The sequence below is a fragment of the Vibrio sp. G-C-1 genome (assembly GCF_021728015.1).
Classification (GTDB): Bacteria; Pseudomonadota; Gammaproteobacteria; order Enterobacterales; family Vibrionaceae; genus Vibrio; species Vibrio splendidus.
This window is the reverse complement of the sequence record NZ_JAKKCR010000001.1, coordinates 288,357-346,027: the sequence shown is the minus strand read 5'-3', so window position 1 is coordinate 346,027 and position 57,671 is coordinate 288,357. Positions and strand designations below refer to the sequence as shown.

Sequence of the window (57,671 nt, the reverse complement as noted above, 5' to 3'; positions counted from 1 at the left end):
CCAGCATGCTTCACATGCATATTCGGAGGTTATAGATACTGGAAAAATATAACCATTTTACCTGTAGGTTTATTCGATTGTTTGATCCACTTTATAAAAAGACGACTTTGAACATTCTAAATATGGCTCATCTTAAATTTGAGACGTTCCCCCTTAAGAAGAACGCCTCATGAAGCTAGCACTAGAAATAGTATTCCAACGCCATCTCAACAAAATCATCCTTACGAGCGAAGAACAACAAGTCCTCTGGGGTCTCGTTCTCAAACAACCAAGCGTTTAATCGCCACTTGAGATTGTTGTTGATACGGCTTGAGGCTTCCAGCTTCGCGCTGTAGACATCGCTGCTATCTAAGTCTTGAGTGATGCCTGTAAGCACTTCGGTGCCGTCTTCATCATTCAAGGCGAAGCGAGCCCCGAGGAACACATCGTTTTGACCGATGGTTTGGGCGTTGTTACCTCGGCTGTCATACAAATATTCCGCAATGAAGCCGATGTCCCAATAGGATTCAAGCGCCCCAACCCATGTGTATTCAAAGCCTGTTACCACGCCGGTGTGGTTGTCGTAGCTGTCGCGATAAATGCTTTCAAGCTTCCATAACCAGTCGCCCATAATGCCTTGTACATCGAGTCCGAAATGCTGCATTTGCGCGTAATACGGCTTGAGTTGATTGCCTTCTACACGATAATAAGGGTCGCGATTTGTGCCGCCTAAATAACTTAAACCGACATCCCAATCGCCGTACATTTGGCTATAACGCAATGCCACATCGAGGTTCTTTTCTTCTCTTGAAGATTCGTAAAGCGCATCATCCGATACAGGTACAGTTGGCCTTAGCCGACCGTCTTCCCCAGCGAAGGTACGCTCACGAAAATACGGCAGTAACATGGCATCGATGGTTCCCCAGTCTTTGATTGAGGTGAAGTGCACCATAGGCTGACCTAACTTCGACTCGCCATCGACCGATTCAATCGCATCGGTTTGATTGACCACATCGACCAAATGCGCCGATTCGGTTACCCCCCAAAAAACCTTACCGACACCGGCTCGCAGTTCGTAGTCATCCCAATACGTGAGATACAGAGCTTCGCGAACGTCACCATGAGTTCGCTCATCGTCTTCGCTGTCTAGGCGGTAAAACGGCGTGAAGGTAAAGCTGCCATTGCCCTCTTGTTGTTCCCAATAAAACTCTGGTTGTAACACCAGCGAGCTTTGCCCTTTATCTTGCCCTTGCAAGCCGTCGCTAAAGAACTGCCTGTGTTCAAGGTTAACCTGCCCTGCTAGCTCCGGGGTGACCTGTTCTACGAACTCAGAGCTAAAACCAGCCGCAACACATGGCAACGACACCTGCATAAGCCCAACTGTCGCTGCCAAGGTTAAAGATAACTGCGTTCCTGTTAACACAATCCTTTTCATATTCTTGCCTTACTTTGCACGTTTCAGTGTGTTTTTCTGGAAATCCTTGTCCTTAAGACCTGTCTGAAACGCTAAATCTGTCGTGGTTAGTACCGTGCTCTTGCCTGTTTGGTGGTTTTGCATCGACATAGTGTGCGCGCGCCAGTATTGGTTTAGGTATTGTTTGTAATCTTGGAACGAGAGGGTTTTCAGCAATGCGCCTTTACGGTCGTAAAACTCAACCTGAACGGGGCGGTAATATCGCTGGTCTAGCCATACCTTCTGCATGGTGTAGCCTGAGTTTTTATCGGTCGGAACCTGCTCCAAAACAAAGGTATCGACGCCTTCGATTGTGGCGTCTTCAATGTAGTTAAAGGTGTACTTTCCTAACTCGAACGAGCTCAAGTCTTCGTAAGCAAATTCACTGCCCATAAACGGGCCCGATTTGTTGCGCGAAGAGATGCGTTTTACACGTTTCAACGCAGGCAAGTACAGCCATTGGTCATCCGATTTAGAGATGTGTGAATGGTTCAAGAAAGCCGTGCCTTTTACGTCACGCGGCTCATCAAAAATGGTCAGCCCTTTGTCGCCATCGTCATCCACTTCTAACGACTTCAATCGCATTAGACGCGAGCTACTTTCGCCTTGTTTGTTGCGAAGTAGCATTTCCATGGTCGCAACTGAATCGCCCCACCCCATATCGACGGCTTTGCGTTGCTCGGCAATTTCTAAGCCTTTCGCTGGGTCTGCTAATGCAGGGAAAGCCGCGAATGCGCCTATTGTTAACGTGCCGACGGTTAATGAGCTGACGGAAAGTAATGTGGTAACGAATGTTTGTTTAACGCTTTTCATAAATTTCTCCTTGAGTCAGCCCACCGCAGCAGGCTGACGATTCCTTATTTGGTCGATGTAGTAAGTTCGCCAGTCGAGCTAGGCTGCGATTTGGTATTAGGCGTGTTTGAATAGTGAGTCTGTTTGTCGAAGATCATCAGCAAGCTAGGCAGCAAAATGAAGTCGACCACCAGCGCTATGAAAATCACAATCGCGCTGAGTAAGCCCATGTCGGAATTGAGCCTGAAGCTCGACATCGCCAGCACAGAGAAACCAGCCACAAGCACGACCGTGGTGATCCACAGTGCGCGACCAACGGTGTGGAACGCGTAACGCACCGCTTCTTCTGCTGATTTTCCTTCCATTCTTGCGCGTTGGTATTTACTTAAGAAGTGCACTGCATCATCGACAACGATACCCAGTGTGAGCGTGACCACGACGGATAAACCAAGATTGATTTCACCAGAGATAAGCGCCCATAAACCAAAGCCGATAATCGCTGGGGCAATGTTTGGCACTAGGCTGATTAGACCTAAGCGAACCGAGCGCAATGCAAATATCATCAAGCCAGAGATAAGCACTAAGGTGATAGGCAGAGTTGATAGCATGCTCGCCATGTTGGTTTCGCCTATGTGTGCAAACATCAATGACGGGCTAGATGCGACCACTTCATACTGAGGCGCATTAGCCGCAAACCATGAGTAGATGCGTTCTTCGAGTTCCACCAATTCCACGCTGCCTAGGTTGTCCACCGTGAGTACCATTTTGATCGATGATTTATCGACGTTGATCTGGTTATTCAAGTCCAAGCCGTACGGCAGAGACATCTCGTAAAGCAGTAGGTATTGTGCGGCTAACTCTCGGTTAAGTGGCAGCTGGTAGTAACTGTCGTCATCGCCGTGCATGTTCTTGTTCAAACGCATGTAAACATCGGATAGCGTGGCAACATGGTCGGTTTCAGGTTGAACACGTAGCCAATCGGTAAAGTCACCAATCGCTTGCAAAAACACAGGATCAGCAATCGCTTGAGATTCATTGGTTTTGACTGCGATACTGATGGTCGTCATACCACTTACGGTCTGTTCCATGAAGTCGGCTGCTTGTCTGAATTCGCTTGAGGTATCGAAATACTTCACCGATTCATCATTTACTCTGTTCAATGGAATTAACGCGGCTGCGCCAACAATCACTAAGGTAGAAATCGGCAGCAGTACTTTGCGGTTCGCAACGACAAAGTCACCGAGCTTATCCATAAAGGTTACTTTGCTTTCCGCGGCCCCTTTTCCTTGCGTAGATAAGCTGGCTGGCAGAGTTTTCACTGGCAAGAGTTTTAATAGCGCAGGCAGCATAGTCACAGATAGGAAACACGCGATGATCACGCCCAATGCCGACAAGTTACCGAAGTCTCGCAATACGGGAGAATCCGACATGTTCATCATCAAGAAGCCAATCGCGGTGGTCACTGAGGTGATCAGAATCGGCATAGCATTGAGCTTGATGCTGTATTGAATAGCTTGTGCTTTCGCCATCCCGCGTTGCATCGCTTGTCTCATGGTCACAATCACGTGAACACAATCGGCAACGGCAAGGGTTAACACCAATGTAGGAACGTTGACCGTTGCGGTGCTGAGGAACATCCCTGCCCAGCCAGACAAACCCATGGTCGCGACAATCGAAGAGATAATCACAACTAAGGTAGCCACCACACTAAAGAACGAGCGCAACATAAAGGTCAGGAACACCAATACCACCAACAGCATTAACGGCACCAGTGTTGAGCTGTCTTCTTGAGCCGAAGTCATAAATGCGTTGTTCATGGCAATGATGCCCGCTTTATGGAATTCAACATTGGGATATTGTGCTTCATAGCGGTCAATCATGGCGTTAATAGCCGCAATGACTTCTTGTACTTCCGCCGTTTTGTCCACTTCGGGCAATTGCACCGTCACGTTCACAATGGTCACATCGCCGGAGGCTGACACTAATGCATTCTTAAGCAGTGGTTCGTTGAGGGCGATCTGTTTTACTTTAGCGATCCGCTCTGGCGTGTGCTCGTATTCTTCGTACAGCAAGTCTTCCACTAAGAGGTCATCTTCAACGGCTTCGGTATGCTGATAATTGGCAAGCGAATCGACACGGCTTGAGTACGGGATCTGCCACGCATCGACCGTGAGGTTTTGAATTAAGGTGAGGGTTTCTGGGGTGAAGACATTGCCGCCTTCTGGTGCGACGACAATCGCGAGGTTGTCGGTTTTCGCAAAGGTGGTTTGGATTTCATCGAACGCCATCAACTGTTTGTTGGTGCCTTCGAAGAAGATGTTGTAGTCCCCTCTAAAGTAGAGGTTCTTTGCCCCTAATGCAGAGAGCATGATGATTGAAAAAACCACCAGCAGAACGATAAACGAACGCTTGGTCGGTATTGAGTGCCAACTGTTATTTAGATCCCCGTTTACGCTATCGACATTACGGTTATCTCGATTTTGGTGATCGAAAGCGGGCTTCTGGCTGTCATGTTCCATCACAGTCTCCATTTGTGACGATTCGTCATAGTTGTGTCTTAAAAAGCCAGCCGAAGCTGACAAAAACACAATTCTTAGTCATATACTCAAGAAAACCAAAACCACACTAGGCTAAACTTAAGTTTATGACGAATCGTCACTAATGGTTATTAATAAACCCACATAGGTGGGCTTAGTTGAAGCTTATCGACCTACTGACTCTAAGTAAGCGACTTCTTCACTGAACAGTTCTTGTTCTACACGGCGCCAAGTTTTGCGGTAGTCCCAATCAGTAGAAAGAGGCTGCCAGTTGAGGCCGTCTAAAATCATGTTCGCATTGTGTAATACTGAATACGGGTCTTGTAACCGCTTGATACAATGACTGTTTGAAGCATTCTGAGACAAAGCATTTGAACCAAATGCGATTGACCAGTTGGCGAATACAATGGCATCTGAACCCACGCCAGAAGAGAACTTTAGGTCACCGGCTTCTACTGCTTGATTGACGAGCAGATCCGCTTGTTCGATAACGATCTCTTCTAATTGATTCATCTCGGCCACGCGTGCACTGGAGGCTTTCTCTAGTACCCATGGGCTTTTCGCCATAATCGCGCAAGTTGATAATACTGGCTCCATACGAGCATAAACTCGGTACGCAACGTGCAATGCGACAATCTTTTCGCGAGAGTTGCCTTCAAACTCTCCAGAACGAGCAAACAACAGTGCCTCGGCCTTTAAAGAATGAATACATAACGCTAAAACCACGTCTTCTTTACTGCAAAAGTGATTGTATATCGTACCTTTAGAATAAGAGCTTGCCGCCGTTAGCCTATCCATCGTCAGGTTTCCGAACCCTTGTTCTCGAACCAGATCTTTTGCTAACAACATCAATTCTACTTCTCGGTCTGCGATGGATTGCTGCTTCTTAGACAGCACCGCCTTGCAACCAAAGATACTTTGTTTATCGCCTTTACAACCAAAGCCAAACATAATTTTTCAGTCCGTATTTGAGCTTAGCTATTACCTAAGCTTAATCAGCATTTAAAACGCTCCTGTCCAATATATTAACACGAATAGTAAATTCATGTGGTTAACCATTTTGTGACGCTTCGTCATTTCTGACTTATCGTCATAATAGCGCAAATATTGATCATATCAAGGTGTTTTATAAATTAAATACAACTTATGAATGGATGGATAAATATGTCAATAAGTAGACAAAGAAATCATCAACAGTCACTAGAGAGAGAAGATAGGCGCTTTCATGAAGACAAAACGAAAGATTAGAAGCTCATGCTTAACGTTAATAGACCACGTTATTTTAAGCCTTGGTGCAGAATCGGCCCCGATAAAGACGGCCGTAAACCCCATCTTTAGCCACCTTCTGACCTAGAATGAATGAGTGTAGGCTTACTTTTTGGGGCAGACCTCTCCTTATGGTCAATATTTGGCTTACTAATGTCGTTTTCTGTTAAGTTGCTATAAATTCGGTAAGGGGTGACTTACAATAGTGACAACGACTTACCTTTTTTGAGAACACGATATTGAGCGCCAAATATTCTTATTTAGCTTGGCAAGTGAATACTTCTAGCCCAGCAGAAAAGCTGGTTTTATTGATGCTTGCAGATGGTGCTGATGAATTCGGTTACACCAATGTGTGCCTACAAACGGCAGGTCAGCTTTGTGCTCTCTCTACGTTTGGTTTAGCCGACTGCCTTAAGTGTTTAGTCGACCAAGGTTTCCTCGATAAGGTGAAAGTAGACTATCGAGATAAGAAAGAGATTCACGTTTTCAAAATGCTCATTGAGCAAGAGCAAGCTACGGCGCACGTTGAGGTTCAACCGACCAATAGTATTCCGGTCTACTCTACTGCACCTGCACCTGCACCTGCACCTGCACCTGCACCTGCACCCAAGTTTCAGCCTGCTCCGGCACCAATGCAACACATGCAGCAGGCCCCTCGCCCACAAGGTCGAGGCTCAATGAACAGCAACACCGTCTCTACTCATGATCTCAACGAAGAAGAGATACCATCATGGGCAGAACGTGCGTTTAAATTCTCCGGTTTGACCGGTGACCATAGTTTAGTATGGAAGAAATTTGTCCTCTGGTATAAAGCCAAAGCCAATGAATTAATGCCATTATCTCGGATTGAATCCAAGCTGCAGTACTGGCTAGTTAACGAGAAGCAAAATGAAAGACAACAACAGCAGAAGACCTCTCAATATTCAGGAAATGCAGGACAAGCTCAAGGAAATGGGTATAGACAAAAGCTTAGCCCATCTGAACGCTTCAGGCAGCAGCTCATTCAAAAAGGCAAAAAGCCAACCTTCTGAGCCAGCCCAACCTGTTGTACCTGACGCTACCGTGCAGCCTAACGCACCTGAAGTGATTGAAGCACAAAGTACAGAAGTAAAAGTAGCGACACCAAACGCTGCGGGCTCTGGTGCGTCTCAACAAGTGCCTGTTGTTGATCAAGATCCAGCAGAGCTTGAGCTAACCGATTGGTGTATCCATGTGTTCGGTTCTTTCTTGAGCGTGTACGAAACTCAGTGGGAATACCAATACGGTAGTGAACCGAGCGGTAAGTTTCTTGAGTTCGCCCACTCTGTTGACTCAGACGGCCTTAACCGCGTGCTAATGCACTGTCATGAACGTATTCAACTTGGCAACAGTTGGCCGCCGCAAATGGGTGAGCTTTGGATCCTTAAAGATTCTTTGACTGAAGAAGAGCTGCTTGATAGCCGTATTCGTGTGTTGTCGCGCGCAGCTGTTAACAACATTGAAAAATGGCTAATCCAAAACAAACTGTACGACTTGAAGCGCACGGCTGAAAACAAGCTCGATGGCCTGTTTAAGAAATACTACTTGGAAGCAAAGCGTTTAGATGAGAAAGGCATGCTGGAAACAGAATTGCCGCAGTTCCTTCTTGCCGCTAACTCAGTGAAGAACTTGAACGACTTGAAACGCGAAGAGTATGAAAGCCAACACGGCAAAGCGATTAACCCAAGAATTCAGAAGATTCTAAACAGTAAGAAATAGCGCTGCTCGCTTAACTTATACCGCTTAAGTCAGCGACATTACTATTCTACAGATACAAAAATGCCAGCTATCAAGCTGGCATTTTTTATGAATTCTTACGAACTCTTCAACGAACATCCATCATTAACTGTAAGTAAGTGACTAACTATCAGCTCGCCACTCACTATAAACAATTACAGTAGGTGGATAGTTGCGTTTAGCGTAAATACGCCAGAGTCGTCATCTTTCATTTTGAAGTTTTGGTAGCTAGCGCCTACAGATAGTGGGCCAAAGATGAAGTATTCAGCGCCTACACCGTACATGATATCCTCACCTGATTGCTTGAAGCCGTCAGATTTAAGATCGTAAGAGTGAACACCAGCCTTCGCGTATACGTGAAGAGGACCAAAGTCGATGCTTGGTTTGATCGCTAGGTAAGCAGTGCTTGCATCTAGGTTTGTAAGGTCACGGTTGCCGTACTTAACGCTGTCGAAAGAACCAAGATCCCAGTAACCCGCTTCAATACCGATTAGTGGCAGGATGCCTGTACCCACGTGGATACCCATCGCTGTTTCTTCTTCATTACCTAATGAGTTTTGACCACCCATTACGCCGCCGTACAACCAAGAATCAGCCATTGCTGTTGAAGATGCACCTAGCAGTGCTAGTGCCAATAACGTTTTTTTCATATTCGACCTTTTCGTCCTAGTGGCAGGCCTTGCGTGGTAATAAATTGCCACCAAGTTGCCCTTTTTGTAGTAACTATTTAATTAGTATAGCAATAAGCAAGATTTATACCTAAACCTTGCTATTGCGTCTAGCTTTATTCCTTTAGCAAGCATCAATCGCGTTTTTAACACGCTTATCTGATACTGGGTAAGGCGTTCCGAGCTGCTGTGCGAAGAAGCTTACACGAAGCTCTTCTACCATCCAACGCACCTCTTTTACATTTTCTGGAACCGCGATCCCTTTTGGAATCTTATTCAGAAGTTCTTTGTAATCATTCATTACCGACTCAACTTTGATCATGTGTAGGCGATCTTTGTTAGGGTCAATCGGCAGTTTTTCCATGCGACGCTCAATGGCTCTCATATAGCGTAGAATATCCGGCAGACGTTTCCACCCGCATTCTGTGGCAAACCCCTTAAAAATCAAACCTTCTACCTGAGCTTTTATGTCAGAAAGTGCGAATGCCATTGAAAGATCAACACGTCCTTTCAGCTTCTTACTAATGCTGAATGCCGTCGTTAGGATGGTTTCAACCTGTTGAGCAATCTCAACCACGCTGTCACCCAGTTCTGCACGTACGTGTTCTTTCAGTGCTTCAAACTGCTCTGGCTCCCAAACCAAACCGCCCTTCTCTTCAATCAGCTTATCAATACCACAAGCGATACAGTCATCGATAAGATCGAGCACCTGTCCGTATGGGTTGAAATACAAGCCAAGCTTAGATTTGTTCGGCAAGTTAGAGTGCAGGTATTTGATCGGCGATGGCACGTTCAACAGGATTAAACGACGCTGGCCCGATTTCATTGCCGAGATCTGCTCTTGCTCGGTTTCGAACAGTTTGATCTCTACACTGTCTTTAGAATCCACCAGCGCTGGAAAGGCTTTAACATCGTAGCCGCCACGTTTCTGTTGGTAAACTTTTGGTAGCTCACCAAAGCTCCACGTGTGCAGGTTCTGCTGTTCGATGTCATCGTCTGCCACTTTAGAAAGCGTTTCTTGAACCTTGTCTTTTAGGCTTTCTTTCAACTCATGCAAGTCTTTCTGTTCTTTCAGCTTACGCTTGCGATGATCTACGGCGCGGAATGTTACCTTTAAGTGCTCAGGGATCTGGTCTAACTTCCAGTCATCACGTACCACTTCTACACCCGTCATGCGACGGAGCTCTTTCTCAAGAGAATCCAACAACGGAGCTTCTAACGGTGTAACACGAGCCAAGAACGCATCGGCGTAGTTTGGCGCAGGTACAAAGTTACGGCGTAGCGTTTTTGGTAGCGACTTAATTAAGCTGATCACCAGTTCCTGACGTAGGCCTGGGATCTGCCAATCGAAGCCGTTTTGGTCGATTTGGTTCAAGATAGGCAGCGGGATATGTACCGTTACACCATCGTTGTCATCGCCCGGCTCAAATTGGTAGCTCAACTTCAGTTTGATACCATTTTGGTGCCAGAAATTCGGGTAATCCAAATCAGTAACGTGGCTTGCATCGCCTCGGAACAGCATCGACTTTTCAAAGTTCAGCAACTCAGGTGTTTTTTGGCTGGTTTGCTTCCACCATGAATCAAAGTGACGGCCTGAAACGGCCTCTTCACCAACACGTTGGTCATAGAAATCGAACAGCTCATCATCGTCGATCAAGATGTCACGACGACGTGATTTATGCTCTAACTCTTCTACTTCTTGCAGTAGCTTGCGGTTCTGTTTGAAGAAGGCGTGTTTGGTTTCCCATTCACCTTCTACTAATGCGCTGCGTACAAACAACTCACGGCTGACAGTGGCATCAATCGCTCCGTAGTTCACCAAACGTTTTGGAATGATTGGGATTCCGTAAAGCATCACTTTTTCGTGTGCCATTACTGCCGCTTGTTTCTTAGACCAATGTGGCTCGCTGTAGCTGCGTTTAATCAGGTGTTTCGCTAGTGGTTCAATCCATTCAGGTTGAATCTTGGCGATAACACGACCCCAAAGTTTTGAGGTTTCCACCAGCTCAGCAGACATAATCCACTTAGGCTGTTTCTTAAATAAGCCAGACGCAGGGAAGATATGGAAGCGCGCATTACGAGCACCTTGATATTCATTCTTCTCTTGGTCTTTCATACCGATGTGCGAAAGCAAGCCTGATAGCAGTGACATGTGAATGCCATCGTAGCTGCCCGGCTCTGTGTTCAGCTTAGTATCCAATTCACGCATCGCTTGGTGAATTTGGAAGTACACATCTTGCCATTCACGGATACGTAAATAGTTCAGGTAATCTTGCTTACACTGTTTGCGGAACTGGTTACTCGACAGCTCTTTTTGTTGCTGCTTAACGTAATCCCAAAGGTTCACAAACGTGATGAAATCTGACTCTTTATCAAAGAAGCGTTTGTGCTTATCGTCAGACGATTGTTGTTTGTCTGATGGACGCTCACGCGGATCCTGAATCGACAACGCAGACGCAATAACCATCACTTCGTGCAGACAGCGGTTGCTTGGCGCTTCAATCACCATACGCGCCAAACGTGGATCAATCGGCAGCTTAGCGAGCTTACGACCAATAGCGGTTAGCTTCTTCTTGTCGTCGCCATGATTCTTGTTTTTATTCGCAGACGGTTCGACTGTCGCGATCGCACCCAACTCTTCAAGCAGCCTTACACCATCTTGAATGTTACGTTTATCTGGCGCTTCAACAAATGGGAATGCTTGAATGTCGCCTAAGCCTAGCGCTGTCATCTGAAGGATAACCGATGCTAAGTTAGTACGAAGGATCTCAGGGTCAGTAAACTCTGGGCGTGATTCGAAATCTTCCTCAGAGTACAGACGAATACAGATACCTTCAGCAACACGACCACAACGACCTTTACGTTGGTTCGCACTCGCTTGAGACACTGGCTCGATCGGTAGGCGTTGTACCTTGGTACGATAGCTGTATCGGCTGATACGCGCCGTACCCGGGTCGATGACATACTTGATGCCCGGAACCGTTAACGAGGTTTCAGCCACGTTGGTCGCAAGAACGATGCGTCGACCAGTATGAGACTGGAAAATTCGGTTTTGTTCGCCCGCAGAAAGACGTGCGTAAAGCGGAACAATCTCAGTATCACGCAGGTTACGTTTACTTAAAGAATCGGCAGTGTCACGAATTTCACGTTCACCGTTCATGAAGATCAAGATATCGCCTTGGCCTTCATCACACAGCTCATCAACGGCTTCAAAGATACCTTCGATTTGGTCACGGTCTGAATCACTTTCATCACCACCTAGTGGGCGGTAACGCGTATCAACTGGGTAAGTACGACCTGATACTTCAATAATCGGCGCATTGTTAAAGTGCTTCGAGAAGCGCTCAGGATCGATGGTCGCTGATGTAATGATAACTTTAAGATCAGGACGCTTCGGCAGAAGCTCTCTTAGGTAACCCATGATGAAGTCAATGTTCAGGCTACGTTCATGGGCTTCATCGATAATGATGGTGTCGTATTGGCTTAAGAAACGGTCGTGCTGAATTTCCGCCAGTAAGATACCGTCGGTCATCAATTTAATTTGTGTTTTATCAGATATTTGGTCGTTAAAACGAACCTTATAACCGACAAAATCACCCAGCTGTGTTTCCATCTCTTCCGCAATGCGGTTGGCAACTGAACGTGCTGCAAGACGACGAGGCTGAGTGTGACCAATTAAGCCCATGCGGCCACGGCCAAGCTCTGAACAAATCTTTGGTAACTGAGTGGTTTTACCCGAGCCCGTTTCGCCGGCCACGATAACCACTTGGTTTTCAGCAATGGCTTTCGCAATGTCATCGCGCTTTTGGCTAACTGGGAGAATCTCTGGATATTCGATGGTTGGTTTATGCGAGGCACGCTGATTTGCCGTCATCATAGACTTGGCAATATCTAACGCAATCTCATCGAAGACAACGTTCTTGGATTGTTCGTTTTTAATTCTACTCGCACCAGCAATTCGCTTACTCAAACGAAAGCGATCGCGCATCATACATTCGTTGAGCGCTTTACGAAGAGAAGCTGGGCTATTTTGAGATGCTTTTGTATTGGCTGCTGCTGAATGATCGGCAGGTTTAGCTTTTGGTTGATTAGTTTTTGGTTGTTTAGCTTTTAAATGCTTAGCAGGTCGGTTCGATGCAGGCTTATTCGATTTCGCTTCGTTCTGTGGAGAACTTGGCTGTGCTGCATTCTTGTTGTTGTCTGCTTTTTCCGGAGACGAAGTCAAAGCGTGTCCTATTCTTGTACTTATTAAACTCGCGCGATTATATCACAAGTCTCAAACAAAAAAGCCTGACAGCAAAGGGAAAACCTTTTGCTATCAGGCTGATTAATGACGCTAACACTAGCGAAGGCTATAGAAGCGAGGTCAAATGTAAGTCGTCTGTATAAAAACGGTGATTAGAAATCGTATCTAAAAAAGCCGCTTCTAGAACTCGTACTGGAAGTAAACGGTGTTGTAGTTACTGCCGCCTTTGATTCGTCCGAACTGGGATGCGTTTTCAAAGATCGCAGAACGGTGATGCAATGAGTAGCCGAACCACAAGTTGTTCAAGTCATTCTTACCAATCAAGTCGCCGACGTTCACATCGAATGAGAAGTCTAAGTAGTTCAACAGATGGCTTGCTGTGTAACCTTTGCGGTCCATCTCAGTTCCTTCGATATACGTAATCGAATCGATGTAAGACATACCTTCTGCCACACCTACACGCCACTGAGTTGGCCAATCAAAGGTGTAGTACGCTTTGATTGCGATGATGTATTCAGTGCTGCTTGATTGAACCTCTGAACTCCAGTGGTGTGCGATACCTGGCGTTAGGTAGATATCCAATGGGAAGCCGAAGATCTCATCGGTTAACGGGTGGCCATAGAAGAACGAGGTCAACTGGTTGTTGTATTCGTCTTTCTCCGCGTTGAACTTCATGATGTCGCCAATATTGGATGGCGTTGCCCAGCCGTGGGCGACACGTAAATACGGCGCATTGCTCAACTTAGGCTTCGGTGCTTTCTCTTTGTCGTTAAAGAAACCAAAGCCAAGGTATAACTCACCTTGATAGCGGTCTTCGACTATCGACGAATCGTAGGCGTTGTCGTCTAATCGAGTCACACTGGTTGAACCCAATAAGTACAAGTTTGAAACCACATGGTAACGCGCTTCAACACCGACATTCAGATCTACACCTGCACCAATGGTTTCATTAGACGCTGAGTAATACTCGCTATTGAAGTCAGCACTTTTGTAACGAAGTGTCGCACTTGGGTAAAACTCCCAGTCTCCGGTTTCATACTTGGCTTTAGCACGTAAGTTACCGTGGAGGTTGAATTCACTGTCGCTCATTAATTCCGTCTCGACAGACCAAGGACCATCAAGTTGGTAGGTCAGTTGAGCACCGAAGTCCGCAGTATCGCCTTCAATTGCGTTCTGTTCAGAAGCTGGGATATCAATAAAACGCATGCGAGAGATGGCATTAAAAGACCATTTCTCGTCATCTGTTTGATAGAGGTAAGCCCCCATCTCGGTACCATCAATGAACACATAGTCGTTCTTGAAAAACAGCATCGGCACGAATGAGTTAACCGATTGGTCACCACCAGACGTGTCATAAGGGATGCTCGCAGTACGGAACATTGCAGCGATGCCCCACTCTTGCTCTTCAGCAGCCCACGCATTAGCACTTACGAAAATGCCACTTAGGAAAGCGCTACTTAGTAAAACCACTCCAGTTGAAGTGAGAGTCGGTAAATATTTGAGCTTCATTCTTATGTAATTACTCTTTGTAATAAATAATGTGTTACTGAATAGACATTTATTAACCATGACGGCTAACTATTTTTAGGTTTGATCGGCATTGACCGTTACAATGTAGAATATTCTCGGTTAAATGAAAGTATTGTGAAAGTCTCCGAATTACAAAACATTATAGATCAGTTACCCAAAGATTCCGATCCAGATATTGTTATGGGTGATGCATGGCTGCCCGAGCGTTTGGTAGATACCAACCTAGACGGCGACATGCTATTTCTTGAATTCGATAATGCCCCTGAAGACAATCAAGGGGATGAAGAAGGCCGTGGCTTTGTTGAGCACGAGATTGCTATGATTCGAGAAAAGCTCGAACTGTTGTTAGACGAGCCTTCCGATACCAAGACAAAAGCCGATGCCCTGTTGGCAATATTTCTAATGGGTCATGAACTTTCTAGCTCGGAAGTTATCGAAATTCTTGAATCAACTGAGCTTGAATCAACAGAATCTGAAATGACGGAGCTTGAGGCTACTGAGTCTGAAATGACAGAATTTGAACCGTTCGAGTCTGAGATTGCAGAGCATAAAACAACAGAATCTGACTCAGTAGAACTTGAAGCATCAAAGCTTGAAACCACAAAGCCAGACACGAACAAGCTCGAAGCAAAAGAACTCCACGACGACTAACCACCAATGATTTTAGGTACCGTATTGAAACCCTCTACGACATCATCTCTTCCCCTGTTACTCGCCGGACCCATTTTAAGAAAAACCACCGCGACTGAAGTGGTACTTTGGTTAGCCACCAGCTCGCCCCTTGTTGGCCGGGCTGATCTTTATATTAGTGAAACTGAGCACATTCGTGAAACTGAACATAGTCGAGAAACAGGCTTTTCGAACGAAAAAGAGCATGCTGAACCAAAACAAGACCAACCGTTTTATACCTCATCGCTTGAAGAGCATGATTCGATTCAAATCGGTACACATGCGTGGGTAACGCTAATTCGCTTACAAGGTGAATTCCCGACTAATATGCTTCTTGAATATGACATTCACACAGAGTCAGGTTCACTAAAAGAGCTCGCCCCTCACCTTGTTTACAACGGTAAATCTCGCGTTGAGTTTAAGATATCGACCTCGGCTGATTACATTCTTCATGGCTCTTGCCGTAACCCGCATCATCCAAGCAAAGACAGCTTAGTCGCAGCCGATAACAAGGTAGCCGAGCAAAGCGTCGCTGAAAGACCCGACATGCTGATGATGAGCGGCGATCAGATCTACGCCGACCATGTGGCGGGGCCAACACTTGATGCTATTCAGCAAGTGATTCAACTGCTTGGCCTTGTCGGTGAGAGCTTACCGACCGACTCGCAAATAAAGCAAATCAACACTAGTGACGCGCTGTATAGCAGTGAATATCACTTATATCAGCGTCATCACTATTTGCCGCACCACACCGCTTCAGAATCCATGTTCGATAAGTTCTTCCCGAATCGTGGCGTGCCGATTTTTAGCTCTACCGACTGCGAAAACCACTTGGTCACGCTGTCTGAGTTTATCGCGATGTACTTGTTGGTTTGGTCTCCCACACTGTGGCAATGCATCAATAGAGAACGTTTAATTGAGAATAACTTCACGCAAGGTGGACGCCAATTAACACCGACTGAGCAGCAACAATGGCGTGATGAAAGCGTCATCATGGATGATTTCATTGCTGGCTTACCGCAAGTACAACGTCTGTTCGCGCATATTCCGACTTACATGATCTTCGATGATCACGATGTTACCGATGATTGGAACCTTACCGTGGGTTGGGAGCATGCTGTCGACCAAAACCAGTTCGCCACTCAAGTGATAGGTAACGGCCTTGCGGCTTACTGGATGTGTCAGGGCTGGGGTAACAAGCCGGAGAGCTTCGACGAAGAGTTTATCGAGCAAGCAAAACAGCTTTTTGTCGATCAACCGCGCATTACTAAACAAGCGCATATTGTTGAAAAAAATAAGAATATAGAACAAGCGCATAATGAAGCCGATGATAGCAATACTATTCACTCTGTTAGCAATATCGAGCCAGATAAGCATCAAGCCTTTATTGAGATGCTGAGTCGCTTTGAAGAGTGGCATTACACGATCGATACCTCACCCAAAGTCATTGTGTTGGATACTCGAACGCGTCGTTGGCGTTCAGAGTCACGCATGAATAAGCCTTCAGGTTTGATGGACTGGGAAGCCTTGATTGAGTTTCAACATCAGTTAATGAATCAAGATAAAGTAGTGATCGTTTCTGCTGCACCGATGTTTGGCGTGAAGTTTATTGAAACACTGCAAAAAATGGCGACCACGATCGGCAAGCCATTAGTGATTGACGCTGAAAACTGGATGGCACATCCGGGCAGTGCCAATACGCTGATCAGTATCTTTACCCATACCAAAACACCGACCAATTTCGTGGTGCTTTCTGGTGATGTGCACTACTCCTTTGCTTACGATATCAAGCTTAGGTATCGTCGCAACAGTCCGAACATCTATCAAATTACCTGCAGTGGCATTAAAAATCAGTTCCCTGCTTCGCTGCTTAAATTCTGCGATGTGTGGGACCGCCTGTTATACAGCCCTCGCTCAGTTTTGAACTATTTCACGAAGCGTAAGCGCTTAAAAATCGAGAAGCGAAGCCCTGATAACCAGACCTTCTATCGCCTTTCAAACCGCAGTGCGATTGGGGAGTTGAGGCTAGACACTGATGGGAAACCGCAATCGATCACGACACTCAGTGGCGACGGAAAAATTACACGCTTCCCTGAACCTGACTAAGAAAGTGCGCCTTATCGTTCACCTATCCGTAGTGTCAGTTTTTAGTAAAGACGCTTGCGATCACACTCTGTAGACCCAATAGTTATAGTTATAGTTGATAACTATCAGCGTTACGGAACCCGATACAAATTTTAACTGGAGCTCGTTATGTTCAATTCTCTCACATCAATGTTTAAACAATTGATTGAAGGCCAGGATCTAAGCAAAAACCAAGGCACATCACCTAATGTCGCCATTGCGAGTTTATTGTGTGAAGTCGCGGGAGCCGACCATCAGATCAATGAATCAGAAAGAGTTGCTAAGCTACAGCTTCTGCAACGTTTGCTGGATTTAGATGAAGAGCAAGCAAAGGTGCTGCTAGAGCAAGCAGAACCGAAAGTAGAGCAATCAGTCTCGCTGTATGACTTTACATCGCAACTCAGAGACCTGTCTCAGCCAGTGCGAATCGACTTAATCAAAGCGATGTGGGAAGTGGCGCATGCCGACGGAGAAATTGACCCTATCGAAGATTCTGTGATCCGTAAAACAGCGGAACTGCTCTACGTTGACCACAGTGACTTTATCAAGACTAAGCTGAACGTACTCGGTAAAAGCTAACCAAAGGCTCTCTACTAGCATTAAGCCTCTGTATTAGCGTAAGCGGTCGCCATGCATGATGCCTTTAAGTTCTAATGGCGTGCCCTTCTTAGTGACATAAAGGCCGCGCTGATTCGATACCAACACACTGCGCTTGCCTTGTGTTTGTTGAATGTATAAGTGCTTGATATTGAATGTCTGCTTATCTTGGGCCTGATCCTGGTCCAATTGATAAAGGTAGTAGTGATTCCCCCAGCGCAAGAATACACCAAACATCTGCTTAGTTTGAGCGACATTCCCATCCATGTCATAACCAATGTACTGCATTTTGACTCGACCATTTTCCAATCGGAGCGAGATTCTCTCCCACCCGACCATCGGGTATTCCGCAGAAAATCGATAGGTACTTTTGGTTGCGAGCCCAGAGATTAAGCCTACATTTAGAATCACAAACAGCGTCAATAAGATAGGCATCCAAAACTTACGATTCATACTTATTGCCCTCGCTCATTGTTATTGTCGACTTCGCAAGAGACAGTTTTAAACTGATGGCTTATCTCTTTCCAATGTCCATTTATCAAGGCGACGGCTTGGATATTCTGACACCCAACGCCAATGCGATGCAGATAGAGCGAATCAACACCGAGCTCTGACACGGCATCCAGCTCTTTTATAACGGCTTCATCAAAATTCAAACTGTCGTGATAAACATCCATACCTCGGTAGGCACTCTTATCTATAAAAAAAGCAAACTGATAAAACAGCATGAGAAGAAGCGCGCTGACTACAATTCCGGCAATACGAGATTGATGACGAGCGATAAAGTGCTTCGCCTTGAACTGACGTGATTGTGGATCCTGTTGCTTTGATTGCCCAGCTTGTTGGTTCATGCCTGAAGGCTTGGACGGTGGCGCTGATGTTAACTCATCAACGATGGTGGTTTTCTCTGAAACGATGCCAGCTTTCTCTGAAAACGCAGCTTCAACATGCGCTTCAGCGGTAGGTGTTGGCATCGATAAATAACTACCGACCTGTTTCAAACCATTGAAGCTGTACCCTTCCTTTTGAACCGTTAAGATTTTGCAATCACACTCAAACGAATTTAATGCCGTGCGAATGTTCTTAACCGCGACATTAAGTGAACTGCCCGTCACAACCCTGCCCGGCCAGCAATGCTCAAGTAAAAAGTCTCGACCAACGGCTTTTGGGCTGTTCTTCACTAGATGCTCAAGGATCAGACCTTCTGAGGGGGATAAGGTGACCCGCTTACCAGATTCCGAATCAATGAGTGTGTTATTAATCAATTCGATGCCCGAAGCGTCTAAGGTGATTTTTTCATGGCTATTGGCGTTCATTTCGGCGAGGTGTTCATAAATAAAAAGGTCATCAAAAAAGTGTTTGTTTGGTCGAATTAATAGCAAACCATACATAGAAAAGAGTAGTGATAAGTTTAGCCAATAATTAAGCTAAATATAAGCTCGGCGAGTAACAATATAGGCTCAGTGAGTAACAATATAAAATAACAACAAGGTGAGTCAGTCACGTAAACTCACTCACCTTTGAACATAGCCAAGGTTTAACTCTAAACTGGTCATGGCCCTATATTAAAACCTCGTCGTTACGCAATCTGAAAACGAGGTCACAATTCTGTTCTAGCGAAATTAGAGTTCCAGTTTGAATCCAAGTTCACTGACCATAACTTCAGCGAAGCCTAGCTTTACTGCATTCAACTGATTAGCAACTTCGCGCGCTTGCTCTTCGTTTTTAGCCAATATTGCCATTGAATAGACTGGCCTGATCATCGCTTTTTGGTTTGGCTTCTCTTCTGCTATTTCTTGATGTTTTAAGTAAGCAGACGTAATCACACCTTGAGCACTCCAATCGACAACCATTTGCAAATCTTTGCTAATAACCTCATCGACAATGAATTGATTCTCAGGCTCTTTCCAAGCAAGTTCTACTGCGTAGTTTGTGAAAGCGACGTCCGTGTTTAACCACTTATTACCGATGTCTCTGATTTCAGTCACCTCTACAAGCTCTTTAAATTGGAATGGTAAGTTACCAATCAAGTCTCTAACGTGCTGCTCACTGTCCGCTTCAATCACAAACTTAATCATCGGAAACTTCTTATCCCCAATAAAGCTTTGTGATACGAACATATCGTGTACCAAGCCCGCATCAATCAGGTTGGCAAATGCTTTTTTCTGATGAGGCATTGCTTCAAATACGGCTTGGGCGTCATCGGTTTTCCAAGCCACTGACACGCCGTATGCCGCTGCATGGGCATGGGTTGAAAAAAGAATGGCTGAAAATAGAAAGCTAAAAATAGCTAAAAAGGTTCCTAGAGTTGTTTTCATTGTGGTGGCTTCCTAATTAGTCGCGAATAATTTCATACAAGTTAGGGTCAGCAGAAACCCCTTCAATTTTTAAAGGTGGTAATTCTTTTCTCATCGCCTGTATCGCATCATGGAAATGCTTTTTGCTTTCCCACTCTGCAACATTAATAAAACGGTATGTCGCATCCGAGCTTAACGAGCGGTGCAATTTGGTAGAGATATATCCTGGTTGCTTCACCAATACGTCTCGCGCATCTTCCCAATACGTTAACGTAGCGGCTTCATGGGCTGGCTCGACTGAAAAAGTGTTTATCAATACAACGGGTTGTGCCGAAACCAACGCACTTACGCTTAGCGCCCCCAGTGCCAATCCATACTTAATAATGTTCTTCATCCTATTCTCCTTGTTTTGGGTGAGCTAACGCTACCACCTAGCCCTACCCAATCAAGGTCGAGACCTGAGATTTAATATTAATTAAAAAGCTAAATTTCAAACGAATATTATTCACTCGTAAAATAAGCGATGTAGCCATTCACTATTGATAAACCACTTGTTGAAATTAGGTTTCTTGGAATAGTCATTGCCCTCAAATAACAGGCACAAAAAACCACCTAATAAGTAGGTGGCTCTTCATTTTAATGACTCACAAAATTCAGGCTAACTTTAAGTGTTTAACCTTTCAGTATTTAGCCAAGCGCCTCTCTGAAATACAAACTATTACAACATCGTCAGCGCAAGCTTTGCCAAGTTATAAGCGTCAACATAACCAGAGTGCTGACGACCTTCCCACTCAATGTTTTTCGCTTCTTGAGCAGCACGGTGACCAATACGTTTCTCTTTCAATCGATTCTGAACTCGATAAAGCGTGGCGATATTCAAGAACTCGCTGAACGGAGGTTCGATGCCTTTCTCAATACACTCTTTGTGTAAGATAAGGTCGTCGCGTCCCCACGCTGCATAGATTTTCTTTGGGCCACCGAAGTTCTTAATCATCGACTTGATAACAGACTCTAATGGGCGACCCTGTTTTTCGATTTTACGAGGGGTAATGCCCGTTAACTCGGCGCAAAATAGAGAGACTTCGTCTTTTTCGGGCTTAACGTAATATTGCGCGCGCTTCACGATGGTTCCAGATACAAGATCGATCTCAGCAAGACCAATTTCAATGATCTCCCCTGTTGTTCCTACACCGTCTTCGCTCCAACAGCACATTTCCAAATCGAAACACACCACTCGATTGTGATTCATACGTCGCCTAATTCTCTCGTCAAAAATTTCGTGAAATTGTACATGAGCCTAATAAAGAACTCGACCCCAGTTGCATCAAGTGCTCATTTAGCCTGCAATTGTGACTCGATTTCGGCCATTTGACTTACTTAGGTATAACATGCTGTCAGTTTTTTGAAGGAGCGCTTCAATGTCTTCATTAGTGCGGATGGTCGCCCCGATGCTTAGAGTGCAACTCAATAGCTGGCCAGAATGCTCGCAATGAGACTCACTCACCGTCTCTAAAATACATTCTAAATAGCGAGACAATGAGTCATGTTCAGTGATGCTCGAAATGATACCGAACTCATCCCCTCCCATCCGGAATAGGTTATCTCCAGACTTCAAGCTCACTGAGATAACCTTAATCACATGGATAAGTAACGCATCACCGGCTGGGTGCCCAAACTTATCATTGATCTCTTTAAACTTATCAACATCAAACACTATTAAGCTAAACGGCTTATCGCTTTGTATCGATTGACCAAGCATCTTATTAAAAGCTCGGCGATTATAAATTTCCGTTAAACTGTCATGATTGGCAAGAAAACGAAGTTCTTCTGTTCTTTCATCAATCATTCGATATAAGCGCTCTTTCTCTCTAATTTGCAGGTTCACAATATAAGCAAGCAGCAATGAGATAGTGGTACCAACTATGCCGATTCCCGCCAACACTAAGTAACCATTAAATGAAATACATGCATCTATCTTGAAGTCGATAATCCATTCACGGTTAGTTAATGTAATCGTCTTTGTAATGTGCTGCCCAGTTACCGCTTCATAACCATTGGTTTCGAACATTATCGGGGCATCTTCAGCTTCAAAACCGCTATCGGTAACACGCACATAAACGTCCATATCGCCGACAGTAGATGCCAGAAGTTTCTCAAAATAGTATGTGGTACGAACAACACCAATTACAACGCCGAGTAAGTTGTCACTCTCTCCCTCAAAGACAGGGTGATACACCAACATTCCGCTCTTAGGTGTGTTGCTGTCTAAACCGTCTTGCAACAGACGAACTTTGTCTGAAATATTCGCTTCACGTGTTTTTTTAATGTTATCAATGACCAGATTAAACCGCTCACGAGAAGAGTAAAAACCCAAAACACCGTTGTTCACTGGATCATTCGGATAAATATCTGTCGCGATAAATACGGGCTCGCCATCCAAGACATAACCATAAGTTTTTGGCCCATGTTTAGGGATAGTAAACATTCTATAGGATGGGTATTGAGCTTTCATTTTGGCGGTGTGCTCGGCAAGATCTTCTACCGCTACTTTTTGCATCCACTGCAATCCGATCAGGCTTTTCGAGCCGTTAATCGTTTGCTGAGCAAAACGATCAAATCTATCCCGACTATCGACATCATTAGAATAGAAAAAATTCGCACCGGAACCGATATAAGCAACATCGTTATCAATAAACGCTTTTAAACTGAGCGTTTGATGCTGAGCAAAGCTATCCAGATTCTCATTCAAAGACCTATTTTGATTCGCCGCAACCAAAACAAAACACAACACCGTCATCAAAAATGTGGCAAAAAAGACAACTAACGGCAAAGTTCGTTTCTTCAACCCTGTTATGGGGTCGGTAGTGTGGGGCATACAGCTTCCCATATGATGTTATTTTGAGTCGAAAGTATACACTGCCGGAATGCTAGGCTCTATTTATCTTTGACTCTCACAATGGAATAAAACTAACACTATTTACAACCCATGGACATTTACGGCTAATAAACCAACAAATCTCGATTAACTTTCAAGCTAACTCACCAAAAAGCCAGTTTATTGAAAACATTAAATAAAGCCCTTAAGCCTTGAATATGCTAGTATCCACACATATTTATAGCTTGAAAGTGACCATTTCGGCCTTATGCCACTGAGTTTCTTTCCAACCTGTATATTCCTTTAAACCGACGAATATACCGTTAAATCAATTTTAAAGAGAAATCACTATGATCGTTGATTTGAACCTAATCCCACAAACGTTTGATATGCTTCACGCAGGCCTAACTGCATCAAGCGTTTTACTACTGCTAATTGCCGTTTCTCGTAAAACCAAAGTGGTTGAGAAAGTCGTAGAAAAACCAGTAGAAAAGATCGTTGAAGTTGAAAAGCCAGTTGAGAAAATTGTCGAAGTAGAGAAAGTTGTTGAAGTTGAACGTGTGATCGAAAAAGTAGTAGAAGTTGAATCTAAGCTGGCAACAGCACCAACAGATTCTGCAATGCAGCTACTGTCTATCATGCAGCAAGAAGCTCGTTTAATTGACTTCCTAAAAGAAGACCTAACATCATTCTCTGATGAAGAAGTTGGTGCAGCAGCACGTGTTATTCACACTGGCGGTAAAAAAGTACTAGCAGACTACGTAACGCTTTCTCACATCCGCACTGAAGATGAAGAAACACGTATCACGGTTGTTGAAGGCTTCAACCCACAAGAAATTCGCCTAACTGGCAATGTAACGGGTAACGCACCGTTCAACGGCACATTGGTTCACAAAGGTTGGAAAGCAACTGACATGAACCTGCCTAAGCTTGCTGAAAACTACGATGCATCTGTAATTGCACCGGCAGAGGTAGAGCTATAATGGAACACCAAACTCAGCCATCATCGCACGAGTCTTCTTCTCAAGAACATACGCCGCAGATGCATTCACAAGAGCTATCTTCTCAAGAGCAACATCAGGCGCCTAAGTTCAGTGTTGGTATCGATTTAGGTACAACACACTGCGTTTTGTCTTTCATCGACACAACAAATGAAGACGCTCGCGTTGAGGTGATGCCAATCCCTCAATTGACGGCGCCAGGTACAGTAGAAACTCGCAGCCAACTTGGCTCGTTCCTATACCAGCCGCACGAACATGAAATGAATGCGGGCTCTCGCGTTCTACCTTGGTCTTCTGAACCTAAAGCGCTAGTCGGTGCGATTGCTCGTAACCTAGGTTCGAAAACCCCTATCCGTTTGGTAGCAAGTGCAAAATCTTGGCTATGCCACGGTGGTGTTAACCGTCGCGATGCGTTCCTTCCTGCAGGCAGCCCTGAAGAAGTTGAAAAGGTATCTCCGCTTAAGACCACTGAGTTGTACCTTGAGCACCTTAAAGATGCTTGGAACCACGCTAACCCAGAACACAAACTGGCAAACCAAGATGTAACGATCACGGTTCCTGCTTCGTTTGATCCTGCGGCTCGTGACCTAACAGCAGAAGCTGCACGTAATGTTGGCTTCACTCACCTGACACTTCTTGAAGAGCCACAAGCGGCTCTTTACAGCTGGATTGATAACAGCAACGACACATGGCGTGATGAAGTAAACGTTGGTGACATCGTTCTTGTTGTCGATATCGGTGGTGGTACGACTGACCTTTCGTTGGTTGAAGTAACACAAGATGAAGGCAACCTAAGCCTGAACCGTATCGCAGTAGGTGAACATATCCTACTGGGCGGCGACAACATGGACTTAGCTCTGGCTTACCGTCTGAAGATGAAACTGGCTCAAGAAGGTAAAGAACTGGCTCCTTGGCAGGTTCAAGCAATGACTCACGCGTGTCGTGATGCGAAAGAAGCACTGCTTAACGATGCTGAGCTTCAATCTGTGCCAATCGTTGTTCCAAGCCGTGGTTCTAAACTACTGGGCGCAACACTGAAAACAGATCTGACTCAGCAAGAAGTACAACAAACATTGGTTGATGGCTTCTTCCCGAAAGTAGCGGTGACTGAGCACCCAGTACAAAAGACGCGTGGCGCATTGACTCAAATGGGTCTGCCTTACGCTCAAGACGCAGGTATTACTCGTCACATTGCAGCATTCCTTTCTAAGCAAGCGAACGCGCTTTCTGGAAATAGTGAAACCGCTCAGCAAGATTTCAACCCGTTTGCAAACATGCCCGGTATGCCCGGTACAGAAGCGCAAGGGTCAGAAGCGCCAGCGGCAGACTTCATCAAACCAACAGCGGTACTGTTCAATGGTGGCGTTCTAAAATCTAACCTACTTGCTGATCGTCTTTCAGACACGATCAATGAATGGCTAATTAATGCCGACGCTGAATTTGCTAAACAACTTTCAGGTTTAGACTTAGACCTAGCGGTTGCAAGTGGCGCTTCTTACTACGGCGCAGTTCGTCGTGGCCAAGGCGTTCGTATCCGTGGTGGTATCGCATCTTCTTACTACGTTGGAATTGAAAGCGCGATGCCAGCTATCCCTGGTATGGCGCCTCCAATGGAAGCACTGTGTGTTGCACCATTTGGTATGGAAGAAGGTTCAAGCGTACAAGTGCCTAGCCAAGAGTTCGGTCTAGTGATTGGTCAGCCAGTTCACTTCCAATTCTTCGGTTCAACCACTCGTCGTGAAGACCAAGCGGGTACGCACCTTGATCACTGGGCTCCAGAAGATCTGGATGAGCTTCCTGAAATCCAAGTGACACTGCCTGTTTCTGAAGGTCGTCGCGAAGGTGAAGTTGTTCCCGTGACTTTGGCGTCTCGTGTTACTGAATTAGGCACGTTATACCTAGAAGCGATTGCCACTGACAATGGTCAGAAGTGGCATGTTGAGTTCGACGTTCGTGAAGACTCGAATAACGACTCAAACGTAGAAGCATAATGAATCAACGGCACCTTAACGGGTGCCGTTACTTTATCAATGCGATTCCCTAGCCCTGTATTAAAAGCATTCCAAAGACAATAATAAGACCAAGATTATCCATTAACTGGTCATCACTTTGGCAGAATAAGGTTTTGTATGGCATCTCCTCGTTTTTTAGTCGGCATTGACTTAGGCACAACCAATACTGTTGTCGCTTACTGTGAAATCAACGACGACCTACAACATGCTCCCGTTTCTCTTTTCGATATTGACCAACTCATCGGCCCCGGTGAAGTGGTTCGCAAGCCCCTACTTCCATCATTTCGTTATCATCCCGCACAAGGTCAGATCTCCCCTTCCGATCTCACCATGCCTTGGGAACCGAGCTTAGTTGAAGGCGATATTCAAAATGTCATCGTAGGCGAATGGGCACGAGAATTAGGTGCTAAGGTTGAAGGTCGCCAAGTATCGAGTGCTAAAAGCTGGTTATCTCACCAAGCGGTTGATCGTAACTCCGACATTCTGCCGTGGGCAGGCGCAACTGACGTCGATAAGGTGTCTCCTGTTGTCGCAAGCGCAAGCTACCTCAACCACATCCGCCAAGCATGGAACTACCGCAACCCAAGCAATAAGCTGGAAGACCAAGACGTTGTAGTCACCGTTCCCGCTTCATTCGATGAGACAGCACGTAAGCTGACACTCGAAGCGGCAGCACTTGCTGGCTTAGGTAAGATTCTGTTACTCGAAGAGCCGCAAGCCGTTTGTTATGACTGGTATGCACGTCATCAACAAACCGCAGCCGATGAGCTTCAACAGATCCCGCTGATTCTAGTGTGTGATGTCGGCGGTGGTACCACCGATTTAAGTTTGATCGAAGCAAGCTTCAACTCAAACAATGGCGATGACCAAGAACTCGCACTCGACCGTATCGGCGTTGGTGAACACTTAATGCTCGGTGGTGATAACCTAGATTTAGCCCTTGCCCACCTTGCAGAGCAACGCTTCAATCAAAACAAAAAACTGAATGCTTCGAGCCTAACCAAACTGATTCAACAGACTCGCGCCGCAAAAGAGAGCCTACTTTCTGCTAACGCGCCAGACGATGTAAAGATCACCATGCTGGGCAGCGGTTCAAAGCTACTTGGCGGTACCAAGAGTATTGGTTTAACCAAGCAAGAAGTTCATCAGATTGCACTAGAAGGTTTCTTCCCGCTTTCTGAGTTTACGGAAGTACCCGACAAACGCCGCAGCGCGGTGGTAGAGTTCGGCCTACCCTACGCAGCAGATCCTGCGGTAAGTAAGCACGTTGCCGAATTCCTAGCGACACATCAGCAAGTATCTAAAGCCGCATTGGAAAAGTCAAGCTCTGTTGATTTTGACGATACCAAACCTGCAATTCCTGTTGGTGTGCTACTCAATGGTGGTGTGTTCAACAGCGAACTGGTAACAGAGCGAATTACTCAGCTACTGGGCAACTGGAACGGTTCTCCTATCACAGTGCTTGATAACCCTCATCCAGATTGGTCTGTTGCCCTTGGCGCGGTTGCCTTTGGTAAAGCACGCCGCGGTGCACAGCTGAAAATCGGTGGCGGTGCTGCCCGTTCTTACTTCTTGCATCTGCAAGAGAAAAACAAGATGGGTAAAGCGCTTTGTCTGCTTGCCAAAGGAACCGAAGAAGGCCAAGAGATACGCTTGAACAGCCGTCGTTTCTCGCTGACTTTAGGTGAGCCAGTACGATTTAATCTTCTGACTTCAACACACGATCAAATTGCTCATGACACCGCTATTCAAAATGGTGTGATGGTCAATGTCGACGCTGACTTGTTCTCCCCTCTTCCGCCGTACATTTCTACACTGGAAGGTTCAGGTACTGCAGAGCTCCAAGCCAACCAAAAAGAACGCGTCGAAGTATTGCTCGCGTGTCAATTAACAGAAGTCGGCACACTGAAAATGGAGTGTGTGAGTACAGAAGATGACTCTAAACGTTGGTTGCTCGAATTTGAAGTAAGAAACAAGCAAGGTGATGAGTCTGCTACCGCTAAACTTCACCCAAGACTGGATGAATGTAAGGAATTGATTTCTCGTCTGTACAGCGGCAACAAGAAGAGTGCAGAATCAAAAGAGATCAAAACACTATCGAAAGATCTTGAGAAGCGACTTGGTAAGCGCGATGAATGGGACTTCACGACCCTTCGCCATCTGTTTGATACCTTTTCATTAGGTCGTAAACGTCGCCGTCGTTCAGAAGCACACGAGAAGAACTGGCTGCGTTTGGCGGGTTACTCGCTGCGTCCAGGCTTTGGCGATCCGACTGACTCATGGCGTATCGAACAAATTTGGGGCCTTTACCAACAAAACATTCAATTCCAGAACCACCAAGGTTGGACGGACTGGTGGGTATTCTGGCGTCGTGTTGCCGGTGGATTAAACCAAGAGCAGCAAGAGAGTATCTTAGCTGACATCGCTAAATACCTTCATCCAGGGGCAATGAAAAACCCTAAGACAGCCAAAGATGCACAAGACAATGGCTATGAAGCCATGGTTCGTTTGGCGGCGTCACTTGAGCAACTTGAAGTGGAAGACAAAGTTCTGCTGGCAAGCTGGTTCTTGAGCAAAGCGATTAACCATAACCAATTTGAACAGGCTCACTGGTGGGCGCTAGGTCGATTAGCATCAAGAACGCCTTTGTATGGCAGCCAACACAACGTAATTCCTAGAGAGCAAGCTGAACAGTGGTTACCAAAACTGCTTGAACAGAACTGGCAGAAAGAGCAGATGATCGCCTTCGCTGCTGTAATGATTTGTCGTAAAACCGGTGACCGTCAATTTGATATCTCTGACGACTATCGTAATCAAGTGATTGAGAAGCTAAAGCAAAGCAAGGTACCTGATTCATGGCTAACGCTAGTGAGTGAAGTGACTGAACTTTCTGAGAGCGAGTCTAAGCGCGTATTTGGTGATGCATTACCAAGCGGGTTAAGCCTGATTAATAACTAGTTTCAGGCCTCATTAGATTGGAGCGCTAACTAGTAAAGAAAAAGCCACTTTCGATTCGTTGAAAGTGGCTTTTTTATTGGTGGCTTAAGGCTGGTATGTTTAGTCGACTTATCGCTTCTTGGTTAAGAGCCTTAGCCGTATTGCTGTTCATCATTGTTAATGTTTCGTTCCTGTTGGGTTGATAGGAAAATCCGTATTTTCATAAATATCAGATAACTTTTTCGGTTTCTTGTCTTTAGCTCCTTTGTTCGATTGATTATGAGTTTCGCTTAAAAGCCATTCCTCATGCATTTTTGCTGAATCCAAAAACTCTGGATCTTCCATTGCTTCCTTGCGAAGTTTATTTACACGTTCGAGAGTGTCCCAAATCATAATACTTCACCTCCACTAAGGCAGTAATATAAAGATAGCTCAACCCCATAAAACTTCAACTAAGCCAATGAGATAGCGATCTCAATTTCGAAAATTAACTGCTCTATGTCAGTAAAAATAGTCATCATACACTGGGCTGAAATAGTCGCTTCCTTCCGATGATCTTCGAAGATCATTAGGCATAAAAAAAGCGAGCTCAATGCTCGCTTTTTGTCTGTCTATCTGTTGATCGGATCGTCAATACTCGCTCGATTAAATCACACCGAACTTAAGCACGGTTACCAATTTTAACGGTACCATTTGTAGCAAACCAAAGTGCTTCTGAACGACGGCGGCCTAGTAGAATCGGGCCATCATCGTAGAACAAAAAGTTCTTCCAGTGTTTCTTAAAAACTGACCATTTGGTTTCTAAAACATTGTATTTTTCGTAACAAAAATAAACAGTTACGTCATCTTGCCAATCAATGAAGTTTAGAATTTCTTCCGGCATTTCAGGCTCATCCGCTTCCCAATTTGCCATCCAGCTGATCTCTTCATTCCAGTTCGATGCTTTGCTTGGCCAGTCTTGCGAACTTAGTCTTTCCGCATCAGGGCTTTGAGGGCTCACGTTCTCTTTCCAAAACTGAGATGCTCTCGCCTGTGTCATTGGTTTAATCTTTTCCAAATCCTCTGCCGGCAGCGGCATTGACTGGTGAGTGAAAATCCATTTTCTTTGGTATTCGTCCAAAGTTGTGTATGACATCAAAATTCCTCAAATATCTTCTCAGGCTGATGGATCTACCATGCCTATATGTTCTTTTTGATACAGCGGCGACTAGAGATCGCTTGATATTCGCTGCCTTTAAATTCGTTACTTGTTCTTACGCCTAGATACTATTTAGTCTAGACATTGCGTTTGTCTTCCCAGTTAGGGTTAACTAACGCGGTCAGTATATGGTCTTCCCATTTACCGTTAATCTGTAAGTAATCTTTGGCGAAGCCTTCTCGAACAAAGCCAAGATGTTCCAATACACCCGCACTGCGTTCATTGTGAGGCATGTAGCCCGCCATTAAGCGGTGCATATTCTGCACATCAAACATGTAGTCTTTTGCCATGCTCAAGCCTCTGCGCATGTAACCGTGGCCCTGTGCACTTTGACTCAATGAGTAACCTACATTACAGGCGTAGAACGGGAAACGAGACAAATTACTGAACGATATTGTGCCTAGCATCTCGTTAGAGTCAGCGTTAATCAATAAACAGTAGTAGCCTAGCCCCATTTTATGAAGCTCGTTTAACTTGATCAGTCGCTGCGCCCAACTCGCTCTATCAAAGAACGCGTCTTCGCGAATCGGTTCCCAAGGTTTCAGGTACTCTCTGTTAACCTGAAAGTACTCACTGATCATCGCTGCGTCATCTATTTCAGCCGTTCTCAGAATCAGGTTACCGTCACGCTTATAAATGCGCTCCGGTGTACTCAAATCTTCCATAATCTTGTTCTTATTCGATCAGTTCTTTCTAATACCGTAATCACGAAGCTTATTCGCAATTGAGGTGTGAGATACATTCAAACGTTTTGCAAGCTTACGGCTTGATGGGAAAGACTGGTAGAGCTTCTCTAGAATCTGAGATTCATAGTCTTTCATGATCTCATCCAGCGAGCCGTCTAAGCTCAAGTTCGCCATTCCAGCAGTCATGGTTTCAAGCTGTGGCAGGTGGAATTGCTCAACCGTTAACGTATCTGAATCCAACTCTGTTAGAGCACGTAGAACCATATTGTCTAACTGACGAATGTTGCCCGGCCATTGGTAGTTACCTAATTGGTCGATTAGTTCTTGAGTCAGCTTTGGTTTCAACATGCCTAATTGCTGTGCGTACTTTGCAACGAATAGCTCCAGTAATGGGGCAACATCGTTTGAACGTTCACGCAAAGCAGGAATCGATAAAGTCAGCACGTTCAAGCGGTAGAACAGATCTTCACGGAACGAGCCCGAGTCGGCTAATTCAGAAAGACGATGGCGCGTTGATGCGATAATACGAACATCCGCGTGCATCTCTTCTTCTTCACCAACACGACGGAATGAACCATCTTGTAGGAAACGCAGCAGTTTGATTTGTAGATGCGGGCTCATCTCGCCAATTTCATCTAAAAATACGGTACCGCCATTCGCTTGTTCGAAAATGCCTTTATGACCTTGTTCATGGTTAAATGAACCCGGTGCATGACCAAACAATTCCGTCTCCGCTACGTCATCAGGCATCGATGCACAGCTTAGAATCAAGAATGGGAATGACGCTCGGTTCGAACGGTTATGACACGCTTTAGCCAGCATCTCTTTACCCGTACCTGTATCCCCTTCAATAAGCAGAGGTTGATCCAGCATAGCCAGTTTCTTAGCTTGGCTGATCAAGGCTTTATGGCGATTAGAGACACCAACAAAGTGTTCAAAACCTAGGTTATTCTGTTCAGGGATTGCGTCTGGCGTGTTCATCTCTTGGTTGCAAGAACGAATTGTCATTACCGCGCTAGCCAGTACCGCTTCGTTCACATCACCACCAAGGTAAATCGGCAGGATCTCAATAGAGAAATCTAAACCATCTAACACCACAACTTCACGATGGCGTGTTACATCGCCTTCAATCCAACGAGCGAAGTTAAAGCTAGGAACGAACGTCGCTAGCGGCTCACCGATCACTTCGTCTTCTTGCTTGTTAAAGAGGTTCAATGCAGCGTGGTTTGCCATATCGATTGAGCCTTTAAGGTCAATCGCTATCACAGGGTCAGGTAGGTTTGCCAGCAGAGCAATCAACTCTGTGTTATGCCTTTCGCTTGGCATAAATTGGATTTTACGTACATCCTTCACACCTGAAATTCGGCGAATTTCAGCCATAAGTTCACTAAAAGCATCAAAATTAATATCAGGGCAGTTTAAGTAAATAATGCCTTTAACATCAATTTCGATTCCTCTTAAATCAATGCTTTTTGAGGCCAAGATATCGAGCAACTCACGCGTTAAGCCGAGTCTGTCTTCACACAATACTTCAAGACGCACAAATAGTCCTATTATAGGTGTCAGGATAAGTTGACAGTAGTGTGGATTAAGCTCTGAGTTCAGTCAAGAAGAAGAGTAAACATATGTTTACTCTTCACTCGCAAACGACTCAATGTCATACACTTTGTTGATCAGTAGCTCGCTTTGTTGGTCAGTAGCTCGCTTTGTTTAAGCGTGATGCGCTTTATTGATAAGCAACTCACTCTATTTAAGCGTAATGCGCTTTATTTCAGAAAGGACGGCTTTACGAAGATCTGATATTTTTACTTTTCGCTCATTATGCCAAGGCATAGGGCGCAGCAATGTCATGGCTTTTAAACCCAGTCTCGCAGTGAGAATACCGACACCGAGCCCCTGTCCTGCTCGAGCTGAAACCTTGCCTGCAAGATCCATCGAGACGAGGTCCATACTCGCGTCTATCGCAAGTTCACTGGCACCCGCAGCTGCCATGTTGATTAACACCAGTTTAAATAGCTTAATACGAGACCAGTAGCCAAGCTCAATGCCATACACATCAGCAAGCTTGTCTATCATGGTGAAATTGCGCCACGCCACCAGCAACATATCGGCAGCCGCCAATGGGCTCACAGCAACCAAAGCGGCCGATTCGGTCGAGAATTTAGTGACAATTTGAGTCGCCACTTTATCTTGTTGGGCAACAACGAGTGCATCATACATATCCAAGACTTCAGCATCGCTGTGCGCAGGGTTAATGCTGTTTCGCCATTTATCATAAGCGGGTGATTCAGCGACAATACCGCCCTGCTTCGCAATGTGTTCACAGAACGCTTTGCCTTTACCGACACTCTGGCTTTGCAGTAGCTCTTCACTCTGCTCTTGGACACTGAAATGGTCTTTCAATGAGCGTAGCTTCCACAGCTCTTTGCCTATTGCGCCTAAACCTAATGAAGCAATGGCAGCGATAAAGCCAGCCCAGCCTAAAGCTAGCCAGTCAGCGGTTTGAATCGCGGTAATGACAGAGTCAATCGCCTGCCAGCCCACCAGACCAGAGAAAGCGACAAGTAAGCCCGTTCCAAACCACTTCTTCTTTTTGCTCGGTCGAATCACTTGCTCCAATTGCTGCTCAGCTTCACCATCAAGATCGGCTTCCACTTGCGGTGCGACAGGAACAAATTTCTCTTGCTCTGTGAACAGTTGTTGAGCGCCTAAACCCGGGCTCACTTCGCTCTTGTCTTGCTCATCAAAAGAGGTCTTCAACGGTTCATTAAAGACCTGCTTTGTTTTTAATTCACTCATTTTGATTGCCTCAATTACTTCAACTTGTCGCCAATGAGATACTCTAAAACCTTGTCGACTCTTAGATGTTGGCAAGGCTCATCGGAATGTTGCTCCATCGGCCTAAAGCTCGTGAAATCAAACTGGTTGGTTTCCCAATACTGTTTATTGGGCAACTTACGCGGCACCTCTCCCGGATACATGGTTTGAGGAGCATTATCTAAAGTCACACCTTGCAGAGCAGGGACATTGTCTGAACCTGACGATATATAACCCGCGCTGGTCGCTTGAATAGACGCGATGCTCATGCAACTCATGTCGATATGTTCAAACGCCGCCTGTTGCCAAGCCGGATGTACCATCTGTTGTAACAGCGATACCAAGTTCGGATGTTGATCCGGTGTCACGTGGTCAGCCTTGGTGGCTGCAAATAAGATCTTGTCGATCTTCGGCGCGAATAAGCGTCTTAGCATATTGCTTCGACCATACTTAAAGCTCTTCAATAACTGTTCTAACGCACCACGCATATCCATGAAGGAGTCATAGCCCGCATTGAGCGGCTGTAAGCAGTCCACCAGTACGATTTGTCTGTCGAACGTAGCAAAGTGATTCTTGTAGAACGCTTTCACGACCTTCTGTTGATACTCTTCATAACGCGCTTTTAAAACCGCATAGTTACTTGTTTTTGAGAACTTGCCCTCAGGTGCGATGCACGGGAAAAATTGCAGCACAGGCGCGCCTTCAAGCTCACCCGGCAATACGAATCGACCCGGCTGTACCCAGTGCAACCCGTTATCCTTACAAGTGTGAAGGTACTGAGTATAGCTATCGGCAATCGCGACCAGTTTCTTTTCGTCTGCTTCGGCTAACAACTCAACGTCACCACGCATTGCGTTCCACTTTTGCGAGTAGGTTTCTCTATCGCCTTTTAGTGCTGAGAATTGAGACTGACTCCAAGTATCAAAATCCATATCCAGCAAAGGTAAATCAAGTAGCCACTCTCCCGGATAATCAACAATATCGAGATAAAGGGTGCTGTTCTTGCTCAGCAGCTTCTTTGCGCCTTTAGCAGGCTTATATTTGATTGCTAGACGAATCTCACTGACATCGCGCGTCGGCACTGGCCATTCTGGTGGCTGTGCATTCAAAGATTCCATCGCTTCATCATAAGAGAAGCGTGGAATCATCATGTTGTGTTGCGGGATGCGCTTTGCGCCAATAATTCTGCCATCTCTCGCTGATGCAAGCAGTGGTAGATTTTTGTGGGTAGACGTATGAAGAAGCTGATTAACCAGCGAAGTAATGAATGCTGTCTTACCCGCACGAGAAAGCCCCGTGACCGCTACTCGAATGTGAGAATCCGTTCCTCTGCTTATAAAGTCACTCATTTCTTGAGTTAGGTGTTTCATTTGAACGACTCCGTGATAGTTAGGCTGGATTGCTGACTCACCAAGAGCGCAATCATTTGGAAAAATAGCCTACTTATTTATTCCAATCGGAATATCTTAAATACTGATGTTTTTGCTTATGGTGATAAGTATGCAATACACATTCTTAATGCTAGATGAATAAAAGCCCCTGACTACATTCATAATCAGGGGCTTTAGAATTTTTCTGCGATATCCGACGTTTAATCGTCTTCAATCAACTTGTAGATAACAAACAGTGCAATCTCTGCAATTAACCAAAGCGCACAAGTAATTGTCACGTATTTATTATCAAAGATGCTGATCCCTTTCAAGATCAGGTCGTAACCAACAAAAGCACCAATCACCACTGCCAAGATAATCTGTAGGATCTGAATAAAACGAGGCATTCCTCTCTCCTATATTCTTATATCAAACTATGTGTTTATCACTATATCATTGATAATAAGACAAAAGTGCAAATAATGCTGCACTTTTGTCTTCAACTTTCTGTCAAGAATTGCAATTCAAACGCTGAAGCTAGCGCCTGTTACGACTTTTGACTTCAGTAAATTATGCTTTTTCAGCTTCAGCAATTTTCACTTTCCACGTATCAGGGCCGATCTGGTGCGCGTTCACGCCGTTAGAGTCAACCGCGACCGTTACCGGCATGTCTTCAACTTCAAACTCGTAAATCGCTTCCATACCGAGATCTTCAAACGCAACCACGCGTGCTTTTTTAATTGCTTTCGCGACTAAATAAGCTGCACCGCCAACGGCCATTAGGTAAACCGATTTATGTTGTTTGATTGACTCAACGGTTGCAGGGCCACGCTCTGCTTTACCAATCATGCCCATAATGCCGGTTTCTTCTAGCATCATGTCGGTGAACTTATCCATACGAGTAGAGGTTGTTGGGCCAGCAGGACCAACCGCTTCATCGCGTACCGCATCAACAGGGCCAACGTAGTAAATGAACTTACCTTTCAGGTCCACGCCTTCAGGTAAACCTTCACCACTTTCAAGCATGCCTTGAATACGCTTATGCGCTGCATCACGACCGGTTAAGATCTTGCCTGATAGAAGAACCGTTTCGCCAGTCTTCCACTCTTGAACGTCTTCTTTAGTAATTTCATCTAGGTTAACACGGCGTGTATTCGCGCCTGCTTCCCAAGTAATATCTGGCCACTCTTCTAACTTAGGTGGTGTTAGCTCTGCAGGGCCGCTGCCGTCTAATGTGAAATGTACGTGACGTGTTGCTGCACAGTTCGGGATCAAGCAAACAGGCTTTGAAGCTGCATGCGTTGGCGCTGTTTTGATTTTAACGTCAACCACAGTCGTTAGACCGCCAAGACCTTGTGCACCAATACCAAGCTTGTTTACACGGTTGAAGATGTCTAAACGAAGCTCTTCTTCTGCGTTCTCTGGACCTTTGTCGATAAGATCTTGAATATCGATGTGTTCCATCAGAGATTCTTTCGCTAGTACTGCTGCTTTCTCAGCCGTACCGCCGATGCCTATACCAAGCATGCCCGGTGGACACCAGCCCGCGCCCATTGTTGGTAGCGTCTTCTCTACCCATTCTGCAATATCATCAGAAGGGTTAAGCATTACCATCTTGGTTTTGTTCTCAGAACCGCCGCCTTTTGCCGCGATTTGAATTTCAACTTTGTTGCCTGGAACCATATTAATGTGAACAACCGCTGGTGTGTTGTCTTTCGTATTAATACGCTTACCTGCAGGGTCCATTAGGACAGATGCACGCAATGGGTTATCTGGATTGTTGTAAGCTTGACGAACGCCTTCATCAACCATCTGTTGTACTGTTTGATCCGTTTCCCACCTAACATCCATACCGATGTTCACGAAACAAGTAACAATACCCGTATCCTGACAAATTGGACGATGGCCTTCCGCAGACATGCGTGAGTTAATCAGAATCTGAGCGATAGCATCTTTTGCTGCTTGGCTCTCTTCTTTCTCATACGCTTTTTCTAGGGCTTGGACAAAGTCTAAAGGGTGATAATAAGAAATGTACTGAAGTGCGTCAGCGACACTGCTGATCACATCTTGCTTACGAATAACCGTCATTGCATGCCTCTTTATTGTTCTGGTTCCATGTGGGTTCATGGTTTGACTATTCAGGCCTAATTGGCTTAGCTTTTTATTGTGTTGAGCTGTATTTAGTTGCTTTAGCAATCGCTTGCATAGCTGTAAACTAAACCACTTGTATTACACCGTTCTAATCAAGAACCCATTTTATTTTCAATTTATGATACTCTTGCTTCCTCTCACACGCCATGCAGTGATCGAACTCTTTGTCACAAATTAAACAAATGAATAACAACGAATTTCGCTCTATCCAAATCAAGCCGCTTGAATATCAATCAACTTTAGCTAAACAGCTGTTTTCCCATATTGAAAACCTACCGTGGGCAATGCTATTACGCTCTGCTTCAGAAAGCCACGTTGATAGTCGATACGACATTTTAGTTGCTCAACCCATCGCCACCTTCGAAACTATCGGTGCAGAAACGACCGTTAATGTTAATGAAGAGTGCGAGGTTTCAGACTTCGATCCTTTCGAACTACTCGACCAATATCAGCAACAGTTATTGCCTATAACGAAAGAGCACGTTGAGTTGCCATTCGTTGGCGGTGCATTAGGCTACTTTAGTTATGATTTGGGGCGCAGAGTTGAAACACTTCCTTCACTCGCAAAGCGAGACATTGAAGCACCAGACATGGCGGTTGGTTTGTATGAGTGGACTGTGATCGTTGACCATCAATTAAAAACGGCGTGTATTGTCGGCAGCAATATCGATGAACATCATGATTGGCTGATGCAGCAAGTGGCTCGGTCAAACCGAACACATGCGCCCTTTGGATTAACCACACCGTGGAAATCCAACATGAGCGAACAGAACTACGCAACGAAATTCGATAGTGTTCAAGAGTACCTGTTATCCGGCGATTGCTATCAGATTAACTTGGCTCAGCGTTTCAATGCCCAATACCAAGGCAGTGAATGGCTAGCCTATGACAAATTGGAACAACACAACTCAGCACCCTTTTCTGGTTTTATCCGTTTGGCCGACTGCGCAATCATCAGTGTTTCGCCTGAACGATTCTTAGAACTTAATAGTGGCACCATTGAAACAAAACCGATCAAAGGCACACGTCCTCGTTCTGAAAACCCTATGATTGATGATGCCAACGCACAAGACCTAGTCAACGCCGATAAAGATCAGGCAGAAAACTTGATGATCGTCGACCTGCTTCGTAATGATATTGGCCGAGTCGCAAAGCCGGGATCGGTTCATGTACCAAAGCTCTTCGATATTGAAAGCTTCCCTGCTGTGCACCACTTAGTGAGCACGATACGAGCAGACCTTGATGACCAATACTCTGCAACTGACCTTCTGAGAGCCTGTTTCCCTGGTGGTTCAATTACCGGCGCTCCAAAAGTTCGCGCGATGCAGATCATTGAAGAGTTAGAACCGCATCGACGTTCAGCGTACTGCGGCAGTATTGGCTACATCAGCCGAAATGGCAGAATGGACACCAGCATTACTATTCGTACGTTAGTGGCAGAGAACAATACGCTTTATGCATGGGCTGGCGGTGGTGTGGTATTCGATAGTGATTGTGCTTCTGAGTACCAAGAGACGTTGGATAAACTAAGTCGTATTCTACCTGTACTTGAGGAATGTTAAGCATAACGTCATTAACTGACAGTTTCGCGGCTTAACGGCCAGCGAAAGCTCTATATAAGAAGAAGCCGAAATAAAAAAACCGAAGGATCGTAAGATCACTTCGGTTTTTTAGTCTCTGAGCCAGAGCATGTGAATGACCACTTCTTACTAGCGATGCTTAATTAACAAGCTCTAGGTTACCTTAGTTAACAAGCTCTAAGTTACTTTAGTTAACAAGCTCTAAGCTACTTTAGCTAACAAGCTCTAAGTTACTTTCGCAGGCGCAACACCCCACTTCTTGAGCATTTCTTTAAGATCGTTGGCTGTGTAAGGCTTACTAAGAATGTCATCCATTCCGCACTGAATACAACGTTCTCGCTCTTCCAGCGTCGTTCCGGCGGTGAGTGCCACAATAGATCTAACGTAACCCTTATCTCTAAGTTTCTCTGTCGCTTCAAATCCGTCCATGACGGGCATTCTGCAATCCATGAAAACAATGTCGTATTCATTATCTGAAGCAAGCTCAAAAGCTTCTACACCATTGCTCGCGGTAGCAGGTTCAATCTCATGTTTACGTAACATTTGTTGGATGATGATCTGGTTCATCTTAATATCATCAACCACCAGCACTTTAAGCAGTGACAATTCGACTTCAGATTCAAAGCCTCTGGCGACACTATCACTCTCTGCTGGTACATCGACAACCTGAAGAGGAATCGAGATGGTAAACGTAGTGCCTGAGCCAACAACACTGCTCACCCCAATCACGCCATTCATCAAAGCCACCAGCTTGCGACAAATCGCTAAGCCAAGCCCAGTGCCCTCATAATTTCGGCTACTTGAGTTGTCAGCTTGTGTGAAAGGTTCAAACAGCGTCTTATGTGCAGATTCAGCAATGCCTACCCCAGTATCTTCCACTGAGAAAACAAACTGGTTTTTGTCCCATTCAATATCGACATTGACGTGCCCCTCTTCTGTAAATTTGATCGCATTACCGATTAAGTTTACAAACAGTTGCGTGATACGTTCTAAATCGCCTTGGAAATGAGAAGGTACGTTAGATTCGACACTGATATTAAATTCGATCTGCTTCTCAATCGCGCGATTGACGAAGATACTTTCAATCGTATTTCTCAAATCATGCAACGCAAATTTCTTAGGAATAAGATCCAACATCCCTGCATTGATTTTACTGAAATCAAGCAAGTCATTAATGATGGTTCTGAGAAACTCTCCAGATTGGCTCAGGTTATTCACTATTTCACGCTGAGAACTGCTGAGTTCGGTATCGCTGATCAATTCTGCACTACCTAACAAACCATTGAGCGGAGTTCTTAGCTCATGGTTAATCATGGCCACAAAGTCGCGCGTTGCCCTCTCGGATTCTTCCGCTCGTTTACGTGACTCAACATTTCGATTGATAGCAAGCTGATGAGTTAGTGCACTGCAGATAAGGTCGGTCACTAACAACAGTTGGCTTTGAATGAATTCGTAGTCCTGGTCTAACAATCTGACCTTCACGATTAACGCGCCGACTATGACCTTTTCGACCTCTAATGGCACCGTTAGCAGGTTGCCTTGCCAATGAGGTTCTTGAATGTATTGCTCTATCACCTCGACGGCTTCGTCACCATAGTCGTAAGTGTGTAACTGAGGGATCAGCTTGGGAGGCAAAATCAAACGACTGGCTTCTATCAAGTAACTGTTGGTCACATTCATCGTCAATTGTGACAACATGACGTCATCGAGATCATTTCTAAGGAACGCGCGCCCGAAATCAATCAACAGGTTGTCGATTTGTTCTTGGAATTCAATACGGCGTATATTCGCGTTAGAGCGCTTTTCTAACTGACGCAGAGCAAGCTCAAGCTGTTGGTTAGCCTCAAACAGTTCGAGGCTCTTTTGTTCCAACAACGCTTCAGCCGCTTTCCTTGCCGCGATTTGACGCTTAAGTTTCTTCTCTATGGCAGATGCCGGATCCATATCACTTTTCTACTTTGAGATTAAACCTAACCACGCTTTGGTCATCATTTTGCGGCGTCATTTCAACCGCGATAGATTCACCGTGGTATTCAGCACACCCTTCAATAAGCCCTAAGCAAACGTGAGACATGCACCTTGCGCTTTTATAGTCAAAAACAAGCTGTGCTTCAGTCGTGGTAATAAAGCTGAATTCCGGCGGCTCCGCATCCGGATAGAGCTTCTTCACTTCAACGTGAATATAGCGCTCTACGTGTTGGATAAATTGAAAGGTGGTCGTGCTATGAGCAAGGCTCGCTTTATTAGGCAATGAGGCCAATAAGTTCTTAAAGACCGACTGCCCAAAAACACGCTGTAAACTGGCGGCATCAATATCGGTTTTCTTACTCAAGTTGATAATCAACCTGACAAGGTCTTTGTGGTCATAGCTTCCGACCGACGTGTAGATCCCTTCGTCTTCTGACATCTCTAAAACTTCTTCCAAAAGCTCTAGCCCAAACTTGTCTTCAACAAGCTCTAAAAATTCGGTGAATATGATTCCTTTCATCTCATACCTTTTCTTCTATTTCTTTTTAGAATGGTCTACTAAGTTATTGTTATCAAATTCTTAAACAAAAAAACTACGTTTCATCACCTAATTTTATGACATGGGTAACGCTTACTCGGAAATGTACAAATATTGAATATAGCAAAACCTCTCGTTTTGAGGAGATGGGTGTCTGCCCCTCCCCTTTATTATGCTTAGTTAATGACTGAACTAAGGGTAAGTAAATGACGACAAACTCAAAATTGGTAATCAGCCCACGGTTATGCCTATACTTAAAATCATAATAATCAATATATTGGCTTGATATGAATAAAGAAAACTTCCTTCAACAGTTCCAGCTTAACCCTACGGTTGGCTATCATCCTGAATCTGTAGAGCGTGTTTCGCATATCAGTGACGATCAATTGCGCAAAGCGGCAGTGGTGGTCGGTTTAGTGGAACGAGAAGATGGTTTACATGTCATTTTTACTAAAAGAGCCGCTCATTTAAAGCATCATCCAGGTCAAGTCAGCTTTCCTGGAGGAAAACACGAACTTTCCGACCCTTCTATGCAATTTACTGCACTTAGAGAACTCCACGAAGAGGTGGGAATTCGATCGGATCAAGTTAAAATTGTTGGCCAATTACCTGCATTGAGTACTATTAGTAAATTTTCTGTGACACCGATTGTTGCAATGGTCGACCCTGACTATGAAGCCATCATCGATGAGAACGAAGTGGCCTCGATTTTTGAGGTGCCTGCCACCTATGTTTTAGACCAAGCCAAGTTACACAGCCACACAGTTAACGTTAAACAAATCAAGCATCGTGTTTTTGCGATGCCCTTCGAAGAGCACCTAATTTGGGGCGTTACAGCACAAATCATCCAATCTCTGCAGCGACATGTAGTGCAACAAATTACATAGCAACTACGTTTTGTTTAATCTCTGTTAACAAAATCCAGCCTTTCTATAGAACAGATTTATTAATGCAATTTTACGCAAACGTTTTCCTGGTATAAATCTGACCACCCCCGCCATTCGCATAATAAAAACTAATGCCTAGCATGAACATAAATCACCTGTAGCACGCCAATTTCGTGATCAAAAATCCGTTTTTCGCATATCATGTGACACGCCGTTTCATTACATGATTTAGATCTATTTTTTACAGAAGAAAATTCTGCAGAATTAGCCCCAACTTATTTCCTGTTCCCAAAAAATGAGTAATTTAACATGAACACAACAACTTCTTCGGCAAATGCCGTTAAAGATTCAAGCAAGTTTAACTATAAAGATTTTACCTGGTGTTTATCACTATTCGGTACAGCAGTTGGTGCTGGCGTACTATTCCTTCCAATCAAAGCTGGTGCGGGTGGTTTTTGGCCATTAGTTATCCTAGCTCTAATCGCGGCACCAATGACTTGGTTCGCACACAAATCTCTAGCTCGTTTCGTACTGTCTGCTAAAAACCCTGAAGCTGATATTACAGACACAGTTGAAGAGCACTTCGGTAAGACTGGCGCAAACATTATTACTTTTGCTTACTTTTTCGCTATCTACCCAATCGTTCTTATCTACGGTGTTGGTATCACAAACACGGTTGATTCTTTCCTAGTAAACCAAATGGGTATGGAATCTATTCCACGTCCTCTTCTTTCTGGTGCACTGATCCTTGCTATGACAGCAGGTGTTGTATTCGGTAAAGAACTGATGCTTAAAGCAACGTCAGCAATGGTTTACCCACTAGTATTCGTCCTACTAGCGCTGTCTTTCTTCCTAGTTCCTGAATGGAACACTTCAATGATGGAAACAAGCCCAGAATGGTCTTCAATGCCTTCTATTATCTGGCTTGCGATTCCAATCATCGTGTTCTCTTTCAACCACAGCCCAATCATTTCACAGTTCTCTAAAGAGCAACGTCGTGTATACGGTGAAGACGCAGTTAAGAAAACTGACGCGATCACTGGCGGCGCAGCAATGATGCTGATGGGTTTTGTAATGTTCTTCGTATTCTCTGTAGTGCTTTCTCTATCTCCAGAGCAACTAGCTACAGCGCAAGCGCAAAACATCTCGGTACTTTCTTACCTAGCTAACGTTCACGAGTCTCCACTTATCTCTTACATGGGTCCTCTAGTAGCGTTCGCAGCGATTACTTCTAGCTACTTCGGTCACTTCCTAGGTGCTCATGAAGGTCTTGTCGGTCTAATCAAGTCTCGCTCTGGTTCTTCAATCAGCACGATTGAGAAAGCATCTCTAGCGTTCATCGTTGTTACAACTTGGATTGTTGCGGTAGTTAACCCAAGCATCCTAGGTATGATTGAAACAATGGGTGCTCCAATGATTGCAGCTATCCTGTTCCTAATGCCTGTATTCGCGATGCAGAAAGTACCAGCAATGGCTAAGTACAAAACATCAGCACCTGTGCAAATCTTTACAGCTTTATGTGGTCTAGCGGCTATTAGTTCTGTAATCTACGGCGCTCTTTAATCTCAAGTCCTTTTTATAAGATGACATCCATCTTATATCGCGAGATTAGACAAAAAATATAATGATAATAAATGAGCCTCCCTACTCCCCTTGGGAGGCTCTCTTTTTGAGGTAATCGCTATGATTAGTGTATTTGATATCTATAAAATCGGTGTTGGTCCATCGAGCTCACACACAGTTGGACCAATGAAAGCGGGTAAAGAATTTATTGATGACCTACGTTCAATGGGAAAATTGCGCGACATCACTAAAATCACCGTGGACGTATATGGATCACTATCACTGACAGGGAAAGGTCACCACACCGATATCGCTATCATCATGGGTCTTGCAGGCAACACCCCTGAGAAAGTAGATATTGACTCTATCGCGGGCTTTATTGCACGAGTAGAAGAAACTGAACGTCTACCTGTTGGTATGCACTGTCATACTGTTTCGTTCCCTAAAGATGGCGGAATGAATTTCCATAAAACCAACCTTTCTCTACACGAGAACGGCATGAGCATTCATGCTTGGGTTGATGACGAAGTAGCTTACTCAAAAACGTACTACTCAATTGGTGGCGGTTTCATCGTTGACGAAGAGAGCTTCGGCAAAGAAGAAGAAAACCCGATTAAAGCACCTTACGAATTCACAACAGCTGAAGAGCTGGTTAATCAGTGTAAAGAAAGTGGTCTTTCTATCAGTACACTGGTTATGAAAAACCAAGCGGCTTTCCACTCAGACGAAGAGTCTCGTACTTACTTCGCAAACATCTGGAAAACGATGCGTGAGTGTATGGATCGCGGTATGAATACTGAAGGTATCTTGCCGGGTCCATTGCGTGTACCTCGCCGTGCAGCTTCACTTCGCCAACTTCTGATTACTTCAGAAAAAACAACCAATGATCCAATGACGGTTGTTGATTGGGTGAACATGTTTGCTTTCGCAGTAAACGAAGAAAACGCAGCGGGCGGTCGTGTAGTAACGGCACCAACTAACGGCGCATGTGGCATCATCCCTGCTGTATTGGCGTACTACGACAAGTTCATCCAAACGGTAACTGAGAAAGACTACATCCGTTACTTCGCAGCTTCTGGCGCGATCGGTGGTCTTTACAAGCGTAACGCTTCTATCTCTGGTGCTGAAGTTGGCTGTCAGGGTGAAGTTGGTGTGGCATGTTCTATGGCTGCTGCTGGTCTTGCTGAGCTTATGGGTGGTAGCCCTGAGCAAGTATGTATGGCTGCAGAAATCGGCATGGAGCACAACCTAGGTCTAACGTGTGACCCAGTTGCTGGCCAAGTACAAGTACCATGTATCGAGCGCAACGGTATTGCTGCAGTTAAAGCAATCAACTCAACTCGTATGGCACTTCGTCGCTCTTCTGCTCCTACTGTTTCTCTCGATAAAGTTATCGAAACAATGCTAGAAACAGGTAAAGACATGAACGCTAAATACCGTGAGACATCTCAAGGTGGTTTAGCAGTTAAGGTGGTTTGTTAATAGCTTTCGAATCAATCTGCTTTTAATGAGCAGATAATAAAAAGGAACGCCGATGCGTTCCTTTTTTTGTATCTAAAGCTTTTGTAGATGAAGCTTAGTGACTAGGGCGTGTTGATCTTTCGAGCTGATTTTTGCAGCGAGTTGCTAGGTATTTATACAAGGCAGAGGCGTCGATGTGTAGCTAGCCTACATGAGAAGCCGATAACGTAGTAGAAATGGCCAGCAAACGCTGCCCGAAGGGTTCGGCTATAAGCGTCTTACTCTTTGTTGAGGGGGATTTGCTTAGAGTGACTAGGCTACTTCCCCCTCGCCGCGATTAAAACGCTTTTATCTCGAACAAAATTTAACCACGAAAGGTCAACACGCCCTAATTATTCAACCGACCAAATTGTTTTGCTAAATCACTTGTGAGATAAGCAAGAAGCAACCAAATAGCAATGAGAAAAGCATCATTGGTCGGCCACCTTCAGCGCTGTATCTGTCTTCCGCTACTTTCATGAAGCGCTGCTTGTGAACCATAACCAGAGGAACAAACACAGCCAAAAACACTAAGATGATACCTGCGTAGTTCAACACTTGTAAGAACTTGTCAGCTGCAAGCAATGAACCCGCCAACGGCAAGATAAAGCTAATGCAGTACGTTACTACGGTGTTTTGGTTGAACATGTCCTTGTTCTGGTTGAATAAAGACATCGCCACACCAAAGAAAGAGGTCAGCAACGCCAAGCCAGTGAAGGTAGACAGAACGTTACCCACCCAAGGAGACTGAGCCTCAAACGCCGCCATCAAATCTGATACGTTCTTAAAGCTTCTGAATTGCTCTTCGCTCAAGTTACCCACTACCGCAAACAACCAACATAAGTAACACACTAATGGGATCAGAGAACCGACGATCACCATGTTACGCAGCTGTTTGTCTGTCGCTTCGTGGTTGTAAGAAACCAAGGTTGGAATCACAACCATAAAGCCAAAGCTTGTGAACAGGATTGCACTGGTTTTGATTAGATCGACGTGGTCATGACTGGTTACCTGCATCAAGTTTTCTTGCGTCATGCTTGGTGCTAGAAACACCATAGTTGCAAACAAGCTTGCTAGCATCACAAAGAACAGTGCGCGGTTGAGCTTATCAATCACTCCTGTGCCACTTGCGACGACTGCACCAGCAAGTAACGTAAACACGACTTGGCTCGTGGTCGCGGTGAGTTCAACGCCAAAGTTAGACAGTAACTTACTCAGCAAATCACCTGCGCCTAAAATGTAAGCCATCAATAGGCAAATCAATAACGCGTATAGCAAGCCGTTAGTCAGTAACTGGCCTTGTTTACCCAAGGTTTTTCGAGCAATAGAGTTCAACCCTAGACCGCCACCGGCTTTGATGGTCGCTTCTAGAAGTAATAATGCTGCGTAAGTGGTGCCGAAACAGATCAAAACCATCAGCAGTGTGCCGTAAAGCAATCCAAATTGAGCTAATACCATTGGGATCGCAAGCATACCAGCACCGAGAGCGGTACCAGCGATAATTAGGGAGCTACCCATCATTTTAATATTCATTGTTTTTAACTTATTTGTTTAGTTTTTATAGATGTGAGTCTTCGTACATCGAGCGGATGACAAAGGAGTTCAGATAGAAATAGAGTTATAAAACGAATAACAATAGGAGCGATAAGCGGTAAAGAAGCGTGCAGAGACGTGGTCGAACAAGGTGTTCAAAGGGGAGCTTGTCTTAAAAGAGGTAAAACGAGAAGCGTGAGTTTGCGTTAACTGATGTGGTGAACCTTCCGTAGGTTCAATAATCGGTGATGTAATCTTGAATTTCATGTATGTGTCCAATAATTAAGTCACATTCCATAGTAATTGAAGCAGCGTATCCATTGCTGCCCTACCTCTGTCATTAGAGGTGTTTTCATCTTATCGAATGAGCTTTGAAACACAACGCTATAACCACATTTTTTGCTATTAAATTGAACAAAACAGCCATTTGGATATAAATCAACCACCAAACCGCGTAAAACAATAATCATTTATAATAAAAACCAAAGAGAGACCCAATGGTCTCTCTTTTTATCCAAACGAAAACATTACATTTATGGCGCAGGGCTATATAAACGAGGTGGACTGCTGTTTGGTAAGTGAATCAGATTTAAGCGATTACGTCTTGCCCATTCGACCGTCAGTGAGGTCGGAGCCGACAAACAAACCAAGGTTGCGATTTCGGCACGCACGGCTTTATGGATAAGCTCTAAACTGCAACGGCTCGTCATAATCACGAACCCTGACTTAGGGTTGATCTCGTTCACAGCCATCGCCCCTATTAGTTTATCCAGTGCGTTATGGCGGCCAATGTCTTCACGACAAAGTGAAATTTCACCTTTCGAATTCGCAAACAAAGCGGCATGTAAAGCACCGGATATTTTGGCTGCTTTTTGATGTTCAGCAATTCGCCCTCTCAACCCCTGAAAAACCAGTGGACTGGGTGGTAATGACGATGGCAATGGAACCAAATCAGGAAGTGCTTGTTCAAGCGCCTCAACACCGCACAAACCACAACCTGTGGTTCCAGCCAAGTTACGCCGCTGAGTTTTCATGTCCCAAAAAGCACGGTTGCTGATTTCGACTTGCGCGAAATGAGATTCACCATTGCCACCAATCTCAATATCACGAATTTCACTGAATTTTTTTACGATACCGGTGCTTAAACTAAAACCACGCACAAAGTCTTCCATGTGACCAGGCGTCACCATCATAACCGCCTGACTGATCCCGTTATAACTGATCGCCAATGCAGATTCGTTTGCCAGAGGTGCATCCACCACCATGCTATAGCCCGTAAGCTCTCGATAGCTCATGGCATTGGGCTGTGGAGGCGCTTGATTAAAATCAGGCAGTTCAATATAGGATTGAGTTATACATCTCATAAAATCACCCGGAAAGACGGTCAGCTTGACGATATCGACTCAGACTGAAAACGTTACTGATTAAACAAATATCACTGGTTAAACAAACATCACTGATTAAACAAGTGTTTTGCTTCAGCAAAGCACTGATCAGTGAGTGCCGAATAAGGTTCTTGTTTACGCTTAAGTAGACCGAGAGGCGAATGCACCACGGCTTTTTCTATCGGTACGATACGCAGTTGTTCGTTGAGCTCTTCCAATCCTGAGTTAAGCGGCATAACAGCACAGCACAGGCCACTGGTGACAGCTTGGATCAGGTGAAACGTAGAGTTACTTTCAATCAAATTCTGCGGAACTAGGCCTTTACTACCGAAACTCAAATCAATCGAATGACGATAATGCATGCCTTTAGACAAAAGCCCCAAAGGAATGCTATTGAGTGATTCCCATAAGACTTCCGACTCAGCAAAATCAAAGAATCGGCTATCATACAGAATGCCTAAATCCGTCGAGTTCATTTCTATAACGTCAAAATAAGCCGTATTGATCTGGTCGGTGTAACACATGCCTAAATCAAGTTGGTTACGATTGAGCTGGTCTATGATCTGCTCAGATGTCATCGACAAAATTTGAAAGCGAAGTTCAGGGAATTTTTCTGCTAAAGGCTTAATCAACTGCATCGGGTTTTGACTGGCTAAAGGCACCATGCCAACTCTTAGCGAGCCGACCAGCTGGCCACGGCAGTTAGCCGCTTCGGCTTGTAAACCGTCATGAGCCGCTAAGACGGTCTTTGCCCAAGCCAATATACGTTCACCCGCTTCGGTAAACCCTTCAAAACGTTGACTTCTTGAAATCAACTCGAGGTCTAACTCTTCTTCTAAACGCCTTATCCTCATCGACAACGTAGGCTGAGTAATATGACAAAGTGTCGCAGCCTGACCAAAATGTTTCGTTTGATCTAAAGCGATTAAATACTTAAGTTGTTTTATATCCATGAATGATTAGTAAAGCCTTGAAATGAAGCGTCTTCTTCGCGTTCGTCGTACATTAACGGTTCTCTGTGATTGAAAATACCTATCACGGGAAATAGCTCAATCTGTAAAGCAACAGCTAAAATAACAACGGTATTTTTGATTTAAATCAAAGTATGCCTAATTTAAATATAGATCAAATCTAAATTATCTATAGCGTGATAGACAGCAACTATCATGGGAGACTCAGCTATATCAAGGCTGTCCAACGAATCTCTCGTAAAATAGAGCTCACATCGCACTGACTAATAAATTTTATTTATCACTGTGACAAGTCCATTTATCACTGTGACAAAAGCGACACTTTCCATATTTACTCGCCATGATAGATTCTATTTATCACTTAGTCGGCAATATCAATTGGACGCACCGCCCCTTAACGGCATAACCTTTGATTTAGATCATGGCAAACAATTAGCCAGTCTATTTCTAAATATTCAAAGCAGTAAACAGGTATCGATACCAAATAATCAAAACCGTTTTACTCCCGCCTTATTTTTATAACGCGCCTGTTTTTACCGGTTCCCTTGTTTACTGCCGTTCCCGTGTGTGAGGAGTGCAGTTGTGAGCCAAAAAGAACAGATAAAAAAATATAAAGGTCCTGCTGGTGGTTGGGGGGCGTTAAAAGCCGTCACTAAGAGTTGGTGGGGCAGCGAAAACGCGATCAAAAACATTCGAACAATGCTTAAAACGAATCAAAACGGTGGTTTTGATTGTCCGGGATGCGCATGGGGTGAATCCCCACACAGCAGTAAAGTGAACTTCTGTGAGAACGGTGCAAAAGCCGTGAACTGGGAAGCCACAAATCGATTTGTAGATCCTGATTTTTTCGCCGAACACAGCGTAACATCCTTGTCATCACAAACAGACTACTGGCTGGAATACCAAGGCCGAATAACCCATCCGATGAAGTACGACGCTGCGTCCGACCACTATATTCCTATTGAGTGGGATGAAGCCTTTTCGCTGGTAGCCAAGCATTTGAAGCAACTCGACTCGCCACATCAAGCCGAATTCTACACTTCGGGTCGAGCCAGTAATGAAGCGGCGTTTTTGTACCAACTCTTCGTCCGTGCGTTTGGAACAAATAACTTCCCTGACTGTTCAAACATGTGCCACGAAGCCAGTGCAATTGGCATGAAAGATACGGTCGGTGTGGGCAAAGGTACCGTGATTTTTGACGACTTTGAACAAGCAGACGCGATCTTTGTGCTCGGGCAAAACCCAGGTACTAATCACCCCCGCATGCTTGAACCATTGCGTGAAGCGGTAAAACGCGGCGCTCAAGTGATCTGTTTCAATCCATTGAAAGAACGTGGACTTGAACGCTTCCAAAACCCTCAAGTTCCAGTTGAAATGTTAAGCAATGGTTCAAAACCAACCAATACCGCTTATTTAAGACCAGCATTAGGTGGCGATATGGCGGTATTTCGTGGGATGGCTAAATATTTGCTGCAATGGGAACGTGATGCGCTCACAACCGAAGGAAAAGCCATATTTGATCGTCAATTCATCAGCGAACACACCACAGGTATTGATGAATACTTAGCAGAAGTTGATGCGACAACATGGGAGCATATCGCTGAACAATCAGGGTTAGCTTTAAGCGAAATAGAAATGGTCGCAGACATGTACCGCCGTTCAGAAAAGGTGATCATGTGTTGGGCTATGGGGCTAACACAACATCGTCATTCAGTACAAACCATCAAAGAAGTAGCCAATGTGCAATTGTTGCGCGGCAACGTCGGTAAGCCAGGTGCTGGACTATCACCTGTTAGGGGGCATAGTAATGTCCAAGGCGATCGTACGATGGGTATCGATGAAAAACCCTCAAACCAATTTCTAGATAGCTTAGAACGCCGCTTTAACTTCAATGTCCCACGAGATGTAGGCCACAACACCATACAAGCGATTAAAGCTATGGAGGAAAAACGCTCGAAAGTCTTTATTGGTTTAGGTGGTAATTTTGCGCAAGCCACACCCGATACTCCTCGCACACATCTGGCGATGAAAAATTGTGACCTTACCGTTCATATCTCAACCAAACTCAATCGCTCTCACCTTGTTACCGGTCAAGATGCCTTGATTTTGCCATGTTTGGGGCGAACGGAAATCGATACACAAGCTAATGGGCCACAAGGCATCACCGTCGAAGATACCTTCAGCATGGTTCACATCTCTTACGGACAGCTGGAACCTCGATCAGAGCATTTACGTTCTGAACCAGCCATTGTCGCGGGTATTGCCAATGCCACACTGGGCAGCCATCCAATCGATTGGAATTGGGTCATTCAAGATTATGGACATATTCGAGACCTCATTGCAGATACGATTCCGGGCTTTACTGACTTCAATCAGAAACTGGAAAATCCGGGTGGATTTCATTTAGTCAATCCTGCCGCAAACCGTCAATGGAACACCCTCAGCGGCAAAGCGCAATTTGGCTCCAATGAACTGCCAAAACAGCTGATTAATGAAGCGGTGTTGCAAGGGGGTAATAAACCCGATCTGATCTTGCAAACCATGCGTTCCCATGACCAATACAACACCACGTTATATGGCTTGAATGATCGTTACCGCGGTGTCTTTGGTATGCGCGAAGTTTTGTTTATCAATGAAGCCGATATATTGAAGCTCGGTTTTAAACCGGGTGACAAGGTCGATATGGTGTCGCTTTGGGAAGATGGTGTAACGAGAAAAGTGAAAGGGTTTACCCTGGTAGCTTATGACGTTCCACAGGGCCAAGCGGCGGCTTACTATCCTGAAACCAACCCTTTGGTTCCTCTAGACAGCTATGGTGAACGAACCTTTACTCCTACCTCGAAATTTATCGCCATCAGATTAGAAAAATCGATCTCTGACGCCATTCCCCTTTCAACCGTCAGCTAACTGGCAATCGGCAATTGAAAGTAAAAGTAAAAGTAAAAGTAAAAATCCACCTGTTTTGGCAGGTGGATTTTAATAATGACGCTTGACCAGTATAAAGACAGCCCGCTGAATATGTTTATTCAAGTCATGTACGTTTATTAGGCTTTTCATACCCTTCAAATTTAACGATAAACTCCCTTTCATTCGCCCAAAGAACATCATCACAAACTCGCTACATCACAGAAACATAACCACAACCGGAGTGTGGTCACACAATCGGTTATACCTCATAGGTGGTAGGGTCTCTTACACGTAAAGTATGCGCGTCATTATAATTAATAAAAACAAACACCTTATGCGCTCAACAATCACCTTTAAAATCCTAGTGGCCCTCGCCATCGTGTTCACTTTTCTATTAGCAATATCGACCTACTTTCAATATTCGCAGCAAAAGCAACTTGTAAACTCAGTGTTAAGTGAGCAGCTTCACGATAAAGCGAGCAACTATTTCGATAGCCTCAATATGATGATGCTCACTGGCACCATGGCACAAAAAGAGACCCTTCGTCAGAAAGCGTTAGCTCAAGAAGGCATTGAAAATGTTCGTGTATTGCGTGCTGATGCGGTAAGTAAGTTATACGGGCCTGGCAATGACAACCAAACACCTGTGGATGATATTGATAAACGAGCGCTAGCGGGTGAAACCGTTATCGAACCCTTTTCTGCCGATTGGGGAAAAGGCTTGGTTATTGCTCTGCCAATGAAGTCGAGCGAGAACTATCGCGGCACCAATTGTGTGGCATGTCATATGGCGCCAGAAGGGGAAGTATTAGGTGCAATTCGACTTGAATATAACCTTAGCCATGTCAACTCGCTGATCAATACTCAAACGATGACAGCGATCGGTATCATGGCGGTGATCTCCTTTGCCGGATTCGTTCTTACTATGGGATTGATTCGTAAGATAATCGTTCGCCCGCTTCAACAAACCTCTCGCTTTATGACCCAAGTCAGCAGTGATAAAAACCTATCCACTCGGCTGCCAGAGCAAAGCAAGGATGAAATTGGCACGCTTGCTAACTCCATCAACTCGTTCATGGGCACGGTTTCCGACAGCTTAGAGAAGGTACAAGACACCTCGCACAAACTGAATGCGTCTGCCAACCAACTGACCAGTGTTGCACAAATTACCGAGCAAGCCGCCAGCGATCAACAAAACGAAACCGCTGAAGTACAAAACAATATCGAAGGGATACAGGCGCAGCAAGTCAATGTAGAACAAGCCACTTTAACCGCTTCAGAGCTCATCAATCATACCGCTGATGTGGCCTGTAAAAGTGCCAACCAAGCACATGATGCAAGTAGTGAGATAAAGAACCTAGTCAGTAGCATAGAAGAAGTGAAACACAAGATACTGACACTCAATGAGCAAACCGGAGAGGTCTCTTCAATATTGAGTGTGATTCGTGGCATTGCCGACCAAACCAATCTTCTAGCCTTAAATGCGGCGATTGAAGCGGCTCGTGCGGGAGAGCAAGGTCGGGGCTTTGCAGTAGTGGCAGATGAAGTTCGAAATCTTGCATCACGAACGGCAGAGGCAACTGGCAGTATTGAGTCTATCATTCATCAGTTCCAGCAAGGCAGTGAAGAGTCGCTGACTTCTGCCGATCGCGTTTGCGAACAAGCACATCAAAGCTCAACAGATATCGACGCACTGTCCGTTGAAATGAATGGTGTCGTTGAAGAAATGAAACAAGTGCTGGCTCATGCGAAAAATATTCAACAACAGACGCAATCCACTACACACGCGACCGAAGATGTTCAACAAAAGGTTGAAACCATCACTTCTCACGCCGACAACACATCGCAGTCTGCAGCTGAGACTCGTGGAATCAGTAATGATTTAGAAGAGCTGTCTGATCACCTTGAATCTCTTATCAACCAATTCGCCTTATCGAACTCAAAGACCAACGATAAAGGTCAGTCATAGGTCGCTAGAACTCCCCTACCGACATCAACAAAAAAGCGCTCAAAGATGAGCGCTTTATCTTCATAACAATGTCTAGTTCAGGCTTTTAAGCTTTTAAGCTTTTAAGCTTTTAAGCTTTTAAGCTTTTAAGCTTTTAAAGTACCTTAAACCACTATTAGTGCGTAATGGAAACCGCAGTTAAATCTTTATGCTTGTGGTACATCGCGTGTTTGAATATCAGATTCGCACTCACGGTATCCATTCCTGCGACTTCTACATAAGCGCCCTTTTTACGGAACTTAAATACGACCTTATCAAGCGCCTCAACTGAAGTGTTATCTAGGAAAGACGCATCCGAAATATCGATGGTCACTAAAGAGGTCGCATTGTCATAATCAAATAGATCGACAAACGCATCTGAAGAAGCAAAGAAGACATGGCCTTTTACTCGGTGGGTAGTGTGCATTTCGTTAGTCACGACTTCATCGGATATAAACACCATGGATTTGCTGGCATGCGCATAAAACAGAGCCGATAACACCACGCCAACCGCAACACCTATTGCGAGATTGTGAGTAAACACCACCACCGCCACGGTTGCTAACATGGTTACATTGGTTGGGAGTGTGTGGTCTTTAAGCTCAACAACAGAGCGCCATGAAAACGTGCCGATTGAAACCATGATCATCACAGACACTAAAGCGGCCATCGGTATCAGCTTCAACCAATCAGAAACAAACACCACCATTAGCAGTAAAACAACCCCGGCGATCAGGCTGGATAATCGGGTTAAGCCGCCAGATTTGATGTTAATGATCGACTGGCCAATCATCGCACACCCCGCCATACCACCAAATAGTGAAGCCACGATGTTCGCTACGCCCTGCCCTTTGCATTCATTGTTCTTATTACTTTCAGTATCGGTCAGGTCATCCACTATCGTCGCCGTCATCAATGATTCCAATAAGCCAACAAGAGATAGAGCAATAGAATATGGAAGGATGGTTGTCAGCGTATCAAACGTGAATGGAATATTAGGGATCAAGAATACAGGCAGTGAATCCGGAAGCTTGCCCATATCTCCAATCGTTCTGACATCTAAACCAAATAACAAACTGATAATAGTCAGGGCAACAATCGCGACTAATGGAGAAGGTATCGCACGACCAAACTTGGGAAAATAAGGAAGCAGATAAATGATCGCCAAACCCAAAGCGACTAACACATAAACGCTCGAAGGGACGTTGATCAACTCAGGGAGCTGAGCCATAAATATAAGAATAGCGAGCGCGTTAACAAACCCAGTAATCACCGATTTGGAAACGAAATTCATCAGATTACCAAGCTTGAGGTATCCGGCCGCGATTTGAATGACGCCAGCAAGAAATGACGCTGCGAGTAGATACTCTAGCCCGTGTTCTCTCACTAAGGTAACCATCAACAGCGCCCGTTGCCCCAGAGATCATCCCCGGACGACTGCCAACCAAAGCGGTTACAACACAGATACAGAAAGAAGCATACAGCCCTACTTTAGGGTCGACGCCTGCGATAATTGAAAATGCGATGGCTTCAGGGATTAATGCGAGTGCAACCACAATCCCAGATAATGAATCTCCTTTAACGTTTGATAACCAGTGTTTTTTTAAATAATTAAGCATGTAATTCTCTTTTACTTGTACAGCCAGTCCTGCCTTGTTCAGACATAATTTGATCGACTGTTTTTCTTGAATGAGCGAGCGCTCGAAAAGTGCGGGTGTAGAGAGAATGCAGGGGTTAAGGCGGCGTAATTAACACGTGAATATTAAACTCCTCTAGTGGGTGATTGTTTATTAGATGGACTCGCACTTGTGCTTTGTGTTTGTCACTTAAGTTTCGGACAAGGTAGTGTAAGTATTGCACTAGGTAACCTAGGTATTACACAAGACAACTAAGCTATTACACGAGGTAATATAGCTATTGCACAAGGAAACCTAGGTATTACACAGATAGCTCGGGTAACGCACAAGCTTGAATGGCTGCCAATATAAAGTGAGCGCTACTTTAATCACACGTCCAATCTTGCAAACAAAGGTTTCGAATATTAACGCTTCTTAATCCGGCCAAAAACCGCTAGCGGTCTCGATTTCAGCCAGCTCTATGTTGTAACCAACGTCAGTTCACGTCGTTTCAATCACTCTGCTCACATCGATTTACAAGGTATTGAAGAATACTTAACCATTAGCGCTAGCGCACCTCCCTAGCACTCAAACAAATACCAAACAGAAAGCCAAATCGAACAAAAAACACACCCTCAAACCTATTTATCGTCAGTAGACACAATATTTCTTTCACCAAGCAAGAATAAAGGTTGAAGCTGTCGGTATGACAGGTAATATGTTCAATCGATTTAAAAAGTTTATACAACTCAATGTTTCGGCTAATTATTGTGCAAATATATGTTCATTTGCCTCAATGCCAGAGACTTTGAGTTGAATTTGTCCCTCAATGGAGAATGAAATCAACATGACTTACGCGCCTGTAACAGACGTACTTGGCGGCAAGCTAGCGGTAGACAGTGAAGTAACTGTTCGCGGCTGGATCCGTTCACGTCGTGATTCCAAAGCTGGAATCTCTTTCCTTGCCATTTATGACGGCTCTTGTTTCGACCCGATTCAGGCCGTGGTTCCTAATAATCTTAATAATTACGAAGACGAAGTATTAAAGCTAACAACTGGCTGCTCTGTTGAAGTAACGGGTAAGATTGTTGAGTCTCCTGCGAAAGGCCAAGACTTCGAACTAGCAGCAACTGACGTTAAAGTTGTAGGCTGGGTTGAAGACGCTGACACTTACCCAATGGCTAAGACACGTCACTCTATCGAATACCTTCGTGAAGTTGCTCACCTACGCCCACGTACAAACGTGATCGGCGCAGTAGCACGTGTACGTAACTGTCTATCTCAAGCGATTCACCGTTTCTACCACGAGCAAGGTTTCTTCTGGACTTCAGCTCCGCTTATCACTGCATCTGATGCAGAAGGCGCTGGTGAAATGTTCCGCGTATCGACGCTAGACATGGAAAACCTACCTCGCACTGACGAAGGCAAAGTTGACTTCAACGAAGATTTCTTCGGTAAAGAAACTTTCCTAACAGTATCTGGCCAACTTAATGCTGAAGCTTACGCTTGTGCACTAAGCAAAGTTTACACGTTCGGTCCTACGTTCCGTGCTGAAAACTCAAACACAAGCCGCCACCTAGCTGAATTCTGGATGGTTGAGCCTGAAGTTGCGTTTGCAGACCTTGACGATGTAGCGAAACTGGCTGAAGACATGCTTAAGTACGTTTTCGCTGCTGTTCTTGAAGAACGCCGCGACGACCTTGAGTTCTTCGCTTCTCGCATCGACAAAGAAGCAATCACTCGTCTAGAGCAATTCGTAGACGCTGATTTCGCACAAGTTGACTACACTGACGCAATCCAAATCCTACTAGATTCTGGTAAGAAATTTGAATTCGACGTTGAGTGGGGCATCGACATGTCTTCTGAGCATGAGCGTTACCTAGCTGAAGAGCACTTCAAAGCACCTGTTATCGTTAAGAACTACCCGAAAGACATCAAAGCTTTCTACATGCGCTTAAACGACGACGGCAAGACAGTTGCAGCAATGGACGTACTTGCACCAGGCATCGGTGAAATCATCGGTGGTGCACAACGTGAAGAGCGTCTAGATATTCTAGACGAGCGCATGATTGGTATGGGTATCGACCCTGAGCACATGAGCTGGTACCGCGACCTACGTAAATACGGCACAGTGCCTCACGCTGGCTTCGGTCTTGGCTTTGAGCGTCTAGTGTCTTACGTAACAGGTATGGGCAACGTTCGTGACGTTATCCCGTTCCCACGTACACCACGCTCTGCTAACTTCTAATCTCAGCTTTCTTCTTTCAGAGAAGTCA

General features: G+C 44.9%; 42 protein-coding genes and 1 pseudogene. 15 read left to right on the top strand and 28 right to left on the bottom strand.

Translation table 11 applies throughout. The features are described from left to right. Window positions 1-181: 181 nt before the first annotated feature. The 4 genes from L3V36_RS01520 to L3V36_RS01505 form a co-directional block, all read right to left on the bottom strand. Complete coding sequence (locus L3V36_RS01520) at window positions 182-1,414, bottom strand: hypothetical protein (protein WP_208774115.1); 1,233 nt, start codon at window positions 1,412-1,414, stop codon at window positions 182-184. A 9-nt stretch (window positions 1,415-1,423) separates the two neighbouring features. Beyond that, window positions 1,424-2,245, bottom strand: a complete 822-nt coding sequence (locus L3V36_RS01515) for an outer membrane lipoprotein-sorting protein (RefSeq protein WP_208774113.1) — start codon at window positions 2,243-2,245, stop codon at window positions 1,424-1,426. Window positions 2,246-2,289: 44 nt separating this feature from the next. Then, window positions 2,290-4,806 carry an MMPL family transporter gene (locus L3V36_RS01510; protein ID WP_208774105.1) on the bottom strand — a complete coding sequence of 839 codons (2,517 nt, stop codon included), beginning with the start codon at window positions 4,804-4,806 and terminating at the stop codon, window positions 2,290-2,292. A gap of 120 nt (window positions 4,807-4,926) precedes the next feature. Next, complete coding sequence (locus L3V36_RS01505; protein ID WP_017077901.1) at window positions 4,927-5,712, bottom strand: TetR/AcrR family transcriptional regulator; 786 nt, start codon at window positions 5,710-5,712, stop codon at window positions 4,927-4,929. Between the two features lie 554 nt (window positions 5,713-6,266). On the opposite strand from L3V36_RS01505, the gene L3V36_RS01500 reads away from it, so the two are divergent. Together L3V36_RS01500 and L3V36_RS01495 are read left to right on the top strand one after the other, a co-directional pair. Next, window positions 6,267-7,058: a hypothetical protein gene (locus tag L3V36_RS01500; protein ID WP_065681273.1), complete on the top strand. Its 792-nt coding sequence runs from the start codon at window positions 6,267-6,269 to the stop codon at window positions 7,056-7,058. Continuing rightward, window positions 6,979-7,764, top strand: coding sequence for a hypothetical protein (locus tag L3V36_RS01495; protein ID WP_017077898.1), 786 nt, complete (start codon window positions 6,979-6,981; stop codon window positions 7,762-7,764). Before L3V36_RS01500 ends, L3V36_RS01495 begins: the two co-directional genes overlap by 80 nt. Before the next feature lie 173 nt (window positions 7,765-7,937). On the opposite strand, the gene L3V36_RS01490 is transcribed toward L3V36_RS01495, so the two are convergent. The 3 genes from L3V36_RS01490 to L3V36_RS01480 form a co-directional block, all read right to left on the bottom strand. Then, window positions 7,938-8,432, bottom strand: coding sequence for an outer membrane beta-barrel protein (locus tag L3V36_RS01490; protein WP_017077897.1), 495 nt, complete (start codon window positions 8,430-8,432; stop codon window positions 7,938-7,940). A gap of 142 nt (window positions 8,433-8,574) precedes the next feature. Further along, window positions 8,575-12,675, bottom strand: a complete 4,101-nt coding sequence (hrpA, locus tag L3V36_RS01485; RefSeq protein WP_208774103.1) for an ATP-dependent RNA helicase HrpA — start codon at window positions 12,673-12,675, stop codon at window positions 8,575-8,577. Between the two features lie 201 nt (window positions 12,676-12,876). Next, window positions 12,877-14,205: a MipA/OmpV family protein gene (locus L3V36_RS01480; protein ID WP_108161459.1), complete on the bottom strand. Its 1,329-nt coding sequence runs from the start codon at window positions 14,203-14,205 to the stop codon at window positions 12,877-12,879. Between the two features lie 81 nt (window positions 14,206-14,286). Here L3V36_RS01480 and L3V36_RS01475 point away from each other — a divergent pair, with 81 nt between their 5' ends. From L3V36_RS01475 to L3V36_RS01465, 3 genes are all read left to right on the top strand, one after another. Continuing rightward, a complete protein-coding gene (locus L3V36_RS01475; RefSeq protein ID WP_208774101.1) occupies window positions 14,287-14,877 on the top strand; it encodes a hypothetical protein in 591 nt (196 codons plus the stop codon). Between the two features lie 6 nt (window positions 14,878-14,883). Beyond that, window positions 14,884-17,001, top strand: coding sequence for an alkaline phosphatase family protein (locus L3V36_RS01470; RefSeq protein WP_208774098.1), 2,118 nt, complete (start codon window positions 14,884-14,886; stop codon window positions 16,999-17,001). 147 nt (window positions 17,002-17,148) lie between these two features. Next, window positions 17,149-17,598, top strand: a complete 450-nt coding sequence (locus L3V36_RS01465; RefSeq protein WP_004734748.1) for a TerB family tellurite resistance protein — start codon at window positions 17,149-17,151, stop codon at window positions 17,596-17,598. Between the two features lie 33 nt (window positions 17,599-17,631). On the opposite strand, the gene L3V36_RS01460 is transcribed toward L3V36_RS01465, so the two are convergent. From L3V36_RS01460 to L3V36_RS01435, 6 genes are all read right to left on the bottom strand, one after another. Next, window positions 17,632-18,069, bottom strand: coding sequence for a hypothetical protein (locus L3V36_RS01460; protein ID WP_017077881.1), 438 nt, complete (start codon window positions 18,067-18,069; stop codon window positions 17,632-17,634). A gap of 2 nt (window positions 18,070-18,071) precedes the next feature. Beyond that, the gene (locus L3V36_RS01455; protein WP_208774095.1) at window positions 18,072-19,007 is read right to left on the bottom strand and encodes a helix-turn-helix domain-containing protein; all 936 of its coding nucleotides are present in this window, start codon (window positions 19,005-19,007) and stop codon (window positions 18,072-18,074) included. Between the two features lie 231 nt (window positions 19,008-19,238). Further along, window positions 19,239-19,934 (bottom strand): hypothetical protein, encoded by a 696-nt coding sequence (locus L3V36_RS01450; protein WP_004734745.1) that lies wholly within the window; start codon window positions 19,932-19,934, stop codon window positions 19,239-19,241. 16 nt (window positions 19,935-19,950) lie between these two features. Continuing rightward, window positions 19,951-20,307 (bottom strand): antibiotic biosynthesis monooxygenase family protein, encoded by a 357-nt coding sequence (locus tag L3V36_RS01445; protein WP_004734744.1) that lies wholly within the window; start codon window positions 20,305-20,307, stop codon window positions 19,951-19,953. A gap of 324 nt (window positions 20,308-20,631) precedes the next feature. Beyond that, window positions 20,632-21,162, bottom strand: a complete 531-nt coding sequence (locus L3V36_RS01440) for a 3'-5' exonuclease (RefSeq protein ID WP_004734743.1) — start codon at window positions 21,160-21,162, stop codon at window positions 20,632-20,634. Between the two features lie 87 nt (window positions 21,163-21,249). Further along, the gene (locus L3V36_RS01435) at window positions 21,250-22,788 is read right to left on the bottom strand and encodes a sensor domain-containing diguanylate cyclase (RefSeq protein WP_208774093.1); all 1,539 of its coding nucleotides are present in this window, start codon (window positions 22,786-22,788) and stop codon (window positions 21,250-21,252) included. Between the two features lie 350 nt (window positions 22,789-23,138). Here L3V36_RS01435 and L3V36_RS01430 point away from each other — a divergent pair, with 350 nt between their 5' ends. From L3V36_RS01430 to L3V36_RS01420, 3 genes are all read left to right on the top strand, one after another. Continuing rightward, window positions 23,139-23,771: a DUF2760 domain-containing protein gene (locus tag L3V36_RS01430; RefSeq protein ID WP_004734741.1), complete on the top strand. Its 633-nt coding sequence runs from the start codon at window positions 23,139-23,141 to the stop codon at window positions 23,769-23,771. Then, entirely contained in the window at window positions 23,771-25,780 is a 2,010-nt protein-coding gene (locus L3V36_RS01425; RefSeq protein ID WP_208774090.1) for an Hsp70 family protein, read from the top strand. The genes L3V36_RS01430 and L3V36_RS01425 overlap by 1 nt, the downstream gene beginning before the upstream one ends. A 138-nt stretch (window positions 25,781-25,918) precedes the next feature. After that, complete coding sequence (locus L3V36_RS01420) at window positions 25,919-28,759, top strand: Hsp70 family protein (protein WP_208774087.1); 2,841 nt, start codon at window positions 25,919-25,921, stop codon at window positions 28,757-28,759. A 156-nt stretch (window positions 28,760-28,915) separates the two neighbouring features. Here L3V36_RS01420 and L3V36_RS01415 read toward each other — a convergent pair whose 3' ends face one another. The 8 genes from L3V36_RS01415 to L3V36_RS01380 form a co-directional block, all read right to left on the bottom strand. Further along, window positions 28,916-29,131 (bottom strand): hypothetical protein, encoded by a 216-nt coding sequence (locus L3V36_RS01415; RefSeq protein ID WP_065681265.1) that lies wholly within the window; start codon window positions 29,129-29,131, stop codon window positions 28,916-28,918. Window positions 29,132-29,399: 268 nt separating this feature from the next. Next, window positions 29,400-29,873, bottom strand: a complete 474-nt coding sequence (locus tag L3V36_RS01410; protein WP_004734736.1) for a DUF2947 domain-containing protein — start codon at window positions 29,871-29,873, stop codon at window positions 29,400-29,402. A 140-nt stretch (window positions 29,874-30,013) separates the two neighbouring features. Then, window positions 30,014-30,601, bottom strand: a complete 588-nt coding sequence (gene rimJ, locus L3V36_RS01405) for a ribosomal protein S5-alanine N-acetyltransferase (RefSeq protein WP_017091026.1) — start codon at window positions 30,599-30,601, stop codon at window positions 30,014-30,016. A gap of 18 nt (window positions 30,602-30,619) precedes the next feature. Continuing rightward, window positions 30,620-32,164: a transcriptional regulator TyrR gene (gene tyrR, locus L3V36_RS01400; RefSeq protein ID WP_017077872.1), complete on the bottom strand. Its 1,545-nt coding sequence runs from the start codon at window positions 32,162-32,164 to the stop codon at window positions 30,620-30,622. Window positions 32,165-32,368: 204 nt separating this feature from the next. Further along, on the bottom strand, window positions 32,369-33,421 hold the full coding sequence (locus tag L3V36_RS01395; protein WP_208774084.1) for a TIGR01620 family protein: 1,053 nt from the start codon (window positions 33,419-33,421) through the stop codon (window positions 32,369-32,371). Between the two features lie 14 nt (window positions 33,422-33,435). Further along, window positions 33,436-34,809 carry a YcjX family protein gene (locus tag L3V36_RS01390; RefSeq protein WP_102503394.1) on the bottom strand — a complete coding sequence of 458 codons (1,374 nt, stop codon included), beginning with the start codon at window positions 34,807-34,809 and terminating at the stop codon, window positions 33,436-33,438. A 221-nt stretch (window positions 34,810-35,030) separates the two neighbouring features. Next, a complete protein-coding gene (locus L3V36_RS01385; protein ID WP_004734731.1) occupies window positions 35,031-35,216 on the bottom strand; it encodes a hypothetical protein in 186 nt (61 codons plus the stop codon). 163 nt (window positions 35,217-35,379) lie between these two features. Then, window positions 35,380-36,897, bottom strand: a complete 1,518-nt coding sequence (locus tag L3V36_RS01380) for a fumarate hydratase (RefSeq protein ID WP_004734730.1) — start codon at window positions 36,895-36,897, stop codon at window positions 35,380-35,382. A 245-nt stretch (window positions 36,898-37,142) separates the two neighbouring features. Between L3V36_RS01380 and pabB the strand changes: the two genes are divergently transcribed. Next, window positions 37,143-38,522, top strand: a complete 1,380-nt coding sequence (gene pabB / locus L3V36_RS01375) for an aminodeoxychorismate synthase component I (RefSeq protein WP_208774082.1) — start codon at window positions 37,143-37,145, stop codon at window positions 38,520-38,522. Between the two features lie 243 nt (window positions 38,523-38,765). Here the strand turns inward: pabB and L3V36_RS01370 are convergent, their stop codons facing one another. After that, window positions 38,766-40,484, bottom strand: a complete 1,719-nt coding sequence (locus L3V36_RS01370; RefSeq protein WP_208774080.1) for an ATP-binding protein — start codon at window positions 40,482-40,484, stop codon at window positions 38,766-38,768. Window position 40,485: 1 nt separating this feature from the next. Continuing rightward, window positions 40,486-41,028, bottom strand: coding sequence for a heme NO-binding domain-containing protein (locus L3V36_RS01365; protein ID WP_017080579.1), 543 nt, complete (start codon window positions 41,026-41,028; stop codon window positions 40,486-40,488). 305 nt (window positions 41,029-41,333) lie between these two features. Between L3V36_RS01365 and L3V36_RS01360 the strand changes: the two genes are divergently transcribed. The 3 genes from L3V36_RS01360 to L3V36_RS01350 all read left to right on the top strand — a co-directional run bounded on the left by L3V36_RS01360 (window position 41,334) and on the right by L3V36_RS01350 (window position 44,978). After that, window positions 41,334-41,933 carry a CoA pyrophosphatase gene (locus L3V36_RS01360; protein ID WP_208774077.1) on the top strand — a complete coding sequence of 200 codons (600 nt, stop codon included), beginning with the start codon at window positions 41,334-41,336 and terminating at the stop codon, window positions 41,931-41,933. Window positions 41,934-42,242: 309 nt separating this feature from the next. After that, complete coding sequence (locus L3V36_RS01355; RefSeq protein ID WP_017091019.1) at window positions 42,243-43,496, top strand: aromatic amino acid transport family protein; 1,254 nt, start codon at window positions 42,243-42,245, stop codon at window positions 43,494-43,496. A gap of 120 nt (window positions 43,497-43,616) precedes the next feature. Further along, window positions 43,617-44,978 carry an L-serine ammonia-lyase gene (locus tag L3V36_RS01350; RefSeq protein ID WP_004734717.1) on the top strand — a complete coding sequence of 454 codons (1,362 nt, stop codon included), beginning with the start codon at window positions 43,617-43,619 and terminating at the stop codon, window positions 44,976-44,978. 396 nt (window positions 44,979-45,374) lie between these two features. On the opposite strand, the gene L3V36_RS01345 is transcribed toward L3V36_RS01350, so the two are convergent. From L3V36_RS01345 to L3V36_RS01330, 4 genes are all read right to left on the bottom strand, one after another. Beyond that, a complete protein-coding gene (locus L3V36_RS01345; RefSeq protein WP_102511472.1) occupies window positions 45,375-46,517 on the bottom strand; it encodes an aromatic amino acid transport family protein in 1,143 nt (380 codons plus the stop codon). 81 nt (window positions 46,518-46,598) lie between these two features. Further along, window positions 46,599-46,796 carry a hypothetical protein gene (locus L3V36_RS01340; RefSeq protein WP_131825228.1) on the bottom strand — a complete coding sequence of 66 codons (198 nt, stop codon included), beginning with the start codon at window positions 46,794-46,796 and terminating at the stop codon, window positions 46,599-46,601. A 266-nt stretch (window positions 46,797-47,062) separates the two neighbouring features. After that, window positions 47,063-47,893: a formate dehydrogenase accessory sulfurtransferase FdhD gene (gene fdhD / locus L3V36_RS01335; RefSeq protein ID WP_108209110.1), complete on the bottom strand. Its 831-nt coding sequence runs from the start codon at window positions 47,891-47,893 to the stop codon at window positions 47,063-47,065. Between the two features lie 89 nt (window positions 47,894-47,982). After that, on the bottom strand, window positions 47,983-48,867 hold the full coding sequence (locus tag L3V36_RS01330) for a LysR family transcriptional regulator (RefSeq protein WP_102446894.1): 885 nt from the start codon (window positions 48,865-48,867) through the stop codon (window positions 47,983-47,985). Between the two features lie 600 nt (window positions 48,868-49,467). On the opposite strand from L3V36_RS01330, the gene L3V36_RS01325 reads away from it, so the two are divergent. Together L3V36_RS01325 and L3V36_RS01320 are read left to right on the top strand one after the other, a co-directional pair. Continuing rightward, the gene (locus tag L3V36_RS01325; RefSeq protein ID WP_017083352.1) at window positions 49,468-51,792 is read left to right on the top strand and encodes an FdhF/YdeP family oxidoreductase; all 2,325 of its coding nucleotides are present in this window, start codon (window positions 49,468-49,470) and stop codon (window positions 51,790-51,792) included. A 334-nt stretch (window positions 51,793-52,126) separates the two neighbouring features. Then, window positions 52,127-53,761: a methyl-accepting chemotaxis protein gene (locus L3V36_RS01320; RefSeq protein WP_208774075.1), complete on the top strand. Its 1,635-nt coding sequence runs from the start codon at window positions 52,127-52,129 to the stop codon at window positions 53,759-53,761. Between the two features lie 154 nt (window positions 53,762-53,915). On the opposite strand, the pseudogene L3V36_RS01315 reads toward L3V36_RS01320, so the two are convergent. Further along, window positions 53,916-55,398: pseudogene (locus tag L3V36_RS01315) on the bottom strand (SulP family inorganic anion transporter). Between the two features lie 844 nt (window positions 55,399-56,242). Between L3V36_RS01315 and asnS the strand changes: the two are divergent. Continuing rightward, complete coding sequence (gene asnS / locus L3V36_RS01310; protein WP_004734710.1) at window positions 56,243-57,643, top strand: asparagine--tRNA ligase; 1,401 nt, start codon at window positions 56,243-56,245, stop codon at window positions 57,641-57,643. The last annotated feature ends 28 nt before the right edge of the window (window positions 57,644-57,671 follow it).

What these genes read in the sequence shown, in the direction of transcription:
- L3V36_RS01520 (WP_208774115.1), bottom strand. Translation starts at nt 1,414, where the DNA reads ATGAAAAGGATTGTGTTAACAGGAACGCAGTTATCTTTAACCTTGGCA.
- L3V36_RS01515 (WP_208774113.1), bottom strand. Translation starts at nt 2,245, where the DNA reads ATGAAAAGCGTTAAACAAACATTCGTTACCACATTACTTTCCGTCAGC.
- L3V36_RS01505 (WP_017077901.1), bottom strand. Translation starts at nt 5,712, where the DNA reads ATGTTTGGCTTTGGTTGTAAAGGCGATAAACAAAGTATCTTTGGTTGC.
- L3V36_RS01495 (WP_017077898.1), top strand. Translation starts at nt 6,979, where the DNA reads ATGGGTATAGACAAAAGCTTAGCCCATCTGAACGCTTCAGGCAGCAGC.
- L3V36_RS01490 (WP_017077897.1), bottom strand. Translation starts at nt 8,432, where the DNA reads ATGAAAAAAACGTTATTGGCACTAGCACTGCTAGGTGCATCTTCAACA.
- L3V36_RS01480 (WP_108161459.1), bottom strand. Translation starts at nt 14,205, where the DNA reads ATGAAGCTCAAATATTTACCGACTCTCACTTCAACTGGAGTGGTTTTA.
- L3V36_RS01470 (WP_208774098.1), top strand. Translation starts at nt 14,884, where the DNA reads ATGATTTTAGGTACCGTATTGAAACCCTCTACGACATCATCTCTTCCC.
- L3V36_RS01465 (WP_004734748.1), top strand. Translation starts at nt 17,149, where the DNA reads ATGTTCAATTCTCTCACATCAATGTTTAAACAATTGATTGAAGGCCAG.
- L3V36_RS01460 (WP_017077881.1), bottom strand. Translation starts at nt 18,069, where the DNA reads ATGAATCGTAAGTTTTGGATGCCTATCTTATTGACGCTGTTTGTGATT.
- L3V36_RS01455 (WP_208774095.1), bottom strand. Translation starts at nt 19,007, where the DNA reads ATGTATGGTTTGCTATTAATTCGACCAAACAAACACTTTTTTGATGAC.
- L3V36_RS01450 (WP_004734745.1), bottom strand. Translation starts at nt 19,934, where the DNA reads ATGAAAACAACTCTAGGAACCTTTTTAGCTATTTTTAGCTTTCTATTT.
- L3V36_RS01445 (WP_004734744.1), bottom strand. Translation starts at nt 20,307, where the DNA reads ATGAAGAACATTATTAAGTATGGATTGGCACTGGGGGCGCTAAGCGTA.
- L3V36_RS01440 (WP_004734743.1), bottom strand. Translation starts at nt 21,162, where the DNA reads ATGAATCACAATCGAGTGGTGTGTTTCGATTTGGAAATGTGCTGTTGG.
- L3V36_RS01435 (WP_208774093.1), bottom strand. Translation starts at nt 22,788, where the DNA reads ATGCCCCACACTACCGACCCCATAACAGGGTTGAAGAAACGAACTTTG.
- L3V36_RS01430 (WP_004734741.1), top strand. Translation starts at nt 23,139, where the DNA reads ATGATCGTTGATTTGAACCTAATCCCACAAACGTTTGATATGCTTCAC.
- L3V36_RS01425 (WP_208774090.1), top strand. Translation starts at nt 23,771, where the DNA reads ATGGAACACCAAACTCAGCCATCATCGCACGAGTCTTCTTCTCAAGAA.
- L3V36_RS01420 (WP_208774087.1), top strand. Translation starts at nt 25,919, where the DNA reads ATGGCATCTCCTCGTTTTTTAGTCGGCATTGACTTAGGCACAACCAAT.
- L3V36_RS01415 (WP_065681265.1), bottom strand. Translation starts at nt 29,131, where the DNA reads ATGATTTGGGACACTCTCGAACGTGTAAATAAACTTCGCAAGGAAGCA.
- L3V36_RS01410 (WP_004734736.1), bottom strand. Translation starts at nt 29,873, where the DNA reads ATGTCATACACAACTTTGGACGAATACCAAAGAAAATGGATTTTCACT.
- rimJ (WP_017091026.1), bottom strand. Translation starts at nt 30,601, where the DNA reads ATGGAAGATTTGAGTACACCGGAGCGCATTTATAAGCGTGACGGTAAC.
- L3V36_RS01395 (WP_208774084.1), bottom strand. Translation starts at nt 33,421, where the DNA reads ATGAGTGAATTAAAAACAAAGCAGGTCTTTAATGAACCGTTGAAGACC.
- L3V36_RS01390 (WP_102503394.1), bottom strand. Translation starts at nt 34,809, where the DNA reads ATGAAACACCTAACTCAAGAAATGAGTGACTTTATAAGCAGAGGAACG.
- L3V36_RS01385 (WP_004734731.1), bottom strand. Translation starts at nt 35,216, where the DNA reads ATGCCTCGTTTTATTCAGATCCTACAGATTATCTTGGCAGTGGTGATT.
- L3V36_RS01380 (WP_004734730.1), bottom strand. Translation starts at nt 36,897, where the DNA reads ATGACGGTTATTCGTAAGCAAGATGTGATCAGCAGTGTCGCTGACGCA.
- pabB (WP_208774082.1), top strand. Translation starts at nt 37,143, where the DNA reads ATGAATAACAACGAATTTCGCTCTATCCAAATCAAGCCGCTTGAATAT.
- L3V36_RS01370 (WP_208774080.1), bottom strand. Translation starts at nt 40,484, where the DNA reads ATGGATCCGGCATCTGCCATAGAGAAGAAACTTAAGCGTCAAATCGCG.
- L3V36_RS01365 (WP_017080579.1), bottom strand. Translation starts at nt 41,028, where the DNA reads ATGAAAGGAATCATATTCACCGAATTTTTAGAGCTTGTTGAAGACAAG.
- L3V36_RS01360 (WP_208774077.1), top strand. Translation starts at nt 41,334, where the DNA reads ATGAATAAAGAAAACTTCCTTCAACAGTTCCAGCTTAACCCTACGGTT.
- L3V36_RS01355 (WP_017091019.1), top strand. Translation starts at nt 42,243, where the DNA reads ATGAACACAACAACTTCTTCGGCAAATGCCGTTAAAGATTCAAGCAAG.
- L3V36_RS01350 (WP_004734717.1), top strand. Translation starts at nt 43,617, where the DNA reads ATGATTAGTGTATTTGATATCTATAAAATCGGTGTTGGTCCATCGAGC.
- L3V36_RS01345 (WP_102511472.1), bottom strand. Translation starts at nt 46,517, where the DNA reads ATGATGGGTAGCTCCCTAATTATCGCTGGTACCGCTCTCGGTGCTGGT.
- L3V36_RS01340 (WP_131825228.1), bottom strand. Translation starts at nt 46,796, where the DNA reads ATGAAATTCAAGATTACATCACCGATTATTGAACCTACGGAAGGTTCA.
- fdhD (WP_108209110.1), bottom strand. Translation starts at nt 47,893, where the DNA reads ATGAGATGTATAACTCAATCCTATATTGAACTGCCTGATTTTAATCAA.
- L3V36_RS01330 (WP_102446894.1), bottom strand. Translation starts at nt 48,867, where the DNA reads ATGGATATAAAACAACTTAAGTATTTAATCGCTTTAGATCAAACGAAA.
- L3V36_RS01320 (WP_208774075.1), top strand. Translation starts at nt 52,127, where the DNA reads ATGCGCTCAACAATCACCTTTAAAATCCTAGTGGCCCTCGCCATCGTG.
- asnS (WP_004734710.1), top strand. Translation starts at nt 56,243, where the DNA reads ATGACTTACGCGCCTGTAACAGACGTACTTGGCGGCAAGCTAGCGGTA.